The 57,048-nt window shown below is 71.1% G+C and carries 46 protein-coding genes and 1 pseudogene; 17 read left to right on the top strand and 30 right to left on the bottom strand.

Features of this window, described 5'->3' with window-relative positions; genetic code table 11:
• Nucleotides 1-241: 241 nt before the first annotated feature.
• Nucleotides 242-1,744 (top strand): glycoside hydrolase family 6 protein, encoded by a 1,503-nt coding sequence (locus ACZ4FV_RS32090; RefSeq protein WP_402233452.1) that lies wholly within the window; start codon nucleotides 242-244, stop codon nucleotides 1,742-1,744.
• 127 nt (nucleotides 1,745-1,871) lie between these two features.
• Here ACZ4FV_RS32090 and ACZ4FV_RS32085 read toward each other — a convergent pair whose 3' ends face one another.
• The gene (locus ACZ4FV_RS32085; protein ID WP_465323894.1) at nucleotides 1,872-2,777 is read right to left on the bottom strand and encodes a LysR family transcriptional regulator; all 906 of its coding nucleotides are present in this window, start codon (nucleotides 2,775-2,777) and stop codon (nucleotides 1,872-1,874) included.
• Nucleotides 2,778-2,884: 107 nt separating this feature from the next.
• On the opposite strand from ACZ4FV_RS32085, the gene ACZ4FV_RS32080 reads away from it, so the two are divergent.
• From ACZ4FV_RS32080 to ACZ4FV_RS32065, 4 genes are all read left to right on the top strand, one after another.
• Complete coding sequence (locus ACZ4FV_RS32080; RefSeq protein ID WP_465323893.1) at nucleotides 2,885-3,739, top strand: alpha/beta fold hydrolase; 855 nt, start codon at nucleotides 2,885-2,887, stop codon at nucleotides 3,737-3,739.
• Complete coding sequence (locus tag ACZ4FV_RS32075) at nucleotides 3,736-4,548, top strand: LLM class flavin-dependent oxidoreductase (RefSeq protein WP_465323892.1); 813 nt, start codon at nucleotides 3,736-3,738, stop codon at nucleotides 4,546-4,548. The genes ACZ4FV_RS32080 and ACZ4FV_RS32075 overlap by 4 nt, the downstream gene beginning before the upstream one ends.
• A 13-nt stretch (nucleotides 4,549-4,561) precedes the next feature.
• The gene (locus tag ACZ4FV_RS32070) at nucleotides 4,562-5,332 is read left to right on the top strand and encodes a class I SAM-dependent methyltransferase (protein WP_395860273.1); all 771 of its coding nucleotides are present in this window, start codon (nucleotides 4,562-4,564) and stop codon (nucleotides 5,330-5,332) included.
• Between the two features lie 347 nt (nucleotides 5,333-5,679).
• Nucleotides 5,680-7,389 carry a hypothetical protein gene (locus ACZ4FV_RS32065; protein WP_465323891.1) on the top strand — a complete coding sequence of 570 codons (1,710 nt, stop codon included), beginning with the start codon at nucleotides 5,680-5,682 and terminating at the stop codon, nucleotides 7,387-7,389.
• A gap of 56 nt (nucleotides 7,390-7,445) precedes the next feature.
• Here the strand turns inward: ACZ4FV_RS32065 and ACZ4FV_RS32060 are convergent, their stop codons facing one another.
• Together ACZ4FV_RS32060 and ACZ4FV_RS32055 are read right to left on the bottom strand one after the other, a co-directional pair.
• On the bottom strand, nucleotides 7,446-7,934 hold the full coding sequence (locus tag ACZ4FV_RS32060; RefSeq protein WP_465323890.1) for an isochorismatase family protein: 489 nt from the start codon (nucleotides 7,932-7,934) through the stop codon (nucleotides 7,446-7,448).
• Between the two features lie 1,083 nt (nucleotides 7,935-9,017).
• On the bottom strand, nucleotides 9,018-9,284 hold the full coding sequence (locus ACZ4FV_RS32055; protein ID WP_395860279.1) for a GlsB/YeaQ/YmgE family stress response membrane protein: 267 nt from the start codon (nucleotides 9,282-9,284) through the stop codon (nucleotides 9,018-9,020).
• A 390-nt stretch (nucleotides 9,285-9,674) separates the two neighbouring features.
• On the opposite strand from ACZ4FV_RS32055, the gene ACZ4FV_RS32050 reads away from it, so the two are divergent.
• Complete coding sequence (locus tag ACZ4FV_RS32050) at nucleotides 9,675-11,150, top strand: PP2C family protein-serine/threonine phosphatase (RefSeq protein WP_465323889.1); 1,476 nt, start codon at nucleotides 9,675-9,677, stop codon at nucleotides 11,148-11,150.
• Nucleotides 11,151-11,280: 130 nt separating this feature from the next.
• A complete protein-coding gene (locus ACZ4FV_RS32045; protein WP_395860283.1) occupies nucleotides 11,281-12,165 on the top strand; it encodes a MurR/RpiR family transcriptional regulator in 885 nt (294 codons plus the stop codon).
• 44 nt (nucleotides 12,166-12,209) lie between these two features.
• Here ACZ4FV_RS32045 and ACZ4FV_RS32040 read toward each other — a convergent pair whose 3' ends face one another.
• The 13 genes and pseudogenes from ACZ4FV_RS32040 to ACZ4FV_RS31980 all read right to left on the bottom strand — a co-directional run bounded on the left by ACZ4FV_RS32040 (nucleotide 12,210) and on the right by ACZ4FV_RS31980 (nucleotide 30,089).
• Entirely contained in the window at nucleotides 12,210-13,475 is a 1,266-nt protein-coding gene (locus tag ACZ4FV_RS32040; protein ID WP_465323888.1) for a pyridoxal phosphate-dependent aminotransferase, read from the bottom strand.
• Nucleotides 13,476-14,142: 667 nt separating this feature from the next.
• Nucleotides 14,143-14,556, bottom strand: a complete 414-nt coding sequence (locus ACZ4FV_RS32035) for an ATP-binding protein (protein ID WP_402233783.1) — start codon at nucleotides 14,554-14,556, stop codon at nucleotides 14,143-14,145.
• Nucleotides 14,557-14,710: 154 nt separating this feature from the next.
• Nucleotides 14,711-17,269, bottom strand: coding sequence for a SpoIIE family protein phosphatase (locus ACZ4FV_RS32030; protein WP_465323887.1), 2,559 nt, complete (start codon nucleotides 17,267-17,269; stop codon nucleotides 14,711-14,713).
• 55 nt (nucleotides 17,270-17,324) lie between these two features.
• Nucleotides 17,325-21,788 (bottom strand): annotated as a pseudogene (locus ACZ4FV_RS32025) (HAMP domain-containing protein); the annotation flags it as partial.
• Between the two features lie 217 nt (nucleotides 21,789-22,005).
• Nucleotides 22,006-22,755: a restriction endonuclease gene (locus ACZ4FV_RS32020; protein ID WP_465323886.1), complete on the bottom strand. Its 750-nt coding sequence runs from the start codon at nucleotides 22,753-22,755 to the stop codon at nucleotides 22,006-22,008.
• A gap of 281 nt (nucleotides 22,756-23,036) precedes the next feature.
• On the bottom strand, nucleotides 23,037-24,902 hold the full coding sequence (locus ACZ4FV_RS32015) for a helix-turn-helix domain-containing protein (protein ID WP_395860296.1): 1,866 nt from the start codon (nucleotides 24,900-24,902) through the stop codon (nucleotides 23,037-23,039).
• 1 nt (nucleotide 24,903) lies between these two features.
• The gene (locus tag ACZ4FV_RS32010) at nucleotides 24,904-26,196 is read right to left on the bottom strand and encodes a cytochrome P450 family protein (RefSeq protein ID WP_465323885.1); all 1,293 of its coding nucleotides are present in this window, start codon (nucleotides 26,194-26,196) and stop codon (nucleotides 24,904-24,906) included.
• On the bottom strand, nucleotides 26,193-26,786 hold the full coding sequence (locus ACZ4FV_RS32005) for a GTP-binding protein (protein ID WP_402233482.1): 594 nt from the start codon (nucleotides 26,784-26,786) through the stop codon (nucleotides 26,193-26,195). The genes ACZ4FV_RS32010 and ACZ4FV_RS32005 overlap by 4 nt, the downstream gene beginning before the upstream one ends.
• Nucleotides 26,767-27,147, bottom strand: coding sequence for a DUF742 domain-containing protein (locus ACZ4FV_RS32000; protein ID WP_395860302.1), 381 nt, complete (start codon nucleotides 27,145-27,147; stop codon nucleotides 26,767-26,769). The genes ACZ4FV_RS32005 and ACZ4FV_RS32000 overlap by 20 nt, the downstream gene beginning before the upstream one ends.
• Nucleotides 27,144-27,581 (bottom strand): roadblock/LC7 domain-containing protein, encoded by a 438-nt coding sequence (locus ACZ4FV_RS31995; RefSeq protein ID WP_402233485.1) that lies wholly within the window; start codon nucleotides 27,579-27,581, stop codon nucleotides 27,144-27,146. The genes ACZ4FV_RS32000 and ACZ4FV_RS31995 overlap by 4 nt, the downstream gene beginning before the upstream one ends.
• Entirely contained in the window at nucleotides 27,581-29,206 is a 1,626-nt protein-coding gene (locus tag ACZ4FV_RS31990) for an ATP-binding protein (protein WP_465323884.1), read from the bottom strand. Before ACZ4FV_RS31990 ends, ACZ4FV_RS31995 begins: the two co-directional genes overlap by 1 nt.
• Before the next feature lie 335 nt (nucleotides 29,207-29,541).
• Nucleotides 29,542-29,694 carry a hypothetical protein gene (locus tag ACZ4FV_RS31985; RefSeq protein WP_395860308.1) on the bottom strand — a complete coding sequence of 51 codons (153 nt, stop codon included), beginning with the start codon at nucleotides 29,692-29,694 and terminating at the stop codon, nucleotides 29,542-29,544.
• Nucleotides 29,695-29,768: 74 nt separating this feature from the next.
• Complete coding sequence (locus ACZ4FV_RS31980; protein ID WP_395860310.1) at nucleotides 29,769-30,089, bottom strand: cupin domain-containing protein; 321 nt, start codon at nucleotides 30,087-30,089, stop codon at nucleotides 29,769-29,771.
• Nucleotides 30,090-30,677: 588 nt separating this feature from the next.
• Between ACZ4FV_RS31980 and ACZ4FV_RS31975 the strand changes: the two genes are divergently transcribed.
• Both ACZ4FV_RS31975 and ACZ4FV_RS31970 read left to right on the top strand, forming a co-directional pair.
• Nucleotides 30,678-31,514 carry a class II glutamine amidotransferase gene (locus ACZ4FV_RS31975; protein ID WP_465323883.1) on the top strand — a complete coding sequence of 279 codons (837 nt, stop codon included), beginning with the start codon at nucleotides 30,678-30,680 and terminating at the stop codon, nucleotides 31,512-31,514.
• A gap of 853 nt (nucleotides 31,515-32,367) precedes the next feature.
• Nucleotides 32,368-32,976: a TetR/AcrR family transcriptional regulator gene (locus tag ACZ4FV_RS31970; RefSeq protein ID WP_395860314.1), complete on the top strand. Its 609-nt coding sequence runs from the start codon at nucleotides 32,368-32,370 to the stop codon at nucleotides 32,974-32,976.
• Nucleotides 32,977-33,140: 164 nt separating this feature from the next.
• On the opposite strand, the gene ACZ4FV_RS31965 is transcribed toward ACZ4FV_RS31970, so the two are convergent.
• From ACZ4FV_RS31965 to ACZ4FV_RS31955, 3 genes are all read right to left on the bottom strand, one after another.
• Nucleotides 33,141-33,905 carry an SDR family NAD(P)-dependent oxidoreductase gene (locus ACZ4FV_RS31965; protein WP_402233498.1) on the bottom strand — a complete coding sequence of 255 codons (765 nt, stop codon included), beginning with the start codon at nucleotides 33,903-33,905 and terminating at the stop codon, nucleotides 33,141-33,143.
• A gap of 247 nt (nucleotides 33,906-34,152) precedes the next feature.
• Entirely contained in the window at nucleotides 34,153-34,797 is a 645-nt protein-coding gene (locus ACZ4FV_RS31960; RefSeq protein WP_395860318.1) for a dihydrofolate reductase family protein, read from the bottom strand.
• A gap of 256 nt (nucleotides 34,798-35,053) precedes the next feature.
• The gene (locus tag ACZ4FV_RS31955; protein WP_395860320.1) at nucleotides 35,054-35,335 is read right to left on the bottom strand and encodes a three-helix bundle dimerization domain-containing protein; all 282 of its coding nucleotides are present in this window, start codon (nucleotides 35,333-35,335) and stop codon (nucleotides 35,054-35,056) included.
• 360 nt (nucleotides 35,336-35,695) lie between these two features.
• On the opposite strand from ACZ4FV_RS31955, the gene ACZ4FV_RS31950 reads away from it, so the two are divergent.
• Complete coding sequence (locus ACZ4FV_RS31950) at nucleotides 35,696-35,980, top strand: amphi-Trp domain-containing protein (protein ID WP_395860323.1); 285 nt, start codon at nucleotides 35,696-35,698, stop codon at nucleotides 35,978-35,980.
• Between the two features lie 105 nt (nucleotides 35,981-36,085).
• Here ACZ4FV_RS31950 and ACZ4FV_RS31945 read toward each other — a convergent pair whose 3' ends face one another.
• The 4 genes from ACZ4FV_RS31945 to ACZ4FV_RS31930 all read right to left on the bottom strand — a co-directional run bounded on the left by ACZ4FV_RS31945 (nucleotide 36,086) and on the right by ACZ4FV_RS31930 (nucleotide 42,843).
• On the bottom strand, nucleotides 36,086-37,525 hold the full coding sequence (locus ACZ4FV_RS31945; protein ID WP_465323882.1) for a diacylglycerol/lipid kinase family protein: 1,440 nt from the start codon (nucleotides 37,523-37,525) through the stop codon (nucleotides 36,086-36,088).
• Between the two features lie 250 nt (nucleotides 37,526-37,775).
• Nucleotides 37,776-39,389, bottom strand: coding sequence for an MFS transporter (locus ACZ4FV_RS31940; protein ID WP_395860326.1), 1,614 nt, complete (start codon nucleotides 39,387-39,389; stop codon nucleotides 37,776-37,778).
• Nucleotides 39,390-39,573: 184 nt separating this feature from the next.
• A complete protein-coding gene (locus ACZ4FV_RS31935; RefSeq protein ID WP_465323881.1) occupies nucleotides 39,574-40,092 on the bottom strand; it encodes a hypothetical protein in 519 nt (172 codons plus the stop codon).
• A 42-nt stretch (nucleotides 40,093-40,134) separates the two neighbouring features.
• On the bottom strand, nucleotides 40,135-42,843 hold the full coding sequence (locus ACZ4FV_RS31930) for a winged helix-turn-helix domain-containing protein (protein ID WP_465323880.1): 2,709 nt from the start codon (nucleotides 42,841-42,843) through the stop codon (nucleotides 40,135-40,137).
• Nucleotides 42,844-43,121: 278 nt separating this feature from the next.
• On the opposite strand from ACZ4FV_RS31930, the gene ACZ4FV_RS31925 reads away from it, so the two are divergent.
• Entirely contained in the window at nucleotides 43,122-44,396 is a 1,275-nt protein-coding gene (locus ACZ4FV_RS31925) for a hypothetical protein (RefSeq protein WP_402233514.1), read from the top strand.
• 40 nt (nucleotides 44,397-44,436) lie between these two features.
• Here ACZ4FV_RS31925 and ACZ4FV_RS31920 read toward each other — a convergent pair whose 3' ends face one another.
• The 3 genes from ACZ4FV_RS31920 to ACZ4FV_RS31910 form a co-directional block, all read right to left on the bottom strand.
• A complete protein-coding gene (locus ACZ4FV_RS31920) occupies nucleotides 44,437-44,703 on the bottom strand; it encodes an SHOCT domain-containing protein (protein ID WP_402233517.1) in 267 nt (88 codons plus the stop codon).
• Between the two features lie 36 nt (nucleotides 44,704-44,739).
• Nucleotides 44,740-45,162, bottom strand: coding sequence for a DUF6325 family protein (locus ACZ4FV_RS31915; protein WP_395860963.1), 423 nt, complete (start codon nucleotides 45,160-45,162; stop codon nucleotides 44,740-44,742).
• 548 nt (nucleotides 45,163-45,710) lie between these two features.
• Nucleotides 45,711-46,358, bottom strand: coding sequence for a GAP family protein (locus ACZ4FV_RS31910; RefSeq protein ID WP_465323879.1), 648 nt, complete (start codon nucleotides 46,356-46,358; stop codon nucleotides 45,711-45,713).
• Nucleotides 46,359-46,764: 406 nt separating this feature from the next.
• Between ACZ4FV_RS31910 and ACZ4FV_RS31905 the strand changes: the two genes are divergently transcribed.
• The gene (locus ACZ4FV_RS31905; protein WP_395860337.1) at nucleotides 46,765-47,172 is read left to right on the top strand and encodes an SHOCT domain-containing protein; all 408 of its coding nucleotides are present in this window, start codon (nucleotides 46,765-46,767) and stop codon (nucleotides 47,170-47,172) included.
• Between the two features lie 220 nt (nucleotides 47,173-47,392).
• Here ACZ4FV_RS31905 and ACZ4FV_RS31900 read toward each other — a convergent pair whose 3' ends face one another.
• Nucleotides 47,393-47,617: a hypothetical protein gene (locus ACZ4FV_RS31900; RefSeq protein WP_395860339.1), complete on the bottom strand. Its 225-nt coding sequence runs from the start codon at nucleotides 47,615-47,617 to the stop codon at nucleotides 47,393-47,395.
• Nucleotides 47,618-47,868: 251 nt separating this feature from the next.
• On the opposite strand from ACZ4FV_RS31900, the gene ACZ4FV_RS31895 reads away from it, so the two are divergent.
• Complete coding sequence (locus ACZ4FV_RS31895; RefSeq protein ID WP_395860341.1) at nucleotides 47,869-47,997, top strand: LPFR motif small protein; 129 nt, start codon at nucleotides 47,869-47,871, stop codon at nucleotides 47,995-47,997.
• Nucleotides 47,998-48,114: 117 nt separating this feature from the next.
• Here the strand turns inward: ACZ4FV_RS31895 and ACZ4FV_RS31890 are convergent, their stop codons facing one another.
• A complete protein-coding gene (locus ACZ4FV_RS31890; protein ID WP_395860343.1) occupies nucleotides 48,115-49,137 on the bottom strand; it encodes a zinc-dependent alcohol dehydrogenase family protein in 1,023 nt (340 codons plus the stop codon).
• A gap of 372 nt (nucleotides 49,138-49,509) precedes the next feature.
• Between ACZ4FV_RS31890 and ACZ4FV_RS31885 the strand changes: the two genes are divergently transcribed.
• Nucleotides 49,510-50,067, top strand: coding sequence for a pyridoxamine 5'-phosphate oxidase family protein (locus ACZ4FV_RS31885; RefSeq protein WP_395860345.1), 558 nt, complete (start codon nucleotides 49,510-49,512; stop codon nucleotides 50,065-50,067).
• Between the two features lie 151 nt (nucleotides 50,068-50,218).
• Here the strand turns inward: ACZ4FV_RS31885 and ACZ4FV_RS31880 are convergent, their stop codons facing one another.
• On the bottom strand, nucleotides 50,219-51,232 hold the full coding sequence (locus ACZ4FV_RS31880; RefSeq protein WP_395860347.1) for a C40 family peptidase: 1,014 nt from the start codon (nucleotides 51,230-51,232) through the stop codon (nucleotides 50,219-50,221).
• A gap of 893 nt (nucleotides 51,233-52,125) precedes the next feature.
• Here ACZ4FV_RS31880 and ACZ4FV_RS31875 point away from each other — a divergent pair.
• The gene (locus tag ACZ4FV_RS31875) at nucleotides 52,126-52,557 is read left to right on the top strand and encodes a hypothetical protein (protein ID WP_402233523.1); all 432 of its coding nucleotides are present in this window, start codon (nucleotides 52,126-52,128) and stop codon (nucleotides 52,555-52,557) included.
• 726 nt (nucleotides 52,558-53,283) lie between these two features.
• Nucleotides 53,284-54,168, top strand: coding sequence for an alpha/beta fold hydrolase (locus ACZ4FV_RS31870; protein WP_402233525.1), 885 nt, complete (start codon nucleotides 53,284-53,286; stop codon nucleotides 54,166-54,168).
• Between the two features lie 199 nt (nucleotides 54,169-54,367).
• On the opposite strand, the gene ACZ4FV_RS31865 is transcribed toward ACZ4FV_RS31870, so the two are convergent.
• Nucleotides 54,368-55,948, bottom strand: a complete 1,581-nt coding sequence (locus ACZ4FV_RS31865; protein ID WP_465323878.1) for a helix-turn-helix domain-containing protein — start codon at nucleotides 55,946-55,948, stop codon at nucleotides 54,368-54,370.
• Between the two features lie 176 nt (nucleotides 55,949-56,124).
• On the opposite strand from ACZ4FV_RS31865, the gene ACZ4FV_RS31860 reads away from it, so the two are divergent.
• The gene (locus ACZ4FV_RS31860; protein WP_395860355.1) at nucleotides 56,125-56,826 is read left to right on the top strand and encodes a DUF4232 domain-containing protein; all 702 of its coding nucleotides are present in this window, start codon (nucleotides 56,125-56,127) and stop codon (nucleotides 56,824-56,826) included.
• Nucleotides 56,827-57,048: the final 222 nt, after the last annotated feature.

Below are 57,048 nucleotides of genomic sequence, written 5' to 3'. Positions count from 1 at the left end.
CACGTCTACCGCGTGTTCCGCGTGTTCCGTATCGCGGCAACGCGCGTGCGCCTCGGGCCCGTTGCGAGCGGTCCGGCCACCGGCTCCCGCTCACACGATTCCGCGCGGGTTCGTCTCTTCGCGTTCGGTGGATAGCGGTGCCGTGGGCCCGGCCCTAACATGCGCGGCAAGCCAACCGTTCGCTCGGGCTCACGGAGGACACATGCAGGGTCGGCGTGCAGCGCTCGCAACGATGGTGGCGGTGACCTGTGTTGTGGGCCTGCCGGGCGTCGGGCAGGCCACACCCGCGGCCGGCGGCAGGGATCTCGTCACCAACGGGGCCTTCGAGCCGAATCCCGCCTATTGGTGGACCACCGGTGCGACCACGGCCAAGACCGTGGACGGGCGGGCGCGGGTCACGGTTCCCGATCACACCCGCGCGCCCTGGGATTCGATGCTCGGGCAGGGTGGTCTGCATCTGACCAACCTCGCCGTGTACACGCTTTCCTTCGACGCCTCGGCGACCACATCCGCCAAGGTTCGGGTCACCGTCCAGTCGCATCTCCCGCCCTACAAGACCGTCTTGGATCGCACCGTCACGTTCGCCGAGAAGACCGGCAGGCACACGCTGCGCTTCCTGGCCATGCCCGGCATCGACGCGACCCAGATCACCTTCCAACTCGGGGGCCGTGCCAAGGGGTTCCAGGCGACCCTGGACAACGTGTCGCTGGTGCCCACCGGTTCGCAGGCCCCCGGCGTGCCCGCGAAACCCTCGGCCTCCTCCCGCCCCGGCACGAAGCCTGTCGGTACCCCCAGCGCTCGACCGTCCTCCGCTTCCCCACCGGCCGGCACGTCGACGTCCTCGCCCACCGCCAAGGTCCCCCCGGCGAGTTCGGGCGAGAAGTTCTACACCGACCCGACGAACAACGCGGCGGCGTGGGTACGAGAGCACGGGTCCGACCCGCGTGCGGCGAAGATTCGCACCTCGATCGCCACGCAGGCCGGCGCCCGCTGGTTCGGCGCCTGGAGCGGAGACATCGGCAAGGCGGTGCGTACCTACGTCGACGCCGCCACCGCCACCCGGAGCACGCCGATCCTGGTGCCTTACAACATCCCGGATCGGGACTGCGGCGGCGCGTCCGGCGGCGGCGCCGCCGGTCCGGATGCCTACCGCCGTTGGATCTCCGACTTCGCGGGCGCGGTCGGCGATCGCTCGGCGATCGTGGTCATCGAGCCCGACGCCGTTGCCAACGTCGACTGCATGTCGGCTCAGGGAAAGGATGCTCGCTTCGCCCTGTTGCGCTACGCCACCGAGCAGTTCAAGGCCAAGGCGCCCAACGCCAAGGTCTACCTCGACGGCGGCAACGCGGGTTGGATCGCGCCCACCACCATGGCCTCGCGGCTGGCCCAGGCCGGAGTGGCCAATGTGCGCGGATTCGCGGTCAACGTGTCGAACTACAAGACCACCGCGGACTCGGCCGGCTACGCCGAGAAGGTCCGCGCCGCACTGCCGAACGGCGGGGCACAAACCGCCAAGTACCTCATCGACACCAGTCGCAACGGCAACGGCGGCGCCGACGGCGCGTGGTGCAACCCGGCCGGCAGCAAGCTCGGCAAGCCGTCCCGAGCGGGCACCGGCGGTGCCGAGTACGAGCTGTGGATCAAGGTGCCGGGTGACTCCGACGGCCCGTGCGGTATCGCTCCGGGCGTCGCGGCCGGAACCTTCGACCCGAACCTGGCCACCCGCCTGATCGACGGCACCTGACCGCGCCGGCCGGGCCCGCATCCACGTCGGGTCGGGTCGGCCGGAGGCACGGCGGGGCGCGTCGTCGGTGCGATCGACGCCCCCGCCGGCGCCGGGGTCGAGCAGCCCGACCGCACGTTGTGAGGCTTCACTCGGTGGTCGGTGGCGGCGCGAGGTCGGCGGCGACTTCCACGGCGATCTCGATGGCCCTGGTGGCGAGTGGTGAGTGGGTCCGTCCGACCCGACAGTGCAGGTAGATCTCGCGTGGCGGCAGGGAAGGCCGCAGTTCGTGGATGCGGAGCCTGTCGTCGGAGGCGATGTCGGCACCGCGGATGGCCAGCCAGGGAAGTACCGCCGACCCCATGCCGGCGCGCACCATCGACAGCAGGGTGTCGTTGACCGCAGTGCGGAACACGATCTGCGGACGGGCGCCGCTCCGGGCTATCGCCTGCTCCATTCGGGGCTGGTCGCAGGTGAGCGGCCAGGCCAGCAGCGGTGCGCCGTCGAGCAGCGCCGGCGGGACCGGACCGTCGGGGAAGGTGCCGGCGCGCGCCACCAACAGGTACGGATCGTCGAGCAGCTTGAGGTGCTCGACGTCGCCGTCGATGCGACCGTCGTAGAACAGCAGGTCGAGGTCACCGAGCCGCGGCTGGTCCGGCTCGTCTTCGGACAACCGGATGTCGCAACCGGGGTACTCGTCTCGCAGCCGGCGTACGACCGACGGCAGGATCACGTTGGACACGCTCTGGAACGTGCCGATGTCGATGCGGCCTTCCCCGGCCTTGAATCGGTCCACGGCGTCGGCCAATGCCTCGGACTTCGCCAGCAGTTCGCGACCGTGGTCGAGGACCACGGAGCCGAGTGGGGTGAGCCGCACGGGCTTGGGCCCGCCCGGCCGGTCGAACACCAGGCCGCCGACGGCCCGTTCCAATGCGGCGATCTGCTGGCTCACCGTCGACTGGGTGTACCCGAGGCGGGTGGCGGCCCGGCCGAACGAGCCCTCCTCGGCGACGGCGGCCAACGCCGCCAGGTGGCGCAGCTCGACATCGGTCATGTATTCCAACCTAGTGCCGCACCGGCGATGACCATTGCGACAAGCGATTGAACCAATCGAAAATCATCGCTTTTCGCGATCGAGTCACGGGCTCTAACGTTCCGGACATGAGCCCTCAGCAATCACACGGGGAGCAACTCCTCGAAATCAACGGCGCCGAGTTGTGTGTCGAGACCTTCGGAGACCACACGGCCCCGGCCGTCGTGCTGGTCGCCGGGTCGTCGGCCTCGATGTTGTGGTGGGATACCGATCTGTGCGAACGGATCGCCGCCCGGGACCGGTTCGTGGTCCGGTACGACCATCGGGACACCGGCCGGTCGACCGCCTACCCGCCGGGACGGCCCGCGTACTCGTTCACCGACCTGGCACTGGACGTGCTCGGACTCCTGGACGCCTTGCGCATCGAACGCGCCCATGTGGTCTGTCAATCGATGTTCGGCGGGATCGCACTCATCCTCGGTGTGGACCATCCCGATCGGCTCGCGTCGCTGACGTTCCTCTCGTGCTCGACCGGAGCCGACGACCTGCCGCCGCCGTCGAGCGACCTGGCCATGCCGCCCGAGCCGGATTCCTCCGATGCCGCCGCGCTCGTCGAGTACGTGGTCGCCGCCGCGCGGGCGTACGCCGGTGGTTCGCCGTACTTCGACGAGAACGCCATTCGAGCATTGGTCGAACACGATGTGGCGCGCGCCAAGAGCTACGCGTCGACTCTGGTCAACCACTACGCCATCGAGCTCGACGGGCCGACCCGAGGCGGCTTCGGCGACATCGCGGTGCCGACGCTCGTGGTCCACGGCGACCGGGACCCGCTCCTGCCGCTCGCGCACGGCGAGGCGCTGCGGGAGGCGATCCCCGGTGCCGAGTTGCTGGCCCTGAAGGGGGCCGGACACGACCTGCCGCGGCCGGTGTGGGACACATTCGTGGCGGCCCTGGTGCGGCACACGACAGGAGACCGATCGTGAGCCGGCTGCGCTCGGCACTGTGGCTGCCGCTCTTCGACGACCTCGCCGACCCGCGGGTGGTGGCGGACCTGGCCGCCGACGCGGAGGAAGCCGGGTGGGACGGCTGCTTCGTGTGGGATCACCTGTGCTGGCGGGCGCCGGTACGCCGGGTCGCCGATCCGTGGATCGTGCTCGCGGCGATCGCGACCGCGACAGAGCGGCTGCGGCTGGGCCCGATGGTCTCGCCGCTTCCCCGTCGACGGCCGGCCAAGGTCGCGCGGGAGACGGCGACGCTGGATCGGCTGAGCGACGGCCGGCTCACTCTTGGTGTCGGACTCGGCGGCGACCGGTTCGGCGGCGAGCTGTCCAAGACCGGCGAGCAACTCGACGACCGGGTGCGCGGGCGCATGCTCGACGAGTCCCTGGCGATCCTGGGCGCCGCCTGGTCCGGCGAACCGGTGCGCCATCGCGGCGAGCACTACACCGTCGACGCCATCGCGTTCCGGCCGCGACCGGTCCAGCGGCCCGGCGTGCCGGTGTGGGCCGCCGCGTTCCCGGGCAGCCCCAAGCCGATCCGCCGGGCCGCCCGGCTCGACGGCTTCTTCCCGGTCGACCTCGAGCACCCGAACCAACTCGCCGAGGCCGTCGGCACCCTCACCGAACTGCGCCATGGTGAGATGGCCTCGTACGACATCGCCATCGCTGTGCCGCCCGATGTCGATCCCGAGCCGTACGTGCGGGCCGGCGCGACATGGTGGTTGCCGGAGCTCGACCCGGGCGTTCGGCTCGACACCGTGCGCGGCGTGCTCCGCGACGGCCCCGCGGTGTGAGGAGGCGATCACCATGTTCGACTACGACTCGGAACTCGCTCGGTACCAGGAACGGCTGTGGGACGCCCTCGACATCCATCCCGGCGATCGTGTCCTCGACATCGGCTGCGGCACCGGGCAGACCACTCGGCGCGCGGCCCGCGCCGCATCGCCGGGTACCGCGCTCGGCATCGACGTCTCGGACCGGATGACGGCGCGGGCTCGCGAACAGGCCGAGACGGAAGGGCTCGACAATGTCGGCTTCGTACAGGCCGACGCCCAGACCCATGCCTTCGCACCGGAGCAATTCACCGTGGGCATCAGCCGGTTCGGCACGATGTTCTTCGCCGACCCGCTCGCCGCGTTCGCCAACATCGGGCGAGCCCTGCGCCCGGGCGCGCCCTTCGTACAGCTGGTCTGGCAGGCCCGCGACCGCCAGGAGTGGGCCACCGCGATCCGGGCGGCGCTCGCGACCGGACACCCGGTGTCGACCTCGGCCGGCGAAGCCGACGCCGCCTTCGCACTGGCCGATCCGGACCTCGCGGCCGGTGTCCTGACCGCCGCCGGCTTCACCGCGGTGGACGTCGTCGACGTTCGCGAACCCGTCTACTACGGCCCGGACGCCGATCACGCGTGTGCGGCCGTGCTTCGCTTGCTGATGGCTCGGGACCCGCTCGCCGACCTGGACGCCGCGTCCGCGGAGCGCGCACTCGATCGGCTGCGCGCGACCCTGGACGCACACGACACCGGCGACGGCGTGTGGTTCGACTCCCGCGCCTGGCTGATCACCGCGCGCCGGCCCTGACACCCCCGCACGAGGCCGCACCGACCCGGCGGGGCACCCATCGGGATATGCCGGACCATTGCCCCGAATCAAATTCCGCCACTGTGCGTGGCAAAATATAACCAGGGTCACAGCGGTCGGCTTTGCGCTTTGCAAAGGCGGATCGATTGGGGTTACCGTGCGTGTCCAAAAGTCCGCAGTGGATGAGGATGCCGTGGACGGTGAAATCGGACGATCAAGGCGTTGACGCGATTTCCGGAAATACCGTGAGACTCCGTGGATCGCCCGTCGTCCTGTGTTTCGCCGCGACGGTTCTCATGAAATCGAGCCGCGCCGCACCGGTATCGGCCATGTACGACGGAGCAAATGTGCCCGCATTTCACCGGCAGGACGACCAGGCGCTGTTGCGCGAGCTGATGACCAGGAATCGCGCGCATCGGGCGTCCGAGGGCGTCGGGATCCCGTTCGCCAATGCGACGTTGGCCCGCCTGGTGACGGCGGAGGGCTCGCCGACGCACCTGCGCACGGTGGAGACGCTGCTGAAAGAGCGGGGCACGCTCGATCTGCCGGTGATCGAGGCCGGGAGCGTGCGGGTCGACGGAGAGGCGCGACGGGTCTCCATCGTCGCCGCGACGGACATCGCCGCCGACCCCACCGTGCGGCACGGCGAGATGTCGACGATGTTCTACCTGCGCGATCACGTGCAGGCCGCGAGCGCCATGATGGAGCTCTTCCTGAGCGACCCGGACCGATACGCGACGGAAGGGGCCATCGGGCGCGAGCTGATCCACAGCGCGCTGCACCTGATCTCCACACCCGCGCAACTCGCCCGGTTCGCCGCCGTCGTGGAACGAGGGGACACCGGGCAGGAGGAATGGCCCCACATATCCCTGTGGTTCGACGACCTCGAGGCCGAAAAGCCGAACAGGTGGCGAAACAAGCAGGATTCGTTCCAGATGCTCGCGTTCCTCGTCCTGGACGCGCTGGATCGAGGGTTCATCGGCACCGGCGAACTGTTGCCGGCGCACAAGGAGTTCCTTCGCTTCGTCGTGCCGTTTCTCCGGGCGGTCGGTTTCCCGTGCTACGAAAGCTCGGGATCGTGGGAGGAGGTCGCCGCGCGACGCACCTCGGTGATGGCCGTCGAAACAGCCTTGCTCGACAGAATCAGGGGGCTCGCGGACCACGCGGAACTCGGTTTTCTGGCGGACGGCGAGGATTTCACCGCGACCGTCGGCACGATGGTGGACGCCGGTCTCCGGGAAATCGGCCGGCGGATCCCGTTCGAATCGCCGGACTACGACGCCGATTCGATCCGGCACCGCCGGGCGGACGCGTCGTTGGTCTACCTCCTGATGTACGGCCTGCCGGAACTGCTCGCCGAAGGCCGCGTCCCCATCGGCGATTCGGCCCGGCCCACGACCGCGCGCGAAGTGGAGACGGTGGTCCTCGACGCGCTGCGCTCCCTGGAGGACCCGGCCACCGGTGGCCTCATCCGCTATGCCGAGGACTCGTACCAGCGCGTCAACTTCCACACGCACGAGGTGCAGGCGACCGTCCACGCCATCAAGAACGAGATCAAGGCGGACGCGGAGGCCCGCGGGGGCGACATGGACCTCGACCGCAAGCAGGAGCTGCGCGGCCGCCTGACGCCGCGAGGGCGCGAGGCCGCCTGGACGCACCCACTCGGCCAACTGGCCGCGTGGGCCGCTCGCCGAAGTCTGCACACCCGGCGGACCGACCCCGAACAGGCCCAAAATTACCGCGAATTCGCGGTGCGCTACCTGAACCGCATGCTGGCCGGCGTCACCGGCGAGAATCAGTGGCACGCCGTGCTCCGCGAGGACGACGGCTACCACGTGCGGGAAGTGCCGCCCTACCGAGTCCCGGAATGCCATGTCACCTACCGTGACGAACAGGGCAACGAACTGATCGTGCCCTCACCCCACACACCGCTGAACTGGAGCACGGCCATGCTGAGAACAGCCCTCGGCCTGCTCACCACGGAAGACCACGCGCCCGCCCTCGGCGATGCCTCCGCCGCTCCCTCAGCCAAGCCGGTGGAGGAAGGTGGCCGGTAGCGCGACCATGACCTGTGGCCGGTCTCCGGCGGCGGGTTCGGGCCGGGCGATGACGGTCAGGTGTAGGCCGCCGTGTCACGCACTTCGCCGAATCGGGGGAAGATCCGCTCCACGGTGAAGTCGTGCTCGTCCGCACTGAACCCGGACATCGCGTCGGCGACGAACTCCAACTCGTAGTCGTGGTCGCTCGCGGCCCGCGCGGTGGACTCGACCCCCATCGTGGTGACCAATCCGGCGAGCACCAGCGTGTCCACGCCCAGATCGCGCAACCGGTCGTGCAAGTCGGTGCCGTGGAACGCCCCGACGGTGCGCTTGACGACCAGGACATCGCCGGACCGGACGAGATCGTCGGCGAAGCCGCTGCCCGGCGGCTGCTCGGTGACGTTCGGCCTCTCCACGCGAACGGCCACCACCGGGCGGCCACTCGCCCTGAACGCCTCGGCCAACCGGCGGCAACGTGCCAGGACCTGCTCCCCGGAGTGCGGGGCGAGGGGCAGGGCGATGATGCGTGGCATCAGATCGATGAGGAGCAGCGCGGAGGTCACGGAGACGATGGTAGGCCAGGGCCGGAAGCACCCCTCCATGACGTCGGGCGCGCTTGCTCGCCGCGCGAATCGGCCGGCGGTACCCGCGGTCGGTTCCCGAGGATGTGCGAGCGGCACCGAGCGTGCGGACCGTCCGCAACCATCCGTTTCGCATCGCCCGATCGGCGTCTTTCGTTCCGGTGCCGGCCCAACCTGAGTCTGCGCAAGTCTCGTAGGTCGACCGCCGGACGACGGCCGTCCCGGTCACGCGCCGAGCACCGTGACCGTGCGCCGCACGCCGGCTCGTCCGGTTGTGGAAGGCCCGACCCGTGCGCGGCATGAGTCGGATCCGGACCGGACGGGATGACGGCAGCCGCACTTGTTCGGCGGCTTGTTCGTGTCGCTCGCCGCGCTGGTCGCGGGCGGGCTCCTGGCCTCCGCGCCGACCCCGGTCCGCGTGTCGACGTTCCTCGCGGTGATCCTCGGCTCCGTCTACGTCCGTCGATTCGGCCGACGCGGCCACGGGTTGGGCGTGTTCGGCTTCATGACGTTCTTCCTCACCCCATTCCTCGGGACCGCGGCCGGCCCATGCCCGCCACTGTTCGCCGTCACGCCGGCCGCGTTCGCGATCGCCGCGCTCGTGCGCGTGGCCGCGCTCCCGACACCCGGCCCGGCGACGCGCACACGGGCGCTTCGCGCGTGGGACCGGCTCCTGGCGGCGACGGTACGACAGACCGCGACGGTCTCGCGTACGCCCCCGCCCACGCGCCACGCCGAACCCGCCCTGAACCGAAGCCTGGGCCGACTGCGCGCCTGTACCCGTCTCGTCGAGGCCCTGCCCGCCCAGGCGGCGACCGACACCGAGACGACCCGCCGCCGCATCCTCGCCGCCGAGTCCGCCGCGCACCGGCTCGCCGTCATCGGCCTGCGCGCGGCCCACGCCGCCCCGCCGCGACGTGCTCCGACCGACCAGCTCACGGACCGGGACCGGCTGGTCACCACACGGCCGCCGTCGATGATCCGGACGGGTCCGATCGCACGAGAACGGCGTCCGTGCCCCGCGTGGGATTCGGGTACGGACGCCGTCCTCGTGAACGCCGGCGGTCAGCGCCGGGTGCGGACGAAGATGATGCGGTACAGGATCAGCAGGATCAGCGATCCGCCGATCGCCGCACCCCAGGTCTTGAGATCGAAGAAGTGCTTCTCGAAGGGCCGGTCGAACACCTCGGCGGCGATCCACCCGCCCAGGGCCGCGCCGGCGACTCCGATCAGGATCGTGATCAGGCACCCGCCGGGATCGCGTCCCGGGAGCAGGAGCTTGGCGATGACTCCCGCGATGAGGCCGAGAATGATCCACGCGAAGATGCCCACGGTGTCCTGCCCTTCGAAGACGGCGGCGAAGCGGTGCCACTCAGGCCAAGGCGGCACGGTGAATCGTCGAGCCGGCCAGGGGACGAACCGCCGACCCGACGCGGGTCGCCACGCCTGTGTTCCGCGAACGGGGGCGGGCGCGCAGGCCGCGCGCGTACCCACCGTCCAACCAACGCGCTACTGCCCCGTTCGGCGAACGGTATGCCGGCGGGTCCGCGCGTGTGGGATCCCACGGGAGCGGGCCCGGGCCGCGGACGAGGCCGGCCGCCGTGCGAGCGGCCCGCGTCGGACGCGGCCACCGGGTCCGCCACGGCACATGTGGCCGCTGTTCCGCGCGCGTACGGTGGAAGGCGAACGGGCTCGGGGCTTCACCAACGAAGGGTGGTGGCCATGGGCGCGTCCACGAGCCATCGAGCCGACGGCAACATGGACGGCGGGACGAACGACCGGGCCCGCCGACAGCCGCGGGCAGGGACGACGCGCCACCGTATTCCCCCGGACGCCGTTCCGGACCTCGATCCGACCGATGGTTCCGCCGCGCGTTCCACCGCCGCACCCGGGACCGGCCCGGCCGACGTCCTGGGCCTCGCGGACGATGGCGGCTCGGGAGCCGGCGAGGACGCCGCGGCACCCGTCCGTGCCGGCCGAGTGAACCGACACGTGGATTTCCACGCGGTGTACGAGGCGCTGCCGGCCGGGGTGGCACTGCTGACGCCGGAGCTGGTCTATGTGGAGGCGAACCCCGCGTACCTGCTCCTGGCCGGGCGCCGACGCGAGGAGCTCATCGGCCGGTACATCTTCGACGCGTTCCCCGACAATCCCCACGACCGGTCGGCGACCGGCACGCGCAACCTCGCCGCGTCGCTGCGCCGGGTGGCGACCACCGGACAGCGCGACGCGATGGCCATACAGCGGTACGACACGCAGCCGCCCGGCGAGCCCGGCGTCTGGGACGAGCGGTACTGGAGCATTCTCAACGTCCCGGTCCTCGACTCCGGCGGCCGGGTGCAGTGGGTGCTGCACCGGGTCGAGGAGGTCACCGAACTCCTGCGCGCCAAGAGCGGGAGCCCCGCGAGCTTCATGGAGGCGGAGCTGTACAACCGGGCCCGGGAACTCCAGGAGGTCAACGAACGCCTGCGCGGGGCCTATGCCCGCGAACGCGAGGTGGCGCTCGTCCTGCAAAGCGCCATGCTGCCCGCGCCGTCGCCGCACGCCGGGCTCGCCGCCGCGGCGGTGCGGTACCGCCCCGCGCAGGGGGCGCTGAACGTGTGCGGCGACTGGTACGACCTGGTGGACCTGCCCCAGGGACGTACCGCCGTCGCGGTCGGCGACGTGGTCGGACACGGCCTGAAGGCCGCGGCCGTCATGGGTCAGCTCCGCAGCGCTCTCACCGCGACCCTGCGCATCGCCGACGGGCCCGCCCACGCCCTGGAGGCGCTCGGGCTGCACGCGCGTTCGGTGCCCGGCGCGGAGTCCGCTACCGCGGTGGCGGTGATCGTCGACCCGACGCGCCGCAGTCTCCTCTACAGCAGCGCGGGGCACCTCCCTCCCGCACTGCTCGGCCCCGACGGCGCGGTCACCTTCCTCGACCGGGCCACCGACCCGCCGCTCGGCGCCCACCCCGAACACCTCCCGCGCCCCCAGGCGGCGATCGGGTACCCCACCGGAGCGATCCTGGTCCTGTACACCGACGGCCTGGTCGAACGCCGCAGCGAGGACATCGACGCGTCCCTCGCCCGTCTCGCCCACGCCCTCGCGCGCCACCGCACCCTCGCCCCCGAATCCCTGGCCGACGCGCTCCTCGCCGACCTCCTCCCGCCCGACGGCGCCACCGACGACACCGCCCTGATGATCCTGCCGCTGTAGCAACCGCCGCCGTTACGGCAACGCGCCCGGCGCCGGCGAGCATCACGCCCGTCGGCGCGAGCCGCGCAGGGCCGAACCGCAGCGGGGTGCTCCGTTTCGCCCGGCGCGCGGGCGCGGGAGAATCCCGGGCATGGCCGATATCGCGAACACCCCGCCGGGCACCTATGACGATCTCGTGCTCGTCCTGCGCGAACGGGAGGCGGGGCTGACCAGGTCGCAGCGGTTGCTCGCGGATCGTGTCATGGCGGACCCCGAGGGGGTGGCGTTCATGACGGTGTCCGATCTGGCGTCGGCGGTGGGGGTCAACGAGGCGACGGTCGTGCGCTTCGCCACGAGTCTGGGGCTGAGGGGATATCCCGGGCTGACCGAACTGTGTCGGGAACGTCTGCGCGAACAGGCCCAGCTTCTGCGTCGTTACGACAACCTCGAGCGTCTCGCCGAGGGCGGGGATCTGCTGGATCGCGTCGCCGCGTTCGACACGGCCAACATCGCCCGCACGTTCGCACGGGTGGATCCCGAGACCTGGCGGGGAGCGGTGCGCGCACTGGCCGAAGCGCCGCGTGTGCACGTGATGGGGCTGCGCAAGTGCCACGGTCCGGCGTACCTGCTCGCGTATCTGCTGCGGATGATGCACGACGACGTGGAGACCGTCGACCTGGGAGCGGGCACGCTCATCGACAGCCTGCGTCGGGTACGCGCGGGCGATTGTTTCGTGGCCATCTCAATCCACCGCTACAGCGCCGAGATCGTCCGGGCCGCCGCGTGGGCGCGCACACGCGGGGCGCGGAGCGTGGCGCTGACCGACAACCCCGCGTCCCCGCTGGCGGCTTCCGGAGAGTACGTCCTATACGTCGATGCAGCGGGGCCGTCGGTATTGCGGTCGATGACCGCCTTCACGTCGCTGATCCAGGCACTCGCCGCGGGCGTCGCCGAACTCCGGGGTCCGCAGGCACGCGCCATCCTGTTGGAGGAGGAGGGGCTGCTCCGGGAGTTCGACGTGTACGGCGGGCGGTAGGGGCGGGTGGGCCGCGCGCGATCCACGGGCCGCCTCGTCCGTGGTCATCGCGGGCTCGCGGAGGGCGTGGCGAGCCCGGTGAGAGCGTCGCGCAGATGTTCCATCGACGCGGCGACCCAGGGCAGGGCCAGCGGATCGTCGCTGTGCAGGGTCTGCCATCGCTCCGCGTCGGTGTCGCCGTAGAGCAGGCTCGTCGCGACCCGGAACCGCAGCGCGCCGGCGCGGTCGCCGAACGCCTCCCCGGTCAGTACGCCGACGCCGTGTCGCTCCAGGAGCGCTCTCGACACGGCGGCTCCGTCGTGGATGCCTTGCGCCGCGAGGTTCCGGCGCAGCGGCTCGAGGTCCGGATACAGGTAGAACCCGGCCTCCGGGGGCCGGCACAGGGCCCCTACGGCGGTGAACCGGGTGTGCACGGCGCGGGCGACGACACTGTGGAGGGCACGGGCGGCCCGGACATGGGCGAGGATCTCCGGCGGGTCGCCCAGGATGTGGGTCGCGACGGCCTGCATCGGCGCGGCCAGTCCGGACCAGATCTCGCTGGCCACTCCGATCAGGTCCGCGCGCAGGCGGTCTCCCCACTCCCCGTCGGGCACTCGGGCGAAGCCGATCCGCCAACCGCCCAGCGCCATCGACTTGCTCAGACCCGAGGTGACCACGGTCCGTTCCGGCAGGTGTCGCGCCGCTCGCGGTGCCTCCCGGTCCGCGTGGCACAGTTCGGCGTAGATCTCGTCGGAGACCACGGCGAGCCCGAATCGCTCGGCGATCGCGCAGACGTCGCGGACGTGCTCGGCACGGGCCACCGTCCCGGTCGGGTTGTCCGGCACGGTCAGGATCAGGATGCCGGGGTCGGCGCCGTCGGCCCGGGCGTCCCTGAGGGCCTGTTCCAGCAGCGCGGGGTCGGGTACGCCGCCGGCCGCATCCGGAATGGGCACACCGATCACCCGCTTGCCCGCCAGGGCGGCCTGCGCCGCGTAGGTCACCCATGCCGGGCACGGAAGTACCACGTCCCCGGGGATGGCCTTGAGCAACGCGTACAACAGTGCCTTGCTTCCGGGCGCGAACAGGATTCGGTCGGCGTCGGTCGGCAGACCACGCCGCGAGAACCACCCCGCGGCGGCCTCCCGGGCCTCGACCGAACCGGCGACCGGCCCGTAGCCGTTACGACAGGCGGCACCGGTGAGCACCTCGGTGACGGCCGGCGGCACCGGCAACCCCGCTTCACCGAAGCCCAGATGCAGGACCTTCTCACCCGCGGCCCGACGGGCCCGCAGCCGTTCGTCGATGGCGAGGGTCGCCGAATGATTCGTCATGGGCCATCACTTCCCCGAGATCGGAACCTTTCTGCAACAAGCGTTGCATCCAACCAAAGAATGCAAAAGAGGGTGCATACACTCGATCCCGTACAGCCGGCCCGATCCGGACGCCCCCAGGGCCGTGAAGGCGTGGGCGGGCCCAAGTCCCGGTCGCGGGCCGGCCGTTCGTCGCGACCTCGTTGCCTCGCGAAGTGTGTGCGCGGGAAACGGATGACGGCTGCGGGATCGCCGGAGGTTGCGTGTATCGTCGCCGCCGTGCTCGGCCGTCAGGTTCGAACGGCCTTTGCGGGATCGCCGATTACGGCTGGTCCCGGCCGTGGACAGCGTGCCCTCCGAGTGTGGGCCACACGCGAGTCCGCCGAAGAGGTCACGAAGACGGGGGAAGAGTTTTGCGCGCAGTCATCGCTGCGACCGTCGCTCTCGCGGGGTCGTTTGTTGTGATCGGTTGTTCGAGTGACGACGGTGGTGGGGGTCGTCGAAGCACACCGTCGTGTACGGAAGGCGAGAGCGACTCGTTCGTCCGCACGAAGCCGGCGTAGGACCCGCGCTACCGACGATGGCCCGTGGCCGGGACGCTGCCCACGCGTCCCGGCCCGGGAACCCGGCACCGGCGACGAAGACTTCGGCATCGTTGCGATCGGGCCCCAATCCGGCGGCGCGAGTGTCAGCCTGCCGCGTGAGGGTCGTGCCCCGGCGGATAAAAGCAGGCGATCACCGCCTTGCCGTGCGGGACGGGGTGGGTCTCCCACTCGTCGGCGACCGCGTCGACGATGGCCAGACCGCGCCCCGACGTCGCCGGCGTGTCGCCCTCCCCGCGTACGACGGGCAGGCCCGGGCCCGTGTCACTGACGTAGACGTTCAGGCATCGGTTGTCCCAGGCCAGGACCAGATGGGCGGTGCTGTGCGCGTGAACGTGGGCATTGGTGATCAGTTCCGAGACGGTGAGCAGGACGTCGTCCACCGTCTCGGGTGCGTCTTTCGTCCAGGCCAGGGACTCGAGGTGGTCCCGGGTCCAGCGTCGTCCCGCCTCGATGCCCCCGGAGACGGGGAAGGATCGCGCCCACCCCACGGCACGCATGCCCGCCATGTCGTTCCCTCCTCTTCACGGCCGACGGTCACGGCCGACGGCCGCCGGAGGGCGTCTGCCCCGGACGGTCCGACCCACGCCTGCCGTGCCGCCATGACCCCTCCGGGTGAGAACACCACCGCGCCGTGGAGCCGATTCCCTCCCGTCAGGTGATCTGGATTCCCACCACGCAGGTGTCGTCGTCGGTGTCGGCTCGGCTGTGCGTGAGGAGCCGGTCGAGCCGGTCGTCCAGGGTCGGCGCGGGTGCGCAGGCGGTGATCAGGAGCTGATCCAGGGACGTTTCGAGGGAGTGGTCACGGCGTTCGATCAGGCCGTCCGTGAAGAGCAACAACGCGTCGTCGAGTTCGAAGCGGATCTCCCCCTCGACGTACGTGGCCTCGGCGAAGGCGCCCAGGAGGGGCCCGGTGAGCAGGGGCAGGTAGTGCGCGGTGTCGTCGCGAATGCACACGGGAGGCAGGTGACCGGCGCGGGCCCAGCGCATGATGCGGGTGCTCGGGTCGTACAGCGCGCAGATCGCGGTCGCGGTGACGTCGTTGGTGAGGTGGTGGGTGACGGTGTTGAGCCAGGTGAGGAGTTGGGCGGGGCCGGCACCGGTGATCGCCAGGCCCCGCAGTGCGTTGCGTAGCACGATCATGCTGGTGGCGGCGTCGATACCGTGGCCGGCCACGTCACCGACGCACAGCAGGATCCGATCGGACGGCAGGACCAGCGTGTCGTACCAGTCCCCGCCGACGGCGGTGTCGGATTCGGCCGGCCGGTAGCGGACGGCGACGCGCAGGCCGTCGACGTTCGGCGGGGCGTGCGTGGGCGGCATGATGGCGTGTTGCAACTGGCGGGCGAGGCGGTTGCGTTCGCCGGATTCCTGCTCGCTGTGCGCGAGGCGGTCGCGGGTCGCCGCGAGGGCCACCTCGGTCCAGTGCTGGGCGGAGACGTCCTGATAGGCGCCGCGGATCGCCAACAGCCGCCCGTCCGTGCCCAGGACGGGCTCGGCGACGATGCGAATGCGTCGGGTGACCCCGTCGGAGCGTTCCATGCGGAAGGAGACCGTGGCGTGCCGGCGGCGGTCCACCAGGGTGCGCAGGAAGCGGGTGAGCGCGGCGGCGTCGTCGGGGTGCGCGTGCTCGGGCAGGTCCGTCAGGGCGACCGGTGGTGCCGTGGGAGGGAGGCCGTGGAGGGCGAACAGCGACTCGTTCCAGGTGATCACGCCGGTGGTGAGATCCTCCTCGAAGCCGCCGATGCGGCCCAGGCGCTGGGCGTGTTGGAGCAGGCGCGCGAGTCGGGCGGACTCGCGTTCGATGCGCCAGACGAGCAGGATGGCGTTCGCGTGGCGGCTGACGGCGACGTCGGCGATCGCGTCGAGGCGGACCTGGTCCACGAGGGCGGTGAGGGTGAGGCTTTCGGCCCGGTAGGACTCGCCTGTGGCGTAGACGCGTTCGACGATGTCGTACAGGCCTCCGGCGGTGGCGGCGAGGGGGTATGCCTCGAGGAGGAGTGCGCCGTCGATCAGGTTGGCGGGGCGTCCCGCGGGGTCGAGGAAGCGGCCGTTGAGGTGCCGGACGCGGAAGTCGACCAGTTGTCCGTCCTGGTCGAGCCAGGGCACGAGGACCAGTGCGGGGTCGTGGAGGCAGTTCGCGATCTCGACGAGATCGACGGTGGCGGCGTGCGCCGTATCGGTGTCCCCGGGGGCGAGGTGTGCCTCGAGGGTGTGCGCGCACAGTTCGGCCAGGGCCTCGATCTGGCGTCGCACGCGCGCGGGTTGCTCGGGCAGGGGGTGCGGCCAGCAGATCTCCAGGATGCCGTGGACCCGGCCGCCGGTGCCGGCCGGCGCGGCCGAGCGGGCGCCGGTGAGGTGGTGTTGGCCGATGGAGGGGATCTGCGCCTGGGACAGCGCGGGGGTCCACGTCCAGGCGAGATCGGCCAGGGCTTGGCGGGCGATGGTCACCACTCCGGGCGGAACGTGCCTCCAGCGGGCCGCCTCGTGGTCGGTGAAGCCGGCGCTGCCGGCGAGGGTGAGGGAGGAGTCGGGCGCGACGGCCCAGACCGCGACGGCGGTCGCCCCCAGCGGCGCGAGGGCGTGTTCGAGGAGGGACTGGGCGACGGCCTGTGTGTCGCCGGCGGCACACGCGCCGCTTTCCGCGGTACGCAGCCGCACGCTCACGGGTCCGGCGTCGCGGGGCGCCCCCGGTGGCGGTGTGGCGGTCTCGGTGACGAAGTCGCAGGCGGCTTCGGTGAGGCGGTCGGCCGCGGTGCGGTCGACGATGTCGGCGGCGAGTTCCAACCGGGTCACGCCGGACTGCTCGGCCAGGGTGGCGAGTTGCCGGGCCGCTTCGGTGGGGCCGCAGCGCAGGCGTTCGATCAGGATGCCTTTGGCCATCTCGATCAGGGCGCGGCCGTCGGCTGCGGCGTGCGCGGCCTGGATTTCGCGCCTCAGGCGTTCCACGGTCGCCGCGAGTCGGCCCACCGCGGACGCGGTGTCGAGTGGGGTCCGCGGGGTCGACTCCGGCGCCCGGGCCGCGGCCTCGTGGTCGGCGCCGTTCGCGCGGGGGGTGAGGTCGGACGGTGCGCTGCCGGGGGCGCGGGCGCGACCCCCTTCCCGGAACGGGGCCGCGGCGGGTTCGCCGACGTCCGCACGGGCGTCCGCGGCCGTCCCGGGGGCCTCCGCGTCGTGCGCCGCCGGCTCGCGAGGGGGCGGGATGTTGCTCATCGAGGTGTTCGCTCCCGAGGTGGTGGCGGCAGGAGTCGCCGGTGGGACGGTTGTCTCAGGAGTGCACGAGGTAGCGTCGCAGGACGGCGAGCAGGTCGTCGGTGTCGACGGGCTTGGTGACGTAGTCGCTGGCTCCCGCGGCCAGGCTCTTGTCGCGGTCGCCGGGCATGGCCTTGGCGGTGACGACGATGATGGGCAGGTCCGCGTAGCGAGGCATGCGTCGGATCTCGGTGGTGGCCGTGTAGCCGTCCATTTCGGGCATCATGACGTCCATCAGGACGAGATCCACCTCGGGGTGGGCGACGAGGGTGGCGATGCCCTCGCGACCGTTCTCGGCGTGCAGGACGTTGACGGCGTGCAGTTCGAGGATGCCGCTGAGCGCGTAGAGATTGCGGGCGTCGTCGTCGACGACCAGGACGGTGCGGCCGGTGAACGAGCCGTCGACGGCCGGTGCCGTGTGATGGGTGCGTCCGGTGGCGTGGACCAGGGGCAATACGTCGCCGGGTTGTTCCGCGGACAGGTGCAGCGCGATGCGTTCGCGGAGTTCGTCCAGTCCGGACAGCAGTTCCAGGGGTTTGCTGTCCGCGCGGGCCTGGAGTGCGCGGGCCTGTTCCTGGGGCAGTCGACGGCTGTTGTGGGCCAGCACGGGCACGTTCGCCGAGGCGGAGTCGGCGTCGAGGGCATCGAGCAGGGTCAGTGCCTGGCCGTCGGGCATGTCCAGGTCCAGCACCACGCAGTGGCAGGGTGCCGTGGCGAGCGTACCGGCGGCCTCCTGGGCGTCCACGACGGTCAGCACGTCCACGCCCGGGCCGGCGGCGCCGTCGTGGCCTCCCGCGGCGATGTCGGCCACGGCGCTTTGCGCGACCAGGCTCAACAGGCCGTGCGGTCGCTCCTCGACCACGAGTACGCGGCGCTTCGCCGGCGGCGCGGCGTGCTCGACCGCCCGTCGTTCCAGGGGGTCGGCGTCGCGGGCGAGGGGGGCGAGGGGCTGCTCGTCGGTCGCCGACGTGGTGGTGGAGACCGTGTGGACGACGGGGAGGTACAGGGTGAACGTGCTGCCCTGTCCGGGCGTGCTGTCGGCGATGATGGCGCCGCCGAGGAGGTGGGCGATCTCGCGGCTGATGGACAGGCCCAGACCGGTCCCGCCGTATTTGCGGCTCGTGGTGCCGTCGGCCTGTTGGAACGCGCCGAAGATCGTCTCGAGTTGGTGTTCGGCGATGCCCACGCCGGTGTCGCGTACGTGGAAGGCCACGACCGCGCCGCCGAGGTGTACGCCCTGCGGGATCTCGTGGTTGCCGGCCGTTTCGATGTGCAGGGCGATCCGACCGCGATCGGTGAACTTGACCGCGTTGGACAGCAGGTTGCGCAGGATCTGCCGCAGTCGCGAGTCGTCGGTGAGCAGGTCGGTCGGCACGCCGGGGCCGGTGGTGATGTCGAAGGACAGACTCTTCTGCGTGGTCATCGGCCGGAATGTCGCCTCGACGTAGTCGAGGAGTCGCCGCACGGACACGCGTTCGGTGTGCACGTCCATCTTGCCGGCTTCGACCTTGGACAGGTCCAGGATGTCGTTGATCAATTGCAGCAGGTCGGAGCCCGCGGAGTGGATGATGCCCGCGTACTCCACCTGCTTGGGGCTGAGGTTGCGGGTGGGGTTCTGCGCCAGGAGTTGCGCGAGGATGAGCAGACTGTTCAACGGCGTGCGCAGTTCGTGGCTCATGTTCGCCAGGAACTCCGACTTGTACTTCGACGCGAGCGTCAACTGGCGAGCCCGGTCCTCGAGTTCCTGCCGAGCCTGTTCGATCTGCAGGTTCTTGGCCTCGATGTCGCGGTTTTGCGACGCGAGCAGCGCGGCCTTGTCCTCGAGTTCCTCGTTGGAGTGCTGGAGTTCCTCCTGTTGGTGTTGCAATTCCTCGGACCTTGCCCGCAGTTCGCCGGCCAGGCGCTGGGACTCGGCGAGGAGTTCGTCGGTGCGCGCGTTCGCGACGATGGTGTTCACGTTGACGCCGACGTTCTCCATGAGCTGGTCGAGGAAGCCCCGGTGGACCGGTGTGAACGCTGTGATCGAGGCGAGTTCGATGACCCCGAGCACCTGCTCCTCCACCACGATGGGCAACACGATCAGCGCCGTGGGCGCGGTGCGACCCAGTCCGGAGGACACCACGTAGTCGGCCGGGATGTCGTCCACGGCGATGGTGTGCCGGCTGCGGGCGGCCTGACCCACCAGGGTCCGGCCCAGCGGGATGCCCGACGCGTGGGCGTCGTCCAGACCGATGCCGTACGAACCGATCAGGCGCAGCACCGTTCCCGATCCGGTCTCCTCCGCGAGGTAGAAGGCGCCGTACTGCGCGGAGACCAGCGGGGTGAGCTCGTCCATCACCAGTTCGGCGACGACCGCCAGGTCGCGATGGCCCTGCATGAGCGCGGACACCCGCGCCAGGTTCGTCTTGAGCCAGTCCTGTTCCTCGTTGGCGAGCGTGGTCTCGCGCAGCGAACCCACCATCGCGTTGATGTTGTCCTTGAGTTCGGCGACCTCGCCGGAGGCGTCGACGGTGATCGAACGGGTCAGGTCTCCCTCGGCGACGGCGCTGGCCACCTCGGCGATGGCGCGTACCTGCCGGGTGAGGTTGCCGGCGAGTTCGTTGACGTTCTCGGTGAGCCGCTTCCAGGTTCCGGAGACGCCCTCGACCTCGGCCTGTCCGCCGAGGCGGCCCTCGCTGCCGACCTCGCGGGCCACCCGGGTGACCTCGGCGGCGAAGGACGAGAGTTGGTCGACCATGGTGTTGATGGTCGTCTTCAGTTCCAGGATCTCCCCGCGCGCGTCGACGTCGATCTTCTTCGACAGGTCGCCGTTGGCGACCGCGGTGGTGACCAGCGCGATGTTGCGGACCTGCCCGGTGAGGTTGTTCGCCATCGAGTTGACGTTGTCGGTGAGGTCCTTCCAGGTGCCGGCCACGTTCGGCACCCGCGCCTGGCCTCCCAGGATGCCCTCGGTACCGACCTCGCGGGCCACCCGGGTGACCTCGTCGGCGAACGCGGAGAGCGTGTCGACCATGGTGTTGATGACCTCGGCGAGGGCGGCTACCTCGCCCTTGGCCTCGACCGTGATCTTGCGGGAGAGGTCGCCGCGCGCGACGGCGGTGGCGACCTGGGCGATGGAACGCACCTGTCCGGTCAGGTTGGACGCCATGACGTTGACGTTGTCGGTGAGGTCCTTCCAGGTTCCGGAGGCGCCCCGGACCGTGGCCTGTCCCCCGAGGTTGCCCTCGGTACCGACCTCGCGGGCCACCCGGGTGACCTCGTCGGCGAACGCCGAGAGCTGGTCGACCATCGTGTTGATGGTCTCCTTCAGCTCCAGGATCTCGCCGCGCGCGTCCACCCGGATCTTCTGCGACAGGTCGCCCTGTGCGACGGCGGTGGTCACCTGGGCGATGGAACGCACCTGCGCGGTGAGGTTGTCCGCCATGACGTTGACGGATTCGGTCAGGTCCTTCCACGTTCCGGAGACGCCCTTGACGTCGGCCTGCCCGCCCAGCCGCCCGTCGGTACCCACCTCGCGGGCCACCCGGGTCACCTCGTCGGCGAACGCCGAGAGCTGGTCGACCATCGTGTTGATGGTGTTCTTCAGCTCCAGGATCTCCCCGCGCGCGTCCACCCGGACCTTCTGCGACAGGTCGCCCTGCGCCACCGCGGTGGCGACCTGGGCGATGGAACGCACCTGGGAGGTGAGGTTCCCGGCCATGAAGTTCACCGAGTCCGTCAGGTCGCGCCAGGTGCCGGAGACGCCCTTGACGTCGGCCTGCCCGCCCAGCCGCCCGTCGGTACCCACCTCGCGGGCCACTCGGGTCACCTCGTCCGCGAACGCCGAGAGCTGATCGACCATCGTGTTGATGGTGTTCTTCAACTCCAGGATCTCGCCGCGCGCGTCGACGGTGATCTTCTGTGACAGGTCGCCCAACGCGACCGCGGTCGTCACCTGCGCGACGTTGCGCACCTGGTCCGTGAGGTTCCCGGCCATGAAGTTCACCGAGTCCGTCAGGTCGCGCCAGACCCCGCCGACACCGGGGACCTGCGCCTGCCCGCCCAGCCGACCTTCGCTGCCCACCTCGCGGGCCACCCGGGTGACCTCGTCCGCGAACGCCGAGAGCTGATCGACCATCGTGTTGACGGTGTTCTTCAACTCCAGGATCTCGCCACGCGCGTCCACGTCGATCTTCTGCGACAGGTCCCCGCGCGCCACGGCGGTGGCGACCTGGGCGATGTCGCGGACCTGCGTGGTCAGGTTGCCCGCCATCGCGTTGACGGAATCGGTCAGATCCGCCCATGTCCCGGACACCCCGGGCACCCCGGCCTGCCCGCCCAGTGTGCCCTCCGACCCCACCTCCCGGGCCACCCGGGTGACTTCCGAGGTGAACAACGCCAACTGGTCGACCATGCCGTTGAACACCCCGGCGATCTCGCCGAGGAGACCATCGCCGTCGTCGGGCAACCGGGTGCCGAAGTCGCCGTCGCGGACAGCGGTCAACCCGGCCAGAAGTTGCCGCAGTTCCGCGTTGCCGACCACGTCCGTCTTGCGCCGCGCCCGCGCACGCGGGGCGGGAACCGCACCGGTGTCCGCAGTATCGGTCATGAAATGCAACCTCGTCTCGGTCCCCGGTGACCCGGCCCCACACCGGACATCCGCGTACAGTTCGCCTCGGATCCGCGTCACCGCGGCCCATCGGCAAATACACCGAATGTTATCCGAGGCGCGGTGCGTCGAAGTCGATGATCGCCTCTGTCGGGGCTCCCGTTCCGCCGAGCAGGACCGTCGAGAGTTCGCTGCCCGCCATCCACCGACCCAGGGCCCGCCGGTCCAGGGTCACGATGTCCTGGGCCCGGGCGAGCCGACGGGCGGGAGCCGTGAACCTGGAGTTCGTGACGAGCACCGCGACGTCGGCATGGTGTACCGGCCGCGCGGTTCCCACGAAGCGTTGCATGTCCGGACTGCCCACCGCCCGTGTCCTGCCGAGCCGCTTGCATTGGATGACGAGGCTGCGCCCGTCCGGGAGCCGGGCGACGACATCCGCCCCCAGGTCGCCCGCTCCACCGCTGACCACCACGTCGCGGCACCCGTCACGACGACACAACTCCGCGACGTGTTCCTCGAATCGGGCTCCGGTCATGGCGTCCACGGCGGCAAAGGACACCGCCCGCCCTCGCGTGATCGCCCGCGTACGCGGCGCCCATCGCCGCCGTTCGGAGCGAACCGCCGGTCGGAGCCGACCACACGCGTACAACACGCCGATCGCCGTCACGGCGACGACCACGATCGCCGCCAACAGGTCCCACTCCTGTCGCGCACCGCAATACGCCGCGACGACACACACGGTGGGCGCGAGCCACCAGAACACGCGGTCGTATCGCACGAATCCACCGATTCGCGCCTCCCGACCGGTGCCGCGCCCGAGCAGTCCCGGGCCGGATTCGGCCACCGAATCCTCGATCATGGGACGTATCGTGCTCAAGTCCCCTCCCTCTTCCCCGACCCGAGCAGCGGACTCCGCCACAACGGACCATCCGGCGTCCCGTGTTCCCACCTCGACGCCGCTCCGCGCCCCGGCCGATGCGGACCCTGCCGGAGCACGCAACTCGCCGATGGTCAGGCGACGTTCAAGCTTCCCTGACGCTGCCCTCGATCGCCGGTTCCAACCCCCGCGTTCGGTCGGCCGGCCATTGCCGTGCGCTTCGCGCCGGCCGGGTCGGCGGCGGGGCGAGACGAGGGCGGCCGTCAGCGGCTTGCGGCGAAGCCGCCGGCGCCCTGGGCGGGCCGGGGCGGGTCGCCGGGCAGCGCGGGGTGCGCGCCTCCCGGTGGCGTGGTCGCGTACAGCGCGACGGTCAGCGTCCTGAGGCCGCTCAGGCGCTGTTCCCCCTCCTCCGCCACGTCCTGCGGCAGGCCGGTGATCAGGTCCCTGGCGAGGAGGGGTTCCGCGGCGTGGATGTGCGCGCGGACGGTCTTGGTGGCGATCCCCAGGCGTGCCGCCGTCGCGTCGGCGTTGAACTCGGTGAGCACCCAGGTTCGCAGGGTACGGATGAGGTCGCGTCGATCGTCCGCCAGCGGCCGCAGCGTCCGCTCCGCCCACCCGCGGACCTGGGGATGGGAGAGTACGCCGTGCAGTGACACGTCCGAGCCCTGCCCAGGGGGCGTGGAGGGGAGTGTGCTGACGATCTGGATTGCCAGGGACAGCGTGATGCGGTCGAGCGTGCGGTCCGGGTTGATCCCGATCTCGGCGCACACGTGGTTGACCCGCCGGGCGATCGTGTTGCGGTGCACGCCGATGATCCGGGCTGCCGCCGACGTCCGGAACTCCAGTGCCATCGCGGTGGCTTCCAGGATCTGTTGCCCGGCTCGCGGCAGGCTCAGGATCGGCTCGAGAAACCCGGCGGCCCACCCGCGGGCGGCGTCCGGCAGGACGTCCACCAGGCCGGGGGTGCGGGACGAGGTGATGACCGTGCGCTCCGGGTGGTGTACCGCACGGGACAGGGCGTCGGCCGCTTCCCCGTAGGCGTCGCCGACCCCTTCCAGCGGATGCACCGGGCTGCCTCCGACCGCGACGTCCGCGCTGCCGAACGCCTGGCGCAGGGCTCGAAGTTCACGTTCCGCGTCGGTTCCGGGGTGTTCCGGGACGACGACGATGACGTGCTCGTGGTAGGCGGGGCAGCGGATGGCCAGTGCCCGGTCGTGGAGGCTGCGTTCCACCTCCGCCATGACGGTGTCGCGGTCCGCGCGTGCGCAGTCCACCACGAAGACCCGGGCGGACTCGCTGTCCAGGAGCCCGGGGGTGACGCCGGCCATGACCCGTCGGGCATGGGTGGTGTTGCCGGTCATCAGGAGTTGGAAGGCGGAGAGCCGGATGCCGCGGACGGCGGTGGTCAGGGCCGTGTCGGTCTGCCGGGGCCGGGGCGCCAAGGCGAACGTCAGCGCCGTGGCCGCGTGATGGACGATCTCCCGGTCCGCCCGCCCGGCGGGTTCCTTGGTCGCGACGATCAGGACCTGGTCGGCCGACAGGTGCACGGTGCCGGCGAACAGGCCGGCCGGCGTCGTCTGCAAGGGGCGGTCCGGCCGTTGGATGACGGAGGCCAGCGTGAGCGGGGCGGCCGGTGGCACCGCGGCGAGGATGCCGTCCGCGCCGCGTACGACGACTTCCGCGTCCAACTCGTCGGCCAGGAGCCGGCTGATCGCCCCGACGGCGTCGTGGGAGGTCTTGAGCTGCCCGATCAGTTCCGCCAATCTGGCGGCGTGCCGCCGGGCCCGGTCCGCGCCGAGGTCCAGCACGCTCTGCGCGAGGCCGGATCGCCACGCGGAGAGCGGGCGCGTGGAGGTGAGCAGCGGGAAGCCGCGGTGCTCCGCGGCTCGCCGGAGCGCGGCGATGGAGGCTTCGTCGGGGGCTTCCGCGACCGCGAGCCCGGCCGCCCCACCCGCGGCGAGCGTCGCCAGGAGCCGGTCCACCACCTGGAGGTTCGCGGCGTTGGCGACGATCAGGGCGTTCGCGATGTCCGCGCCGATCCACTCGCGGCCGGACAGGATGAGGGCGCGGTGCACCTCCCGATCCGCGCCGACCACCGGATTCAGCCCGAACTCGGGAATCGCACTCAAGTCACGCAGGGACAGCATGTCCTGCGGTCACCCCTTTCAGACCGGAACCGGAATCAGTGTCCACGACGGGTTCGCCGTCGCCTCGCGCGGGCGGCCCGTCGGCGCCGCGTCCGCCGTCGGGCGCGAACAGGACGCCCAGGTGCGCCGGGCACCGCCGGAACGGGCCGGGCCTGCCGGAGATCGCCGGAGTGGGTGTGGACAGGTCCCACAGGGCGTCGACGACCGTTTCGATCGCCGCTTCGGCGATGGTGGAGGCCACGGCCTGCGCGGGGCATCGGTGGGGGCCGGCCGACCACGCCAGGTGGCTGCGGTCCCGGGACCGCGGTATGCCGGGCCGGGCCGGGGCCGGTCCGGTGGCGGCGTGGCCGATCAGGATCGGCACCCCGGCGGGTATCGCGACACCGTGCAGGGTCGTGGGCCGCCGCGCGTAGTGCACCGACGCGTTCACCACCGGACACCGGGTCGCCAGGGTGGCGTCCATCGCGTCGCGGATCGTCACCGCGCCGCCGACGAGTTCGCCGGCATACGCCGGTTCGGTGAGCAGCGCGTGCAGCGTGGTGCCGATCCAGGCGGCCGTGGACGTGGCGCCGAGCAGCACCATCGAGCGCAGCAGCAGTTCGGCCTCCCGGTCGCCGAGCGCCGCCGGGTGCGCCAACATCCACGACGTCACGTCGGCACCGGGCCTGGCTCGCTTGGCCGCGACCACTTCGCCCAGCGCACGGTTCAGTTCCCCGGACGCCTCGGCCGCCTCCGGCAGCGCGTCGACCACGGGCCAGGCGTACGCACGGACTTGTTCGGCGATGTCCGCCGTGCCGCCGAGCAGCTCGACCAGGGTGTGTACGGCGACGCGTTCGGCGAACTCGGCCATCAGGTCCGCGTGTCCGCGGCGGGCGAAGGACTTGACGAGTTCCCGTGCGTAGCGCTGGACGCCGCGCCGGATGGAGTGCAGATCGACGCAGGCCAGGCAGTCGTCCACGACCCGCCGCAACCGCTGGTGCTCCTCGGCGTCGGTGTGCTGGAGACCGCCGGCGTACATGAGCGCGAGTCCGGGCGGGACGCTGTCGCGCGCCAGGGCCTCCCACGTGCCCGGGTCCCTGGTGTACGCCGGGTCGCCGAGGAGTTCGCGGGCGGCGGCGTGGTCGGTGACCACGAGGACCCGTACGCCGTCCGCGACTTCGGCCCAGGCCACCGGTCCGGCGGCGCGCAGCGATCTGTGGGCCGCTTCCGGGTGTTCGCGAAACGCGGTGCCGAACAACCGTGGCACGGCGGCGGATTGCTGGTCCCGGTCGGTCATCGGGCGCGGCTCCCTGCGGGTCGGAGGATGTCGGTGACCAGCGCGACCAGGGCGCGCTTCGCCGAGTGCATGGTGCGGGCGTCGATGAAGACGAGGGGGCGGTCGCCGGGGAGGGTCAGTGCGTCGCGCAGCGCGTCCTCGGGGTATTCGGGGGCTCCGGGGAAGGTGTTGACGGCCACGACGTAGGGCAGTTCGGCCTCCTCGAGGAGGTCGATCGACTCGTAGGACCGGTCGATGTACCGGGTGTCGACGAGCACCAGCCCGCCCAGGGCACCGGTCAGCAGCGAACGGATCATCGCGGCGAAGCGCGGCTGCCCGGGTGCGCCGAACAGGTAGACCACGATGTCGCCGTCGCCGAGCGTGCGCCGCCCGAAGTCCATGGCCACCGTCGTCGTCGACTTCGTGTCCACCGCCACGTCGTCCACCAGTTCGCCGGCACGCGTCAGTCGCTCCTCGGTGTGCAGCGGACGCATCTCCGAGAGCGTCGCCACGTAGGTGGTCTTGCCGACACCGAACGCCCCCAGGACCACGACCTTCACCGATCGTGCCCTGGCGGGCAGATATCCGCGGTCAGAGACGCTGGAGGCCATGCAGAACCCTTTCGAGGAAGTCCCGGTCGTGCGGTTGTGCGAGCGGCGTGAAGGGGTCCGCGGCACGTACGTGGCCGCTGACGACCAGGTCCGCGACGACGGCACGCGCCACGGCCCCCGGAAGCTCCAGATGCGCGGAGACGTCCGCCACCGACAACACCCCCGGCACCAACAGCGCGACCACGCGACGCGCTTGGACGCCGAGTCCGGTCACCGGGGCCGTGGGGTCGACCGACAGCAGCGTCGCCACGTCGATGCGGGGGCGTTCGCCCTGCGGTGCCGCCGCTTCCGCGCGGATGACCGTGTGCGAGCGGACGACGCCGCGGCGCGTGTGGCCGCTACCACCCGCGCCGGAGGTCATGCCCGGGCGGGTGCCTGGCGGTCCCGGGCGGCAAGGAACGGTCCCAGGGCCTTGATGAGTTTGAGCGATTTCGACAGTGCCAACTGCACGTTCTGGCTGATCGAGTCGCCTTCGACGGCGACGCCCAGGCCGCTGTTGCGGCCTGCCGCGAGCAGGAGGACCGTGTACCGCGTGAAGTCCATGATCTGATAGCGCATCAAGAGGTCGTCGGGGGTGGTTCGGCAACAGTCGGCGAACGTGTCCTGCAGGGAGGCCACGCCGGCGAACGCCGCGCAGGACCGCTCGGCCTCGTCACGGCCCAGGCCGTCGGTGGCCGCCAGCGCCAGCCCGTCGGTCGAGAACAGCACGGCGGAGACGACGCCCTCCCCGAGGAGCGCGTTGAGGTGCGGGCGCAGGTCGGCCGTGTCGGCCGTGGCGTGCGGGTACTCGGACATCACGTGCTCCAACCTTCGTTGACGCTGTCGCTTCGGTCGTACTCGGCCGCCAGGACACCCCTGAGCCGAGCGAACCCCTCGGTGAACGCCTCGGCGTCGGCCACCTCCTCCTGTCGCGGCGCCGGGTCCCTGCGCGCCGGGCGCCGCGGCTGCCGCTTGGGCAGCCCGTACGCGGTCAGCTCCGGTGCGGCGGGCGTTTCCCCCGCCGTGGTGGACGGAGAGGTCGCCGGGGACACCGCGGTGGGGATGTCGGTCCCGCCACCCGTCCCGGCCGTGGGCAGCCGCGCCGCGGGCAGTTCGGAGACGTACGGCTCAGCCGCGGACAACTCGGCCGTGTACTGGTGATCCTCGGGCAACTCGCCCTGGACCGCGGCCGGTTCGGCGGCGTACGTCCGACCCGCGGGCAGTTCGGCCGGGTACGGCGCGGCGGCGGACGACGGCTCCTGTTCCACTGCCATGGGTGGGTACCGCGTTTCCTCGGGTCCGTCCGCGACCAGATGCCCGGTGGGGATCAGCAGGTCGGCCCGGACGCCGCCGGAAGCGGACGGGGACAGGCCGACCCGCAGCCCGTAGGCGTGTACCAGACGCCCGATGACCAGGAATCCGAGGCGCCCGGGATCGCCCAGGCCCGTGACGTCGGTCTCGCCGGACGCGAGTGCGCGCTCGGCCTCCCGGAGTTGGAGCGGACTCATGCCCAGCCCTTGGTCCTCGACCGTGATGCGCATGCCGGCCGCCACCCTGACGACGTGTGTGGCGGCCGGGGCCCCCGAGTAGGAGGTGGCGTTGTCCAGCAACTCCGTGAGGACCACGATGACCGGCTCCACCACGAGACCTTCCACCACCGTCTCGCCGGTCTGCGCCCGGTAGGTGTAGTCGACCGCCTCGCTCTGCCGGACGCGTCCGCGCGCGCTCTCCACGATCTCCGCGACGGTGCAGTTCGCCCGTTGCACGCCCGGCCACGACTCGGTCAGGATCCGCAGGCGCTGCACGGTGTGCCCCGCCAGTGTGACGCTGTGGTCCACCCGGGCGAGCGTGCGTGTGTACGCCCCGTCCGGACGTGCCGACAATTCCGGGTCGTCCTGGTCGTCGAGCGCGTTGTCGATGTCCCGCTGGGCACGCGTCAGGGCCGCCTGGATCTCCTCGGCCGCGACCCGCACTCCGGCGCGGGCCGAATCCTCGACGCGGCGCCGGACCGCGGCCGCCGCCTCGCGCAGCGCCTCCTCGATCTCCGCCATGCGCTCCGCCACCTCGGAACCGTCGAACACGTCCGGACGGCGCAGCCCCGTGGGCGCGGCGATCGACACACCTTGGAGGCGCTGCGCCACCGCGGGCAGACGTACTGCGACCAGGTGTTCCAGCTCGGCCATCACAAGCTGGAGTTGCGACCAGTTCGCGGCGGCTTCCGCCCTGACCTCCTCGACCTCGCGGAGCACCGCGGAACGGGCCTCGTGAGCGGCCTGCCCGGCCGTCTGCTCCGACCGGGCCGCGGCCTGCCGGGCCCGGTCGTGCACCTGTCGGACGTGTTGCGCGGCTCTGCGTCGCCCCGGCAGGTGGCCGAGCCACGTCAGGCCGGCGGCGAGGCCCGCACTCGAAGCGCCGACCCAGATATGCACGTCATCGATCACGAATTTCAAACCAATCGCCGCACGAAAGGAGCCGGTGGTGCACCGGTGATCCGGAACCCGGTTTCCCGGTTCCGGCTGCGGAGATCAGCACGCTAGAGGACGACCGGAGCGCGGAGCCACGGCCCTGATGCACCAATTTCGGCCATCCATAGGGCACTCGTGCACCATTTGAAGCACCGGATGCCCCCATCGGCCGCTTCGGCGGCCAGGGGTGGGCAGCGGTGCACTTCCGGTGCGTCGGGGCGTCGAGTCCGTCGGATTCGCGCCGGAGCCGCCGGTACACACCGTTGAACACGCGGTAGCCGTCGGCCCGCTTGTCCCGGGCCGAGCCGTCGTCAGGAACCGGGCGGGCGGCAGCGCCGACAGCGGCAGGCCGGGTACGCGCTCGTCTGCGCGCACACCCGCTCGGAGACGACGACGGTCTGCGGTGCGGCAACCGGGATACGGTCGCCGGTCGTCTCGTCGACCCGGTAGACGGCCAAGGTCATCCGGCGAGGTCGCGGTTGCCCGGGCCAACGGGACTCCGGTGCGCTGGTCATCGACATCACCAGGCCCTTCGGCGCTACAGGCCCGCGGGGTGGATCGCGAGCACCGTGCAGCCCACTTCGGACTGCGGAAAGTGCACCGAGCCCGGGGTGCCCACGATGACGCTGCCCTTGCCGTACTCGGCGTGTCCGTCCAGGAACACGCCCTCGGTGACGATCAGGATCTCCGGCTGGGCATGGGCGTCCTTCCCGAAGGCGGCGCCCGGCGCGAAGTTCAGCTCCATGACGACCGACGGGTCCTCGGTGCTGCCTTCCTTCAGCACACGGGCGACGATCCCGTCGGCGACCGTCGACGGCGGCGTGTCCTGGATCGAGGTCACCCGGAATCCTGGCTGCATGATCGTCCCTTCCCTTGCACGGCACACATCTCGACCGCCCGGAGCCTGGTCTCGGTCCGGCCGGCGGTGATGAGCACGCTAGAGGGACGCGCGTGGCCGGAACTACGACCTCCGTGCACCAATTTCCGGCGCCGAATGGGGCCCCGTGCACCATCTCTTCCCACCGGATGTGCGTGCCGGTCACCGCGTCGACCGAACCAAGGGCGCGCGTGCACCGGCGAGTGCGACGCCGATGACGGCCGCGCACACCGCGGGACCGCGGCCGGCCGTGTCCGCGGCCCGATCCGGCCGCCGCCCTTGCCGCATCGGCTTCCGCCCGGGTGCAACCACCGGCGGACGTGCCTAGAGTCGAAAGGAGGAGACCGTGGAGTCCGGGCGGCGTGGACATCCACGACGTCGACGCGGAAGCGATCCGTCGCTACGTCGCCGAAGCCCCGGGAGCCGTGTGACGGGGGCGATGTGCCAAGGCCGGATCCGCACAACGCGCTCGTGTCGGGCGCGGCGGCCCGGGCCCGGCGGCGCAGACCCACGACGCGGTTCCGCGGCGCGGGTTCCGCAGCGCAATCCCAAGACCGGAGGCGGTAGACGATGTGCCGTTGGCTCGCCTACGCGGGGACCCCCATCCTGCTCGAGACCATCCTCTACAAACCGACTCACTCGCTGATCGATCAGAGCCTGCACTCCCGGCTGGGCGTCGAGACGACCAACGGCGACGGCTTCGGCGTCGGCTGGTACACACCCGGCGTCGACGCTCCGGCGCTCGTGCGGGACACCGGCCCGGCCTGGAGCAACCGCAATCTCCGGGAGATCGCCGACCACGTCCGCTCTCCCCTGATCTTCGCGCACATCCGGGCCTCCACCGGCACGGCGGTACAGCAGAGCAACTGCCACCCGTTCCGTCGCGGGCGTTGGATGTGGATGCACAACGGTTCCATCACCGACTTCCACCGCACCAAGCGAGACCTGGCCCTGGCCGTCGATCCGGACCTCTTTCCCGACATCGAGGGGTCGACGGACTCCGAGCTCATGTTCTTCCTGGCACTGACCTTCGGCTTGGAGCAGGACCCGCCGGGCGCCGTGGCGCGGATGGCCGGCCTGGTGGAACACACCGGTCGACGGCACGGCGTGGAGTTCCCGCTGCAGATGACGGTCGCGGTGACCGACGGCCGACGACTGTGGGCATTCCGCTACTCCAGCCAGACGCAGTCACGCTCGCTCTTCTACAGCACCCGAGTGGACACGCTGCGCGCGCTCCACCCCGATGTGGCGTTCCTGCGCGAGGTTTCCGGCGAGACCCGCCTGATCGTGTCGGAGCCCCCCGGCGACCTTCCCGGTGCCTGGAACGAGGTCCCCGAGGGCAGCTACGGCATCGTGCAGTCCGGCGAGAATGAACTACACCCCTTCGCCCCCAGCCCGCCCACCTGAGGGATCACGCTCCTCCTTCTCGGGGACGTACCGGCCCGGCGCGACCCAAAAGCCGGGCCGGTCGGCGTCCACTCTCGTGCCTGGTCCACGATTCGGGACGCCAACTGCTCGGCCGGCCGTACGGCGGGGCCGTCGCGGCGTCGAGAGAGGACCAGGCCCAGATGGCGGCGCGGGCTCGGCTCGGCCGGCGGGATCTCGCTCAGTTCGCCTGCCGGCATGCCGCCCGCTCAGGAGGGTTCGCGGTGGGATGGGTTCCTCTCTCGACGCGGATCAGGGAATTTGGGCGATGGCTTCGCGGCGTGGGTCGTGGTCGGGGCGAGGCGTGGTGTGCGTGCCGGGTTGTTGACCGGGGCGTGCTCGGGCAGGCGCGCGGCGGTCTTGTGCTGCTCCGCGATTCGCGTGGCGGGTGCGAAGCCCGCCGAGGTCGGAGCGACGGCTTGTGCGGCTGCGGCGGACAGGCTGTGCGCAGCGGCACGCTCGGCGCGGGACGGGGAATTCGGCTGTCCGGCCCGCGCACCATCGCCGTCCTCGCCCGCGGAACCGCTTCGACCGTGCCCGGCATGCTGCCCGTCCCCGAATACGTCGATGCCGCCGGGGAGTTCGCCCGCCTCCACCGCCCCGACCGGCTTGGTCGTCCGCCCGGAGGGGCACCTCGGCGCACGCTTCCCGCTCACCGACACCGCGGCGGCCCTGTCCGCCTACCTCACGGCCTTGTCCGCGCCGGTATGAGCCCGGTCGACCGCGGCGAGGGTCGCGACCACGGCCGGCCACCACTCCCCCACCGCCCGCAGCGCCCCGGCCGCTCGGCCGTCCACTAAAGTGGACCACTCAGTCCATTGCAAGGAGGCGGGGCATGCCCGGGGAGCTGACCGCGAAGGGCAAGGCGACGCGAAGTCGGATCGTCGCGGGTGCGGCGGCGGTCCTGCGGGAAAGAGGCGTCGCCTCGACGACGCTGGACGACATCATGGCGCGGACCGGCACCAGCAAGAGCCAGCTTTTCCATTACTTCCCGGCCGGCAAGGACGAACTGCTCGTCGCGGTGGCTCGGTTCGAGGCGGAGCAGGTCCTGGAGGACCAGCAGCCGTATCTGGGCCGCCTCGACTCGTGGGAGGCCTGGGAGCAGTGGCGGGACGTGGTGATCAAGCGCTACGAGGCGCAGGGGGACCAGTGCCCGCTCGGGTCGCTGTTCCTTCAGGTCGGGCGTTCGACTCCCGGGGCGCGCGCGATCGTGATCGAGTTGCTGCGCCGCTGGCAGGAGAGCCTGGCCGCGGGCATCCGGGCGCTGCAGGCGGGCGGCATGCTTCCCGCCGAGCTGGATGTCGACGTGCGGGCCGCCTCGCTGCTGGCGGCGATTCAAGGGGGTGTGTCGATCCTCCTGTCGACGGGTCGGTCCACGCATTTGCGCGCCGCTCTCGATCAAGGGATCGCGGACCTGCGCCGCGCGGGCGGCGCGGTGGCGTGATCCGCCCGGGCCGACGCACGGGCCCATCCGGGTCGGGCGCCGTCCTGCCCGGCCGCCGCGCACCCGCCCGGCAGGCGCGGTGCGTGCGCGTCCGGCCCCGGACCGGGGCGGGCGGCTCCGCAGGAACCACCCGCCCCACGGCCGTTCCCGGGGCGCGCCCTGCTTCAGCCGGCGATGACGGCGGCGGTGGTGCGCCCGCCGTCGACGTCGAGCACGATGCCGTGCACGAACGAGGACTCGGCACCGGCCAGGTACACGGCGGCGTTCGCGATGGCGTCGGGGGTGCCCATCCGTCCGGCGGGGGTGCCTTTCATCATGATCTCGCCGGGGTGGGCCTCCTCGGGTGCGGGCGTCAGCACCACACCCGGGGAGATCGCGTTCACCCGAACACCATGCGGCCCGAACTCCGCCGCCCAGGCCCGGGTCAGGGTCTCCATGGCTCCCTTGGTGGAGCTGTAGAGGGCGCCGACCGGAATGCCCAAGCGGGCGATCCACGAGCCCAGGTTGATGATCGCTCCGTCGCCGGCCTCCGCCATGACGGGTGCCACGGCCGCGGTCAGGAAGAACGGGGCCTTCACGTTGACCGCGTAGACCCGGTCGAACGTGCTCTCGTCGGTGGCCGCCGTGGTGTCGCCGGGGTAGATGCCGGCGTTGTTGACCAGGACGTCGATGCGACCGCCGAGAACCCGCGTCGCCTCCCGGGCCAGCGCCTGCGACGCGGCGGCGCTTCCGTCCAGGTCGGCCTGCACGAACTCGGCCCGGCCGCCCCGGGCGCGGATCCCGTCGACGACCTCCCCGCCACGCTCGGCGCTGCGGCCCGAAACGGCGACGTACGCTCCCTCGGCGGCGAATGCCTCCGCGATCGCACGTCCGATGTTGCTGGTCGCTCCGGTCACCAGGGCGGTCCGCCCCTCGAGTCGCATAGACATGGTCCACTCCGTTGTTCGGTGCTCCACCGTGAACCCGAACGGCCGGACCGCATACCGCCGTCGACCGGACGAGGGCCCTGGACGACCAGGGCGCAGGGCCACTGTGCGACGGAAAAATTGGACCAGCAAGTCCAAACCTGGGGATGCTCCGGACCACGGGTCGACATTGGAGACCCGAGACGCCCGCGGGCCCCGGACCCACCTCGGGATCCGAGGCCCCGTGCGCCTCACGTGGGCGAAATTCGTGTCACTTCCGCCAGAACAAGTGGTGCGTCACGCCGCTCGGGCTGGGCACGACCTCCAGGTGGAAGCGGTCGAGCAGTTCGTCGGGTGACTGCCACAGTCGAAGTCCGGACCCGAGCTTCACCGGCGACACCGCCACGTGCATGGTGTCGACCAGGTCGGCGTCGAGGAACTCCCGGATGACGGTGACCCCGCCGCCGAGCCTCACGTCCTTGCCCCCGGCCGCCTCCCGCGCCTGTTCGAGAACCGTGGCCGGGTCGCCGTCGACGAAGTGGAACGTGGTGTCGGAGAGCGTGAACGAAGGCCGCCCGTGGTGGGTCATGACGAACACCGGGGTACGGAACGGCGGCTCGTCGCCCCACCAGCCGCGCCATTGGTGATCGAGCCAGGGCCCGCGCTGGGGCCCGAACTTGTTGCGACCCATGATCTCGGCACCGATGTTGCGCGGGTAGTCGCGCGTGAAGTGATCGTCGAGGCCCCGGCTGCCCCCGGGATCGGTACGCATGGGCCAGCTCGCCGTGGCACCGGCCCAGGCGAACAACCGCTCCGGCTCCACGTGGCCGAACGGGCGCTCGAAGGTCTGATCCTCACCGGCGCCGATACCGTCGGCGGAGACGCTGAAGTTCTGCACCCTCAATAGCTGAGTCATGATTTCCTCCCATGTTGTCGACAACGGCGATGAGACCCACCGCCGCGGATCGGCGGTGCCCGGTCGATGTCCTCCGCACGGGTTCGACCGGGCTCGCGCGCTGCTCTCACGGGTGGGTCGGAATCGCTCTCCCGTTCTCGACACGGCTGCGCGGGAAATCCCGAGCAATCTTTCGGGCCGTCTGACACGTGCCCGGCCGCACGGCCTTGTCGGCGGCACGGCGCCGCTGCCTGCCGGGGTGACCACCGTGTTCGGCTCACCGCTCCACGATGTGCCAGGCCGTGGCTCCGTGTCCCCGGGACTCGATGTCGGGCGGCAACGTCGCCGGTGCCGGGGGCGTGACGCCGTCCGCGAGCATGGTTCTGGCGCGCCGTTCGACCAGGATCGGGACGTACGTCCGGATCGGGGCCTCCCTCAGCGCGTCCTGGGCCGCCTCGACGAGCGCGTCGACGGTGGCCGGATCCACGGAGGGAAAGGCGCATTTGAGCCGGGCCGCCGCATGCCGGACCGCTGCCTGCTCATCCTGCCGGGCGTTCATCCGAAGATCCTCGAGGACGTCACCGACGGTGCCTTCCACAGATGATGCGGTCGGGTCACCCACCCGGGGCGTCATGACCGCATCGCCGGGCGACCCGGGGGCTGCGGCGGATCAGGTGTGGACCGGCCACGGAGGCGATCGGCCCCGTCTCCATGGGAACTCGCCCGACTCCCGGCGTCCAGTCGGGGCGGTCCGTCGGGCGCCGCACCGGGAATGCGACCGTACGACGCTCGGGAGCTTCGTACCGCCGACACCGCTCGTCCAACGCCGCAGCCCGTCCGGCGCCACCGGATGCCCAGGTGCCACGCGGGGCGCAGACTCGACTGCAGAGACTGTTCGTAGCGGAGTGGGAGGCTTCCCATGAAGGACCTCAAGTTCGAGCAGAAGGGCTCCCTGTCACGGACCGAGGCGGCCGAATTGCTCTCCGCGCTTGCGACCGCGCTGAGGCGCGGCGGTCACGTCGAGTTGGAGCTCGGCCCCGGCGTGCTGAGCATGCACGTTCCCGACGAGCTGCGCAGCGAGGTCGAGGTGGAAGTGGGCGACGGCGAGATCGAGCTCGAAATCGAACTCAAGTGGTCGACCACGCAGGCCAAGACAGCAGCCGCTCCGAAGTCGAAGTCCGGCGAGGCACCCACCGAGCGGTGACTGTTGCCGCGCCCGTTGCCGGGCGCGGCACCAGCGGCCGCCGAAGAGCGGTGGGTCGTCACGCCGTGGTGCGCCGTCAGCTCGCGGTGGGCCGTCGGTCGGCCGTCACTCCCGCTGCCCGCGACGGGTCGAGGAGGTACCGCCACCCGCGGGACGCGTCGTGTTCAGCGCCTGGTGACGCAGCAGGGCCAGGTCGATCGGCGGCTTCGACCGTGGCACGCCCGGCCGTTCCCGCGGCACGCGCACCCGCAGGGCGAGCGGCCGGATCGTCAGTCGCACCGGGGTGGGCATGAGCACGGCCTCACCATCGATGCCGACCGGGATCCGGGTGGCGTGCGACTCGACGAGCACCTCGTGTGCGACGAGTGTGCGCAGTCCTCGGCCACGGCGGCCACGCAGCAGTTCGACGGCCTGCTCGGCGTTGCCGACCGTGATCGCGATGACGCCGAGCAGGCCGCTGTCGAGGCGGGCCCGCCGGCCCAGCTCGGTCGGACCGCCGAACTCGTACGGGTTGTTGCTGACGAGTAGCGTCTTCGGGCCCTCGATGACCACCTCGCCGTCGATGCGGACGACCAGGTGCGGGCCGCGCCGGCCGGAGAGCGTTTCGGGAAGCAGTTCGAGCATCGTGCCCCGCTTGTCGCCCCGGTACGCCGGGCTCTGCACGACATCGGCGTAGGCACCGAACGAGGCGGTGTTGACAAAGGTCCTGCCGCCGATCAGCCCCAGGTCCACGCAGACCTCGACGCCGTCGTTCAAGGCGTCGAGGCCGGCGTCCGGCCGTTCCCGGTCCAACCCGAGGTCCATCGCGAAGTGGTTGCGTGTGCCCGCCGAGACCACGAGGAACGGAAGGTCGTTCTCGGCGGCGATGCCGGCGACGAGCGCCTGGGTGCCGTCGCCGCCCGCGACCCCGAGCAGATCGGCCCCGTCCGCCACCGCCTTCCGGGCCAGTGCGGCGACGTCGATCTGGCCGGGGCCGTCGAGCAGCGCCACCTCCGCGCCCCGCGCGGTCGCCTTGTCGTCCAGTGCGAACCGGGCCACCTTTCCCCCGCCCGAGCGCGGATTCATGATCAGAAAGGGTCGGATCGGGGGCGGCGTCTCGCGCTCGGGCATGCCGGCAGGCGGCCGGGCCAGGATCAGGGCGGCCCTCGCGGCGGCAACCGCCAGTGCCGCCAGGAGCAGCGTCAGCACGATGTCCCACACATGGCCGCGGGCGATGTAGCAGACGATCACGGTGATCGGCGCGGCGACGGCGACGCCGGCGCAGATCCAGCGCAGTGGGCTTCGGTTGCTCAGGAAGCCCGACAGCGCCGCGACCGTCACCACGAGTCCGAGCACACCCACGATCAGCACCAGCAGGCTGCTGCGACCACCACTGACGAGGATCGCCGCGGCGCCGAGCGCCGCCACGAAGGCCAGCCGGGCCAGCCGGCGCTGGGAGCCCGTCACCGGCGGCCATTGCTTCTCGGGGGTCTCGGCCGCCCCGAGAGGACGCCCAGGGCCGCGGCCTGTTCCCGGGCCCCGGCCGGGCTTCTCGGAATCCGTCATGACTCCTCCGTGACCGTGTGCACTCGGGACGCGGGATCCGCCCGAGCCTCCGCGCCGGTCATCGTGCTATCCACGTTAGTGCCGGACTCGGTCCGGCACCCTCCGACCCGCGACGGGCCGGAGCACCACCGACGGCAGGACACCTGCGCGAGCGCCGCCCACGGCGTCGTGCCGCGCCCGCGCGGTCGCGGCGGAGGGGCGTCGTCCACGCCGGTTTCGAGCCGGGTCGGGTCGTCGGGATCCGCGTCGTCTACGCCGGTTTCGAGCGAGGTTGGGTCGTCGGGATCCGTTGGGTGAAGAAGATCGCGAGGAGTGCGGCGAAGGCGAGGATGGCGAGCGCGGCGCGCAGGCCGTCGAGCCTGGCGTCGTTGTTCGCGTCGAGCGCGGCCTGGGACACCTCCGGGCTTGTGCCCGCCTTGTCGAGGGCGGACTCGAGTTGGGCGTCCGAGAGGAAGGGGGCCCCACTCTCGAGCTCGTCGGTCGCCTGGCTCGTGACCTGGGGCGGGACCGCCGGGTTCTGCTCGATGGTGGTCAGAAACGAAGTGGTCATCGTGGCGATCAGGACGGACCCCGCGAGCGCCGTGCCGATCGAGGCGCCGAGATTGGTGACCGCGTTCTGGATGCCGCCGACCTCCGCGCTCTGCTCGTCCGGCACCGCCGAGACGGTGACCGATCCGAGCTGGGAGGCCAACGCACCCATGCCGAGCCCGATCAACAACAACGGGACGGTCACGACCTCCGCGCCCGCGCCCGCGTCGAGTGCGGCCATCAGCGCCACCGCGCCCGCGAGCAACGCGAGGATCCCCAGCCGTACCACGCGCCGCGGCGAGACGTTCGGGAGGAATCGCGGAATCAGGATCGCGGCCGCCAGCAGCGTGAGCGAGAGCGGCAGAATGCGCACGCCAGTGTCCAGCGCGGACAGCCCGAGTGCCACCGACAGGTACAGCGGTACGACGAAGAACACGCCCATCTGCACGAGGTATTGGAAGAAGAACATCGTCAGGCCCCCGGTGAGCTGCCGGTTGCGCAGCATGGCCGGGTCCACGAGCGGATCCCTCCCCCGCTCCACGAGGCGGGCCTCCCAGTGCAGGAAGAGCCGGATGACGGCCAGACCCGTCAGCATCAACCACACGACCAGCGAGATGCCGAGCCAGGCGGGCGCATCGGCCTTCGGCAGAAACCAGCCCCATTCGCTGGAACGCAGTACGCCGAAGACGAAGGTCCCGAGTCCGGCGGCGGAGAGCACGGCGCCGACGAGATCGATGCGGGCACGTTCGCCGGTCGGCGCGTCGGCGACACGTCGGGCGAGCAGCAGGATCACGAGCACGATCAGGACCTCGCCGGCGAAGACCCAACGCCAGGAGAAGTACGTCGTGGCGACACCCCCGATCAGTGGCCCGAGCGCGATCGCCACCGCCCCCGCGGCGGCGACGAGTCCGTACGCGGCGGGCCGGCGTTCCGCGGGGAAGTTCCCGGCGACGAGTGCCACGATCGCGGGCAGGATGAACGCCGCCCCGATCCCCTCGAGGAACGACCAGCCGAACAGGAGCACGGGCAGGTTCGGGGCGAGTGCCGTGGTCAGGGAGCCGCAGCCGTAGACGACGCAGCCGATCATGAACGCGCGCTTACGGCCGATGAGTTGGCCGACCTTGCCACCGGGGATCATGAACATCGCCATCACCAGGGTGTAGGTCGTGATCGCGCCCTGGATTCCCGTCACGGTCGTGCCCACGTCCTCGGCGACCGTCGCGATCGAGACGTTCATGACGGAGCTGTCCAGCGCCATCACGAACTGCCCGGCGGCCAGTGTCCCCAGGACGAGTCCCGCCGCCGAACGCTTCGCGGTCCCGGCCGTGTCCGTCATGGCCACATCGTCGCAGCGTCCCAAAGGGCGGGCTCGCGGCTCGCCACGGCGGTACGTCGAATGGCGGCAGCCGACGCGCGGAATCCCCTACCGGCCGACGCCACACCGGTCCACCACCACCGATTCCGACCGCGGCTTCGAGTACGTCCACCGCCCACCGCGTCCCGCCCCGGCCGCGCCGGGTTCAGTGCGTCAGGACGACCTTGAGGACGATGATGAGGACCCCGAGCACCAGGTTCACCGCCGCGGAGACGACCACGAGCCGCGTGGAGGCACCGGATCGGAAGGCGGCGGCCAGCGACCATCCGACCTGCCCGCCGACGGCGACGATGAGCGCCAGCCAGACCGTCCCCTGTGCTCCCAGGCTGAACATCGGGCTGACCGCCACCGCGATCGCCGGCGGGATGGCGGCTTTGAAGATCGGCCACTCCTCCCTGCACACACGCAAGACGACGTCGCGATTCAGCCGCCGTTGGGACATGCGTTCGCCGAAGAGTTCCGCGTGCACGTGGGCGATCCAAAAGACCAGTCCGGTGGCCAGGAGCAGCAGGATGAGTTCCACGCGTGGAAAGGAGCCCAGTGCCCCGGCGCCGACGATGACGGACGAGGCGAGCATCGATCCGTAGACGCCACCGGTGTAGTCGGCGTGGGCGCGCCGTTGTGCCCTGCGCTCGTGGTCTTCGGACCGGCGTGTTTTGAACATCGAGGTTCCCTTGTCCTGTTCAACGTGGAATCGTCCCCGCCGTCACTCGAGAATCCCCAGGCTGCGCGCCCGACGCACGGCCTCGCTGCGGCGGGTGACGCAGAGCTTGCGGTGGATGCTCTTCAGGTGGGTTTTCGCCGTGTTCGGTGAGATGAACAGTGCCGCGGCGATCTCCTCCGTGGACGACATCCGTGCGGCCTCGCGCAGCACCTCGCTCTCGCGGTCGGTCAGCGGCACCGGTACGGCCGACGTCTGTTCGCCGGTGCGGCCCGGCGCCCGCGTCGCCGGCGGGCCGGCGCCGGTCCGTCCGAGGACTCGGGCGGGAAGCCACCCGTGCGCCATCGCCAGGCGCGGGTCCCGGCACAGCAGCCGGCGTACCCAAGGGCCCGCCTCGGCGACCGTCCGCCGCAGTCCTTCGGCGCGGGCGAGTTCGAGCGCCTCGCCCAGTAGGCGGCCGGCCTCCGCGAGGCGGCCGGCCTCGGCGGCGGCTGCGCCCTGCACCAGGCGGGCCTGGACCCGGTCGGCGTTCGTCGCGTGGTCGGGCAGGTCGGTCAGCAGCTTCAGCGCGCGCGTGCGTTCGCCGGCGGCAAGCAGGGCGCGCGCCCGGGCGACGACGTACCGGGGACGCTCTTCGGCGATGCCGCCCAGCACGCGCAACGCCGCCTCCGGGTCGCCCCGGGCCAGATGGGCCGAGGACTGCGCGACGGCGAGTTCGTCCGCCTCCCATCGCGCCGTGGCCGCCACGACATCCGGCGTCGAGCCGGCCGCGCCCCGCAGTACGGCGAGGGCTCGCTCGCCGTCCCCTCTCGCGCTCGCCAACCGGGCGCCGATGACGGCCGCCTGCACGTTCGCCACGGGTTCGTGGAAGGTGTCCGCCGCCGCGTTCGCCAGGTCGAGGCCGGCTCGGGCGGCGTCCAGGTCGTCGTGTTCGGTGGCGACGCCGGCCAGGACCAGATGGTCGAGCCCGGTCACCCGGTCCGGCGACAGCGCGCATCCGCGTGCCAATGCGAGCGAATCGGAGGCGTGTGCCCGGGCGTCGTGCAGGCGCCCCCGCAGCAGGTCGACCAGGGCCAGTGACCCGAGCGCGTCGCAGCGCGGTTCCTCGGTGCCCGGTCGAGAACAGGCCTCCAGCGCGGCGCTGAGGGTGGCTTCGGCACGATCCAGCCGCCCGCCGCCCAGCTCGGTCGCGCCGAGGTTGACGAGCGTGAGGGCGAGGAATTCCGGGTGCCGCTCGCGCAGCGGTCGTGGGATTTGCCGCATGAGACGGTCGACGTCGGCCGCGGCGTGCTCGGCGGCCTCCGCGTCCGCCGCCGGACGGGCCACGAGCACGCCGACCAGGGCTCGGCCGAGCAACAGGCACGGGTCGGCGGCACCGGTCAGGCATGCGTCCACGCGCCGCAGTGCGGCCGTTGCACCCCGGTGGTCGCCCTCGGCAACCCGGCACGCCGCCGCCACCAGGGCCGGCGCCGCGCCGGGCAGGTCCGTCGGCATGGTGGCGAACGCGCGGGTCAGGGTGGACGTCTCCAGGCCCGTGAACAGTTTGCCCAGGGGCAGATTGTCGGTCAGGAGCGCGGACGCGAACGGCCAGTCGGCCGCGGCGGACGCCTGGGCGATCGCGTCGCCGAGTCGGCCGGCCCGAGCGAGCCACCGGGCGGCCCTGGCACGCAACAGCGGTGCCCGGCCGGGAAACCGGCGGCTCAGGTGCGCTTGCAGGACTTCGGCGAACAACGGGTGCATCCGGTAGTACTCCGACCCCTCCTCGCGGTCGACGAAGGCGTTGTCGCGCGCGAGTCGGCCCAGCGTCCAGGCCCCGTCCCGGCGACCGGTGAGTTCGTCCGCCAGGTCCGGGTGGATCCGGTCGCTGACGCAGGTACGCAGCAACAGGTCCTGCGTGGCCGGTGGTTGCGCGTCGAGGACCTCGGTGAGCAGATAGTCGGCGATCGTCGTACGGTCGGCCGCGAATTGCCGCACGAACGCCTCGGGATCGGGGCTGCGCCCCATGGCCAGGGCGCACAGGCGCAGCCCCGCGGCCCAGCCTCGGGTGCGTTCCGTCAGCAGGTCGACCGCTGCCGGTGACACGTGCAGTCCGTGGCGTCGCAGGATCCGCTCGGTCTCCGGTGCGGTGAAGCGCAGGTCGGCATCGCGGATCTCGGTGATGTCGCCGGCCAGCCGGTAACGGTGCAGCGGCAGCGGCGGCTCGGTTCTGGCGGTCAGGACGAGCCGCAGGCCGCCGGCGGCGTGCGCGAGCACGAAGTGCAGGTCCTCCGGTACTCCCTCGGCGGAGACCGCGTCGAAGTCGTCGATGACCAGCACGGCCGGGTCCCGGCAGGCGGCCAGCGCCGCGGCAAGGCGTACCAGGACGGAAGAGTCCGGCGCTTCGTCGCGCACCGGCGTGCCGACCTCGACCGGGATCCGCACCCCGTTCCGGTGCAGTGCCTCGAGCAGGTAGGCCCAGAACGCGCCGGGGCCGTCGCGTTCCTCCGCGGTGAGCCAGGCGGTGCCCCGAGGGGCCGCGCCCGAGGTGATCCAGTGCGCGACGAGCGCGGTCTTCCCCGCTCCGGCGGACCCACCGACCAGGGTCAGTGGTCCCTCGATTCCGGCGGACAGCCGAGCCGGCAGCGCCGGGCGCTCGACGAACTCCTTCGGTGTCGCGGGGACGACGAACCGGTCGGTCAGCATCGGCGCCGTCGCACGCGCCCGCTCCGGGGGCGGCGCCGATCCGGAGGAGTCGAGCGCCGAGAGGTTGCGCATGGTGGGGTCACCCACGTCCGGGGAGCTGGAATCAGGCCTCCTTTCCACTCAACCCCAGTTGTGCGCGGCCCGCCGGCGGGGGCGATCCGCCCTCGAACCCCCGCCGACATCGCGACCGGGCACGGCCGAGTGGCGGAACCCGATGTGCCGAGTCGGTAACCGTGGGTGACACTCGAAGATGCGGAGTCGGCCGATCACGTGGAGTTCGGCCCTGGAGAAGGAGCGCGATGTCCAGCTCACCGGAGCCTCATCACGGAGCAGCCAAAGGCTCGCGGGGCGTGTCGGCTGCTTCGCAACCGCACCGCGGGGCGGGTTCGCGCGTTCTCGGGTTCATCCGCGCCTTCGCCTCGACCGTGCTCATCGTGCTGACCTGCGTCCTGGTGCCGGTTTCGCTGATCACGGTGTGGGTGCACGACATCGTGCTCGACACCGACCGCTACGTCGAGACGGTCAAGCCGCTCGCGACCGACTCCGCGATCGAGGACGCCGCCGCCAACCGGATCACCCGCGCGGTCGACGTGCGTGCGGACGGCAAGGCGGTCACCTCCGATGTGGCCGGCTGGCTCGAATCCCAAGGGCTGCCGCCGCGGGTGGGTGACGCCGTACGCTCCCTCGCCCCGCAGTTGGACGATGCCGTCACCCAGGTCGCCCGGAAGGCGGCGGACCGCTTCGTGACGAGCGACAGGTTCGAAACGTTCTGGACCCAGGCCAACCGGAAGGCGCACACAGCGGTCGTGGACGTGCTGACCGGCGAGGGACGCGGCGCGGTCGGTGTCAACGGGGGCACGGTCACGCTCGATGTCGGCGACGCGGTGGAGAACGTCCGGCGGGAACTCGTCGACGCGGGAGTCAAGCCCGCGTCACAGATTCCCGACGTCGACAAGCAGATGGTGCTCTTCCGGTCGGACCAGATGAACAAGGTCAGGGACGCGGCGCACGCGCTCGATGTCGTCGGCAACTGGCTGCCGGTGATCACCGTCGTGATCGGCGCCATCGGGATCGCGCTGGCCCGCAGGCGCCGTCGTGCCCTGGTGGCGACCGCCTTCGGGGTCGCGACCGCGTGTGTGGTCATGCTCGTCGCGCTGGCGATCGTGCGCCGCTACTACATGGACCACCTGCCGCCGGAGGTGCTGTCCCCGGCGGCGGCGGGAGCGGTCTTCGACACGCTCCTGCACTTCCTGAAGGTCAGCACCGTCACCGGGTTGGTCCTGGGCCTGGTGGTGGCGATCGGCGCGTACCTGTCCGGCACCGGCGGCCTGCCGCGCGCGCTGCGCGGGGGTGCCGACCGCACGGCCGACTCCGTCGCACGGTGGGGGAACACGCACGGGCTCACGGCGGGACCGGTCGGCACCTGGGTCGACGCCTACCGCCGATGGCTCGTCCTCGCCCTGGTGCTGCTCGTCGCCCTCTGCTTCGCACTGTGGAACCACCCCACCGCGCTGACGATCGTGCTGCTGCTGGTCATCCTGCTGGTGCTGCTTGCCGTGGTCGCGCTGTTGGCGGCATCGGGCCGTGTGACACGCTCCCACGAGGACTCGCGGGCGCACGGGTAACCGCCCGGTCGCGTGCGCGGGGGCGGTGTGCTCCCCGACTTCACGTGCCGAGGATGCGGGCCTTCTGGGCTGCGAACTCGTCGTCGGTGAGGACGCCCTGCTCCTTGAGCGCGGCGAGGTCTTTGAGTTGGGCGATGGGGTCGGCCGGCGCCGCGGCGGGTGGAGCGGCGGCGGGCGGCGGGGCGGCCTGTTCCTCGCCCTGCTGCGCCCAACGGCCGGCCTGGCGGCGCGAGACGCGATTGGACACGGCGGTGGCGGTTCCGGCGACGACGGCCGTACGGGCGACGCCGCGCAGGAGTCCGGGCATGATTTCCTCCTCGGGAAGGCGGGACGGGCCCGCGGGTCAGGTGGCGGCTTCCAGCGCGTCCAGCGCGTCGACGACGTTCTCGAACGGGATCCGACCGCCGGCCACCATGCGGGCACCGCCGCGGCGCAGTGCGGCGGCGAGGGGCGCGGCCCACAGGTTCTCGTAGAGAAGCAGGGCGGCGGAGTCCCCGGGGCTCAGCGAGGAGGCGGCCTCCGCGGTGTCGTCCTCGCCCAACAGGCCGGAGGACGCGCCGTCGAAGACCGCGAGGTCGAGCAGCCCGTCGCCGGTCACATCGGCCAACGCCAGGCCCGAGACCGTGCCGTCCTGCTGCTTCCGCACGAAGGCCAGGTCGAGGATCCGGATGATGCCGCGGTCCACCAGGTCGACGAGGAGGGGTAGGCCCTCTCCGGTCATGTGGCTGCCCGGGAACTCGATGATCAGGTAGTCGATCGGGCCCATGTCGTTGGCTTCATTGCTCACGGCGGTTCCAGGTGGGTGCGTCGGGAACGACGGGCTTCGCCTCGACACGGTCGAGTCGCTCGTCGAGCGCGATGGCCGCTGCGGCCGGCGCGCGGTGCGTAAAGTCTGAGGAAGTTGCCGGGTCGCTCGCCGGACCGACCGATCTCCCCGACGAACGGGCCGGCGGCCCGGTGTACGCATGCCGTGGCCCCGGTGCACGCATGCCGTGTCTCCTCACCCGGCCCCGGGCGGCGCCCTACCGCCGATCGGGAATGAGTGCGCCGACCGGGATAGTGCGAAGTTAGCCCACTCGGGTGCCCCTGGGATCACCTGCCAGGGGTGATTCCCGGCGAACCACCGGCCCCGGTCCCGGTGGGACTACCCGACGGGCCGGGATCGCGCGGCAGGTGAACCGCGGCGCCGATGCCGACAGGCCGCGACGCCGCGACGAGACGACGCTCTGGGCGACGTCACCCCCTCACCGGCCACCCGTCCCGGCCCAACCCGGCGCCTGGAGACGTCGTCGCGCCCCTGCGTGGCTTCGGCCTCTACGTGACGAGTTCGTAGGTGCTCTGTGCGACGAGCCACAGGCCGGTCAGCAGCGACAGGACGACGATCGCCTGGTCCTGGTGTGATTCGATCGAAGTGCGCAGCCGCGCGAGTTCGGCCCGCGCCTCGGTCGGCGCGAACGCCGCATACAGCTCCATTGCCAGCACACTGCCCGTGGCAAGCAGGAAGAAGCTCATCAAGGCCACGAACGTGAGGGCGGAGGACATGTCCGCCTGCACCACGGTGGCACCACCGGCGGCGACCATTGCCCAGGGCTGCAGCAGGACGGCGAGTCCTGCGGCCGTCCACGCGGAGACGTGATCCAGCCGTGCCAGCCACTTGGGTGTCTTTCGAGGTCGGGTGGGCCCCCGACGCCGCTTGCGCTCGCCATAGGCGACGAGTACGACGCCCACGGCCAACTTCGTCGCCAGGGCCGCCGTCGAGGACGCGCTGTGGCGCGAGGGCGGGTTGCCACCGGTCAGCCACACCACACCGGCGACCACGAGGACGAGTTCGGCGAGCCAGGTGAGGATGAAGACGAGCCCCTTCAACAACCCTCTGTCCGTGGACAGCAGCAGAATGAACGCGCAGTTGTGCAACGGCCCCAAGCTGATGGCTGTACCGATGATGACGAGGTCAAGGACCATTGGTTGCCCCCATGACGGTAACCGCGGGGCGAAGTCGAGGGTATTCCTCGGCGCAGCCGGTATCACCGCCTCACGCGGCGGGTCGACGCAGCCACATCGTGAGCACAACGGTTCCGCTGTTTCCGGGGAACGGCAACCCGGCCTACGGTCCGTCGAAGCGGACGTGTCGCTCGGCTCGGTCGCGATGCGCGGCGCTGCGCGGACGCGGCGACCGAGGCGAGGCGAGGCGAGGCGAGGCGCCACACGGCTCCCGAAATGCTCCCGCCCGAAACCAGTGGTATGCCTTGAATGATTGCCGTGCCCGATGTCCGACGTGCCCGTCACGGCGATGTCCGGCGGCAGTCCGGCAAGCCGGCGAGCCCGCGCCCCAACGGCGCCGACCGCGGCCCTGAACTGGGAGTTTTCGATGGACGATTATCCGCTGTTGAACCTGTTCTGGACCATGATGTGGCTCTTCCTGTGGGTCCTGTGGTTCTTCCTCCTGTTCAAGGTGATCGGCGACATCTTCCGCAGCCACGACCTGGGCGGGTGGGGCAAGGCCGGCTGGCTCATCTTCACGATCGTGCTGCCCTACGTCGGAGTCCTGATCTACCTCGTCGTCCGCGGCCACTCGATGAACCGCCGCGACGTCGAGGAGGCCAAGGAGAACGAGGCCGCCTTCAAGGCATACGTCCGTGACGCCGCCGGCCCCACGAGCGGGGCGAGTACGACCGCGAGCCCCATCGACCAACTCTCGAAGCTCGCCGACCTCAAGAACAACGGCACCATCTCCGACGACGAGTTCCAAAGGGCCAAGCAAAAGCTTTTGACCTGAGCCCGCACCGCCCGACCCCGAGACGCGCAGGCCCACGCGCTCGGCACCAGGATGGCCGCACGCAGCCGCGCCACCGGATCCGCGGCGGACGCCTCGACTTCGTCGACCGCGAGGGCCGACTCCCGGTGGCAGCGTTGACGTCGTTGCCGGGTCGCGGCTTTGTCGTCTACCCGGAAGCCCTCGTCGAGGGACGGGGCTTCCGGGAGCGGGTGAGCGTGGGCTAGTGCATCCACAGCGCCCAGAGGTGGTCGTTGACCTGCTGGCAGTAGAAGTACGCCCCGTGGTTGGGGTATTGCGCGACGGCTCCGGCGCGGCAGTCCTCGGAGGACGTGTAGTAGCCGACGATGTAGGTGAAGTCCGGAGGCCCGCCCCGGGCGGCCGCGGGTGCGACGGAGCCGGCCACGAGAGCGAGGACGAACGCGGAACCGATCAAAAGCTTGCGCATGAGCCCAACCCCATTCTCCCGGGCGGTCCGGCCCGGGGAAACGACGTGCAAGGACTGACGGTTCGTGCCGCGCGGCGAACCCAAGCTAGCCGTCCGCCATACCGCGGGACAATAGGTCTATACCTTTGCCGTCCGATATATCCCGCTGCCACATCCCGTCCGCAATGTTTTCCGTTGCTCTCCGGGGGCAGCCATGGAGCACCGCATCGCGAGAGGCGTGCGGCGTTGTTCAAGGCGATGGGAGGTCGGAAATGTTGAGAGCCATCGGTGACGTCTTCGCCAAGATCGGGCATGCGATCGCGACCGTCGTCACGCTGCCGTTCCGGGCAGTGGCCCGGTTGTTCGGCGGCGCGTCCGAGTCGACGCGCGGGCGGCACTGACCGCGGACTCGGTGCCCGTCGGGTCGACCTCGACCTCCGGCGTGCGTGGGGCCGGGGCCGATAACCTCTGCCCAGGCGCAGGCCGCGCCGAGGGCCGCGTTCGGAACCGCCGGGTGATCAGACGGTGAGAAGGGCCTTGATGGCGCGGCGCTCGTCCATGGCCCGGTACGCCTCGGCGGCTCGGTCGAGAGGGAGTTCGAGGTCGAAGACCTTGCCGGGGTCGATCCGTCGGTGCCAGATCAGGTCGATCAGCTCCGGGAGGTACCGGCGGACCGGGGCGGGGCCGCCGTGCAGATGCACATGGGAGAAGAACAGCTCCTGTCCGTCCAGTCGCACGTCGTGGGAGACGCCGACGTAGCCGACATGGCCGCCGGGGCGCGTGGAGCGGATGGCCTGCATCATCGACTCCTGGGAGCCGACCGCCTCGATCACCGAGTGCGCGCCCAGGCCGTCGGTCATCTCCTTGATCCGCGCCACACCGTCGTCGCCGCGCTCGGTGACGATGTCGGTCGCCCCGTACTCGAGCGCGAGCTTCTGTCGCGGCTCGTGTCGGCTCATCGCGATGACCCGCTCCGCGCCGAGCTGCTTCGCGGCCAGTACCGCGAGTAGCCCGACCGCGCCGTCGCCGACCACCGCGACGGTCTTGCCCGGCCCGGCCTGCGCGGCGACCGCGCCGAACCACCCGGTGCCCAGCACGTCCGACGCGGCGAGCAGACTCGGAACCAGGTCACGCTCCGGAATGCCGGGCGTGGCGACCAGGGTGCCGTCGGCCAAGGGGACGCGCAGCCGCTCCGCCTGCGAGCCGAGGGCGCCGACCGGTTCGCGGTGAACGCAGGAGGACTGGTAGCCCGCGAGGCAGATCTCGCAGGTGTTGTCCGAGGCGAAGAACGACCCGACCACGAACTGCCCGGGTTCGATGGTGGTGACCGCGCTGCCGACCTGCTCGACGACGCCGGCGTACTCGTGGCCCATCGGCGCGGGCGCGTCGAACGACTCGATCCCCCGGTAAGGCCACAGGTCCGACCCGCACACACACGTCGCCGCCAGCCGGATCACCGCATCGGTCGGGGCGAGGATCGCCGGGTCCGCGCGCTCCTCGACCCGCACATCGCCGGGGGCATGCATCACGACACCACGCATGGAAACGTCCTTGTCTGTTGGCAGGGCCTGCCGGACGGCCCTGCCTGCCGGAAGGGCCCACCGGACGGCTCTGCTGGAAGGCTGCCGCCAGGCTCCGCCGCCGATGGGGGGGGCGGCGGGCCCTCGGATCATTGAAGGGCGTGCCCCGAGCCGAACGAGGGCCGCGCTCGCGGTGTCGCCCGGTTGTCACCCGCATGCGCGTCCAAGATCCCGTCACCGCCGGGCCCGACAGCCGAAGGTCGGCGCGGACGCGCAACCTCCCCGGTGTCGTGAGTGGCACCTGATCGGACGTACGGAAAGACGGCACGCGTTCCGCGATGATTTCGGCGCGGACTTTCGGTCTACATGAGCAAGGACAGGAAGGAGTCCGCCATGTCTCGAAACGGACCCGCAGAACAACCCACCACCGAACTCGACGCCCGCTACAGCTCCGCACTCAACCCCCGCCCCGGCGCCGCGGATGTCACGGCCACCGAATGGGCCGAGGCCCAACGCCGAATGCACGCGGCCGAGATCTTCTGGGTGACCACCGTGCGACCCGACGGACGGGTGCACATCACCCCGTTGATCGCCGCCTGGCACGACGGCGCGCTGTACTTCTCCACCGGTCCGGGAGAGCAGAAGGCCAGGAACCTGGCCCACGACGAGCACTGCGCACTGCTGACCGGGGGGAACTCGCTCACCGAGGGACTCGACGTCGTGGTCGAGGGCACGGCGAAACGCATCGACGATCCGGCGCTTTTGGAGCAGGTGATCGGGGCCTACGAGGCCAAGTACGGTGCGCACATCACGTCGCCCGAGGGCACCTTCCACGGGATGGGGGATGGGATCCGCAAGGGGAGCGTGCTGGTGTTCGCGGTAGCCCCGGCGACCGCGTACGGCTTCGGCCGGGACGAGGGGGTCTACACCCACACACGGTGGACATTCTGAGCAACCGGCTCCGCCTCCCGGGTCGCGCCGCCGACACCGGGAGGTGTGGGCGGCGCGGCCGGGACCGGACGCGCGGATCAGCGAACGGGCGGATTCTCGTCTCCGTGCCGATGCGCGGGCGGTACGTTCGCCGGCGAGCTGACGATCGTCTCTAGCCGGGACGAACAGCCCCGTAGAAGAACATGGTGTCGATCGAGGCCTCGGTGATCTGCGTACCGGGACGCGGTGCGTGAATCATGCGACCGCCACCGATGTACAGGCCGACATGCGAGTTGTCCCTGTTGAAGAAGATCAGGTCCCCGGGCTGCAGTTCCGCCTTGGTCACCCTCTTGCCGTCATTGATCTGTGTGGTCGTGACGCGTGACAACTTGACGTTCGCCGCACCCCAGGAGGCTTGGGTCAGGCCCGAACAGTCGTAGTTGGTGGGGCCTGTCTTGCCCCAGCCGTACCACTTGCCGATCTGGGCACGCGCGAACTGGATCGCGACGGCCGCCCGTCCGGAAGCCGGCACATCCGCCGTGGGTGTGTCCTTCGGCTTGTCGCGCGAACTGCGCTCGGGTGTACGGCTTCCCGGGTCGGCTTCATGCTCCGAGGAGGCGAGGATCTTGGCCCGCTGCTCCCTGGTGACGGTGTTGAGCAGGCGCTCGGCCTCGGCGAGTTTCCCCTGGATCTCGGTTTTGTTCCGGTTGAGTTCGGTTCGCAACTTCTCCAACTCCGCCAGTTGCGAAGAAGCCTCGGTGCGGTCCTGACTCAAAGCACGTGCCTGGGCGGCGATCTGGCGCAGCTTGGCGGCCTGTTGGCTGTCGAGCTGCGCGATCATCTGCGCCTTCTGCAGGTAGTTCTCGGGGTCTCCGCTCAGCGCCAGCGAGAGCGTCGCCGGGAGGGTGCCGCCCCGGTACCGATCGGCCGCGACGACCCCGATCTGGTCACGCAGGATGTTGAGCTGATTCTGCTCGTCGGTGACCCGGGCCTGCGTTCGATTGGCCGTTTCGCGCAGCTTGTCGGCCTGCTCCTGGACACCGTTGAAGACGTCGGTGGCCTTGATCGCGTCGCTGTGCAGCTTGTTGACCTGCTCCTGGATCTGCTGCAGCGAAGGCTGGGGGTCGGCCTGGGCGGTACCGGCCAAGGCGATCGTGCCGGTCATGGTCGCGGCGACGGTGACCACGGTCGCCACCGCGCGGGCCGAGGTGCGCGGTTTGGGCTTACGGTGCTGTCCGCACCGATGTCTGGACGCCACTGGGGCGGTTCTCCTTCCTCGGCCGCCTACCGGGCCGAATGCGGACACTCGATTCGGCGGGGACGACCGGGCGGCCCGGGCGGCCCGGATGGCCGACCCGAGGCGATCGTCCGTCGAAGAAGGCCCACCCCAGCCATCCGACGACCATGACCCCGGCCTTCACGTTACCGAATCTTTATCGTACATGCTTCGCCTTCGAATTCATCGCGGCGGTTCCTTGAGCAGTCGAGAAGATCATAAATGAGTGCTTTGTCCGATGCGTCTCGCGGGAAATTCGACGACGACACCCGAATGCCGCATCCGGTGCAGGGTTGTCCGAGGGTGGATCGACGCACATTTCGGAGGCGCGAGCGTCCATATGGGGACGGAATGACCTCGCCGTGGTCCACCGACCGGCCGGCCGTGTGACGCGACCTCGGCCGGTGGTCGACCCGGCAAAAGAAAGCCGTCGAATGGGAGCCGTCGAAATGCGGGATTCGCTCCTTTCGGATTCACCCTCGATCCCACAACCGGCCGATTGATAAACCCATACGAACACGCGGGATCTCCGCATCCGGCACGTCCGTATCGGAGTCCGTGTCGGCGAATCGGGTACAGCCGCAGGCCATGGCGGCGGTGTGACCTCGCGCCGCCCCTGCCTCGGTGGTTGCCCCGTTGCCTGATGCGCAGGGTGCAAGCGGTGAGCCGACTGCCGCGCAGGTTGACGACCAAGACCAACCCGCGGTGGGAAGCCGTGAAATCCGCGGTCGGTTTCCCTGGTACCACACGGCGCGGTCGACTCCGCGTCGCCAAGAGCACAACCGTCGAAGGGAGTTCGAACCATGGACATGGGCAAGCGCTTCGCACTCGTGGCCGGCATGCTCGCGGCATTCGCGGCATCCGCGGCAGTGGCGACACCGGCCGGGGCCGCACCTGTCGCACCGCCGTCGGCCGAAGTGGCGGCGGAAAGCTGCACGGACTGGCGAGACATTCGGACGTCGGGCAACTCCACCGGCCTCAGGTACCGGGAGTGCGACCGGGGCAGCGGCTCCCAGAAGCAGACCAAGGCGCAGATATACCTGTGGGACAACAAGCACGACGGCAAGATCGCCCAAGCCCACGTGGTCACCGGATGGGGCAAGGGCGGCATCTGGTACACCACCTGGCGCAAGTACTACGGCTGGGGCGACGAAAGCCGGCACAGCCCCCTGATCGACACCGGCTGGCACAGCGGCCATGACGTCAAGGTGACGCTCGCCGCCGTCCGCGGCTGACGCGACAACCCTCGAACCGGCCACACGCACCCGGCCCCGCGGCATAACCGATATCGCGGACACGGGACGCAGCCGAACAACGACGACAGGCGGGCGGGCGGGTTCGCTCCACCGAGTCACTCCTCGGCGGAGCGAACCCACCCGGAAACCGGACGGTGACGGCGTGCGAGCGGATGGCGAGAGGGGTTCCCCACGATCGCACTACTCGTCGCACGTATCTCCGTATACCCCGTCCCGTCCTCCGTCGTCGCCCGGAACCGTGTACATCCGATACTCGAGCGGGCCATGACCGCCTTCCACCATGCTGCCCGCCGTGTCGTATTACCGATCGGCGCGAAACGATCGGATTTCGGTCGGCGGATCGCTTTTCGGACGGTACTCGCGATGCGAGAGCCGATCGGATTCCATTCCGATCGATTTCGCGCGCGTGGAGATCATGCGTGCGGCGCGCCGATTTCCGGAAACCCCCGCTCCCGCTCGGCCCTCGATGGAGCAGTACTTGATTTGTCCCGGTGGAAGACGGGACCCCGATCCGTGCGGCTGCGACGCGGAACTGCGCGGTGGCTGGATCGCCTGCGGCGGCGCGCAGGTTGTTCGCGGCCTTCGGGGACATGCGCTCGGGGCCGTCGGGGTTGCGTCGTACCCGGGTGGCCGGCCGCTCCGCTTACCTTGACTGGTCAAGGTAAGTGATTTACCTTGAGTGGCCAAGGTATGAGGGGAGGCGTCGTGCACGGACGAGCCACGACCGCGGCGATGGTCGAGGTGGCGGCGGCCCTGGGCGTCAGGGTCCACACTGCGGTGCCGCCCCGCGAGATCCGCTTCTCCCGCGCGGGCTGCCGGCTGCACGGACTCGACTGGGGCGGAACGGGACCTCCGGTATTCCTGTTGCACGGTGGCGGATTGACCGCGCGTACCTGGGACTTCGTCTGCCTCGGCTTGCGGGGCGCCGCCCGACTGGTCGCGCTGGATCTGCGTGGACACGGCGACAGCGACTGGTCCGAGGACTACCGCGTCGACACCATGGCGGCCGATGTCGTCGCCGCGGCCGATCATCTCGGCTTCGATCGGGTCCGGCTGGTCGGCATGTCGCTCGGCGGTGTGGTCGCCGCCCACGTCGTCGACTCGCGGCCCGGCCTGGTGGAGCGGTTGGCTCTTGTCGACGTCGCACCCGGCGTGGACTTCGAAAGCACCCGGCGGGTACGGGCGTTCATGGCCGGGCTCGGTCCCGTGCGAGAACTCGAGACGGTGGTCCAGGCCGCGATGTGTGTCAATCCGCGCGCCGACCGCGCCGGCGTCGCCTACCGCATGAACACACTGTTTCGTCGTGCGCCCGACGGCGTCTGGATACCGAAGGGCGATCCGCGTCCCCCCGATTTCCCCGCCATCCTCGCGGCCATCGATCGGCTGGACGCTCGGCTGACCGCGGTACCGGTCCTGGTGGTACGCGGCGCACGCAGCAAGGTCCTCCCGCAGGCCACCGCCGAACGCCTGGTCGAGCGCATCCCGGACGGGAGACTCGTGGTCGTACCGAACGCGGGGCACATCGTCCAGGAGGACAACCCGGCGGCGCTGACCACCGCACTGCACGCGTTCCTCACGGACCAGTCGTGACCCGGGCGCGCTTGGTGTTGCCGCGCGGAACGCAGGGACAGGGAGCGCGCCGGCCGGCCGTCCCGGCTCGCGGGTTCCTTCCCCGAACGCCGCAGCCTTCCCCGAACGCCGCAGCCTTCCCCCAGGCCGCCCGCCCGTCGTCGCCCACCGGCCGCCCGGCCTTCGATCGTGTCGATGCGGGCGGTGGTGCCATCCGCCGTCATTCCTGCCGTTCGACCCACTCCCCGCCGCCCAGCGGGTAGTCGTAACCGGGGCGGCCGGCGTCGGCGCTGGTGCGGAACGGCGTGCCCTTGTTGTCGATGTGCTCCGTGCCGCGGCGGTCGCCGCTGGACCAGTCCAGGGTGAGATCCCAGCGGACGTCGTGCGCCTTGGTGTGCACGGTGACGTAGAAGACCTCCGGGTCGGACGCGCTGACCTTGTACGGGAAGTCGCCCTGGCCGTTCTTCGCGGTGATGACGGGGCTGCCCTTGTCGAGGTCGATGTCGAACGACTTGGTCTCGACGCCGCCGCCGCAGCCGACCCCCATCGAGTAGTCGTTCCAGGCGAGCGGCGCGCTCTTGCCGACGACACGTAGGTGCAGCGCCTCCAGGACCACGGTGTCCTGGCCGCGGCCCTGGATGGTGAGGGCGATCTTCTGCTCGTTCGAGGAGACCGCGCCGTACGCGGAGGCCCAGCGCGGAGCGTCCCGCTCGTTCGCGGGCGGGCCGACCTGTTCGGGGGCACTGTCGACGAGAAAGTGCTGGCTGCACGGATTGTTGTAGACGTAGGGGCGGATGCCCACATGGAGCGGGACGGCGCCGGCACCGCTGTCGCCGGAGGGCTCCCGCGCGCCCTGCGTACCACCACTCTTCGAGGCGCCGGGCCCGACGTTGCCGAAGTCGGTCGTGACGGCCGAGGCCGGCGCGGTCCCGTGGGGAGACGGGGAGGAGGAGGCCCGCCCGGTGGGTCGCTCCGTGGCATCCGCCGCGCCGGTGATCGCGGCGGCGGGACCGGCTGCCCGGCGGTCGCCCGCATCGTTGCCTTCGTCGTCGGAGAACGGATGTACGACGGCCATCACGACTCCCAGCAGGGCAGCGACCGCGACGAAGGAGGTCGCCACGGTACGGCGACGCCGTGACGGCGCGGGCTCGCGAGGCGCGTCGACGTCCGCCGACTCACCGCCCTCCTCGCCCTGGCCCGGTCCCTGTCCGCGCGACGTCGCCGCGCGCGTCGGGTCCGTTCCGGAGGCCGCCGCGAGGGCCGCCGCGGAGCCCGGCAGCGTCGCCGAGTCCGAGTCCAAGCCCGAATCCGGCTCGTTAGACGTCGTGTCGGCTCGCTCGGCCGAATCCTCCGCCGCACCCGCATCCACCGTCTCCGACGAGCCGACCGCCTGAGCCTCTCCATCCGGACGGGCGCCCCGAGCCGAACCCGACGCCGGGAGTGGGGCAGGAGCCGGCACCGAACCCGACGCCGGGGCCTGAGCCGAATCCGCGGCCGGGTTCGGAACCACCGCCGGATCCGCCCGGCGCCCCCGCGCCGCGTCCGCCAGGATCCAGTGCCGGTGCAGCTCCACCAGTTCCTGCGGCGTTGCCCGGCACACCCGGGCGAGGCGTTCCACCGGTGCGTAATCGCTCGGCACGGCGGTGCCGTTGCAGTAGCGGTGCAGGGTCGACGTGCCCGTGTGCAGCCGCTTGGCCAGCGCGCCGTAACTCAGTCCCGAGCGGTCCTTGAGCTCGCGCAGCAGTCGCGCGAACGCCTCCGTTTCCTCGGCCCCCGTTGCCCCCGGCACCCGTTCCTCCATGCCTCGTGTCCCATTCCCGCGTTCCAGGGGCACTGCGTTTCCCCTGCTCAGAGCGGGATTTGCCGTTCCGGCGTCCCCAACTGCCCGCCGTGCCTGGCGGTTGGGACGGCTCGCCCCACAAGCTCGTGCTCATTCAAGCAGCACCCCCCACCCGAACATCGAAGGGGCTCAACCTCATGTCCGGCAACCGCACTTCCCGCTCTCGTCTCGTCGGCGCCGCCACGCTCGCGCTCGCCGCGCTCCTGCTGACCGCGTGCAACGACGACAAGGACGCCGACGCGAAGGCATCGGCCTCGACCCCGGCGCCCGGCGCCCCCTCCACCGCGCCGCCGGCCGCGGCACCGTCCGCGTCCGCCCCCGCCGGTACCCCCTCCTCCCGGCCCTCTTCCGCAACCGGCAAACCCGGCCCGGCCAACACCCAGGGCCCGGCCGGCCGCACGGACTCCGGCGACCCGGTCACCTGCGAAGGCTCCAACACCAGGACCGTCGCGGCCCCACTGAACCGCCCCGTGAACCACATGCTGCTCACCGTCACCAACACGGGTGGCAAGCGCTGCTTCCTCTACGGCTACCCGGCGGTGCGCTTCGGCGAGGCCCAGTCCGTACCTCCCGTCATCGAGGCATCGAAGCCGCAGGCGGTCGTCACGCTCGAGCCGGGCGAGTCCGGTTACGCCTCCGTCAACCTGTCCGCCGCCGACGGCAGCGGTGGCACCGGCCACACCGAGAAGTCCCTCACCGTCTACTTCCACGGCCCCTCCGGGAACGAGAACGTCGGCACGGGCGCCCACCCGTCGCTGCCCGCCAAAGGCACCTATGTCGACGACTCGCTCAAGGTCACGTACTGGCAGCAGTCGATGGACACCGCAACCGACTGGTAAGCACTCGTCGTCGAACTGGCGGGCAGCGGCCCCGTTCGTGCCGGTCTCGGTGGCGCCGGCAGCGCCGATGCGCAGGTCTCCATGCTGCGCCCCGGCCTTCCGACGCCCCGGAACCCCCGGTGGGGGGGGGGGGGGGGGGGGGGGGGGGGGGGGGGGGGGGGGGGGGGGGGGGGGGGGGGGGGGGGGGGGAGGGGAGAGAGGGGGGGGGGGTGTACGGGGGTC

It is taken from the genome of Embleya sp. NPDC025285 (assembly GCF_055558835.1).
The sequence above is the reverse complement of the archived record's forward strand: the minus strand, read 5'-3'. Positions and strand labels throughout refer to the sequence as shown.

Excerpts from the sequence above, each read along its gene's own strand:
- ACZ4FV_RS32085 (WP_465323894.1), bottom strand. The coding sequence starts at position 2,777 with ATGACCGATGTCGAGCTGCGCCACCTGGCGGCGTTGGCCGCCGTCGCC.
- ACZ4FV_RS32080 (WP_465323893.1), top strand. The coding sequence starts at position 2,885 with ATGAGCCCTCAGCAATCACACGGGGAGCAACTCCTCGAAATCAACGGC.
- ACZ4FV_RS32070 (WP_395860273.1), top strand. The coding sequence starts at position 4,562 with ATGTTCGACTACGACTCGGAACTCGCTCGGTACCAGGAACGGCTGTGG.
- ACZ4FV_RS32050 (WP_465323889.1), top strand. The coding sequence starts at position 9,675 with ATGGGCGCGTCCACGAGCCATCGAGCCGACGGCAACATGGACGGCGGG.
- ACZ4FV_RS32045 (WP_395860283.1), top strand. The coding sequence starts at position 11,281 with ATGGCCGATATCGCGAACACCCCGCCGGGCACCTATGACGATCTCGTG.
- ACZ4FV_RS32040 (WP_465323888.1), bottom strand. The coding sequence starts at position 13,475 with ATGACGAATCATTCGGCGACCCTCGCCATCGACGAACGGCTGCGGGCC.
- ACZ4FV_RS32035 (WP_402233783.1), bottom strand. The coding sequence starts at position 14,556 with ATGCGTGCCGTGGGGTGGGCGCGATCCTTCCCCGTCTCCGGGGGCATC.
- ACZ4FV_RS32030 (WP_465323887.1), bottom strand. The coding sequence starts at position 17,269 with ATGAGCAACATCCCGCCCCCTCGCGAGCCGGCGGCGCACGACGCGGAG.
- ACZ4FV_RS32020 (WP_465323886.1), bottom strand. The coding sequence starts at position 22,755 with ATGATCGAGGATTCGGTGGCCGAATCCGGCCCGGGACTGCTCGGGCGC.
- ACZ4FV_RS32010 (WP_465323885.1), bottom strand. The coding sequence starts at position 26,196 with ATGACCGACCGGGACCAGCAATCCGCCGCCGTGCCACGGTTGTTCGGC.
- ACZ4FV_RS32005 (WP_402233482.1), bottom strand. The coding sequence starts at position 26,786 with ATGGCCTCCAGCGTCTCTGACCGCGGATATCTGCCCGCCAGGGCACGA.
- ACZ4FV_RS32000 (WP_395860302.1), bottom strand. The coding sequence starts at position 27,147 with ATGACCTCCGGCGCGGGTGGTAGCGGCCACACGCGCCGCGGCGTCGTC.
- ACZ4FV_RS31995 (WP_402233485.1), bottom strand. The coding sequence starts at position 27,581 with ATGTCCGAGTACCCGCACGCCACGGCCGACACGGCCGACCTGCGCCCG.
- ACZ4FV_RS31985 (WP_395860308.1), bottom strand. The coding sequence starts at position 29,694 with ATGACCTTGGCCGTCTACCGGGTCGACGAGACGACCGGCGACCGTATC.
- ACZ4FV_RS31980 (WP_395860310.1), bottom strand. The coding sequence starts at position 30,089 with ATGCAGCCAGGATTCCGGGTGACCTCGATCCAGGACACGCCGCCGTCG.
- ACZ4FV_RS31975 (WP_465323883.1), top strand. The coding sequence starts at position 30,678 with ATGTGCCGTTGGCTCGCCTACGCGGGGACCCCCATCCTGCTCGAGACC.
- ACZ4FV_RS31970 (WP_395860314.1), top strand. The coding sequence starts at position 32,368 with ATGCCCGGGGAGCTGACCGCGAAGGGCAAGGCGACGCGAAGTCGGATC.
- ACZ4FV_RS31965 (WP_402233498.1), bottom strand. The coding sequence starts at position 33,905 with ATGTCTATGCGACTCGAGGGGCGGACCGCCCTGGTGACCGGAGCGACC.
- ACZ4FV_RS31960 (WP_395860318.1), bottom strand. The coding sequence starts at position 34,797 with ATGACTCAGCTATTGAGGGTGCAGAACTTCAGCGTCTCCGCCGACGGT.
- ACZ4FV_RS31955 (WP_395860320.1), bottom strand. The coding sequence starts at position 35,335 with ATGAACGCCCGGCAGGATGAGCAGGCAGCGGTCCGGCATGCGGCGGCC.
- ACZ4FV_RS31950 (WP_395860323.1), top strand. The coding sequence starts at position 35,696 with ATGAAGGACCTCAAGTTCGAGCAGAAGGGCTCCCTGTCACGGACCGAG.
- ACZ4FV_RS31945 (WP_465323882.1), bottom strand. The coding sequence starts at position 37,525 with ATGACGGATTCCGAGAAGCCCGGCCGGGGCCCGGGAACAGGCCGCGGC.
- ACZ4FV_RS31940 (WP_395860326.1), bottom strand. The coding sequence starts at position 39,389 with ATGACGGACACGGCCGGGACCGCGAAGCGTTCGGCGGCGGGACTCGTC.
- ACZ4FV_RS31935 (WP_465323881.1), bottom strand. The coding sequence starts at position 40,092 with ATGTTCAAAACACGCCGGTCCGAAGACCACGAGCGCAGGGCACAACGG.
- ACZ4FV_RS31930 (WP_465323880.1), bottom strand. The coding sequence starts at position 42,843 with ATGCGCAACCTCTCGGCGCTCGACTCCTCCGGATCGGCGCCGCCCCCG.
- ACZ4FV_RS31920 (WP_402233517.1), bottom strand. The coding sequence starts at position 44,703 with ATGCCCGGACTCCTGCGCGGCGTCGCCCGTACGGCCGTCGTCGCCGGA.
- ACZ4FV_RS31915 (WP_395860963.1), bottom strand. The coding sequence starts at position 45,162 with ATGGGCCCGATCGACTACCTGATCATCGAGTTCCCGGGCAGCCACATG.
- ACZ4FV_RS31910 (WP_465323879.1), bottom strand. The coding sequence starts at position 46,358 with ATGGTCCTTGACCTCGTCATCATCGGTACAGCCATCAGCTTGGGGCCG.
- ACZ4FV_RS31905 (WP_395860337.1), top strand. The coding sequence starts at position 46,765 with ATGGACGATTATCCGCTGTTGAACCTGTTCTGGACCATGATGTGGCTC.
- ACZ4FV_RS31900 (WP_395860339.1), bottom strand. The coding sequence starts at position 47,617 with ATGCGCAAGCTTTTGATCGGTTCCGCGTTCGTCCTCGCTCTCGTGGCC.
- ACZ4FV_RS31895 (WP_395860341.1), top strand. The coding sequence starts at position 47,869 with ATGTTGAGAGCCATCGGTGACGTCTTCGCCAAGATCGGGCATGCGATC.
- ACZ4FV_RS31890 (WP_395860343.1), bottom strand. The coding sequence starts at position 49,137 with ATGCGTGGTGTCGTGATGCATGCCCCCGGCGATGTGCGGGTCGAGGAG.
- ACZ4FV_RS31885 (WP_395860345.1), top strand. The coding sequence starts at position 49,510 with ATGTCTCGAAACGGACCCGCAGAACAACCCACCACCGAACTCGACGCC.
- ACZ4FV_RS31875 (WP_402233523.1), top strand. The coding sequence starts at position 52,126 with ATGGACATGGGCAAGCGCTTCGCACTCGTGGCCGGCATGCTCGCGGCA.
- ACZ4FV_RS31865 (WP_465323878.1), bottom strand. The coding sequence starts at position 55,948 with ATGGAGGAACGGGTGCCGGGGGCAACGGGGGCCGAGGAAACGGAGGCG.
- ACZ4FV_RS31860 (WP_395860355.1), top strand. The coding sequence starts at position 56,125 with ATGTCCGGCAACCGCACTTCCCGCTCTCGTCTCGTCGGCGCCGCCACG.